The sequence below is a fragment of the Agrobacterium tumefaciens genome, assembly GCF_005221325.1.
Taxonomy (GTDB): domain Bacteria; phylum Pseudomonadota; class Alphaproteobacteria; order Rhizobiales; family Rhizobiaceae; genus Agrobacterium.
The window spans coordinates 1,964,709-2,020,422 of sequence record NZ_CP039888.1; the positions used below are offsets into that span (position 1 = coordinate 1,964,709).

Here is a 55,714-nt window from a genome sequence, read left to right on the forward strand (position 1 = left end):
AGGCGGGCGGCACGGGTCGCACCCAGCACGAGATCGTCCTGATCCACGGCAAGCAGCGAGAGCGCCGCCCCAAACCCGGTGGGCACGACGACGATGCGCGCGCCGGGAAAGGCGCGGCGGAAAAGATTGCCTTCGATACGCTGCGCCGCATCCTTCACCGCCTGGGTGACGAAGGAGAAGGTCATCTCGTTGATATCGTCACGGCAGGTGGAAATATCGAGTGCGCCCGTCACCCGGCCGGTATGGTCGCGGATGGGCGCGGTGGTGCAGCAGAGTTCGGTATTCGACGTGAAGAAATGCTGGTCGCGATAGACCACCACCGAGCGCTCATCCACCAGTGCCGTGCCGATACCGTTGGTGCCCACGCTTTCTTCGCTCCAGACGGCCCCGTTCCAAAGGCCGAGCGCCCGGAAATCGCGGTCATCACCGGAAGCACCACGTCGCTCCAGCGCAACGCCCTGCGCGTCGGTCAGAAGCAGGCAGCAGCCGGATTTGCCGACGCTGTGAAAAATGCGGTCCAATTCATCCGTGCTCTCGGCGATCAAGCCGGCGGCACTTTCGCGGGCGCGGCGAAATTCAACCTCGCTGAGGAAGATCGGCTTGCGGTTTTCCTCAGGCGCAAGACGGTGCTTGACCATGCAGCGCCGCCACGAGGCGATAATCGGAGAACTTGCGGCCGCGGAACGATGGCGTGCCGTTTCATACACGCGTTCCGCATGGGCGATGTCTGTCGGCATACGCTCCTCCCAAAGCTTTTGTGCGATGGTGCGCTGGAAGCGTTCATGTTTCAACAAAAAATTTCGCGACCAGTCTTGCCGGGAGCACCGTCGGCTGCGCCGGACTAGCGAACCGCCTTGATATAACGCCGGCCGGAGGTCTCTTCCTTTTCATCCTCAGCCGAGAGGAACGTATCGTCCACGAGATTGGCTATGGAGGTGAGAGGACCGGGCTTGCCGAAAAAGAAACCCTGGACCTGCAGGCAGCCTTCGCGCCGGAGAAACTCAACGTGAGCCTTCGTCTCGACCCCCTCCGCCAGCACCGGGATATTGAGGCTGTGCGCCAGGATGAGCGTCGAGCGAACGATCGCCTCCGACTGCACATTGGTGGACAGGCCGTCGATGAAGGCACGGTCGATCTTGATCTTGTCGAAGGGAAAGCTCTGCAGGGTTGAAAGCGAGGAATAACCCGTGCCGTAATCATCCATGGCAATCTTGACGCCGAGCGCCTTGAGTTTGCGGATGGTGACGAGCGCGTGGCGATGATCGGCGATGATGCTGCCTTCGGTGATTTCAAGCTCGAGCCTTTCCGGCGCAAGCCCCGTTTCGGCAAGAATTCTCTCGACCTTGTCGGGGAAATCATTATCCGCAAGCTGCTGCGGCGCGACGTTGACGGCAATGGCGAGTGACTTTTTCCACCGCGCAGCCTGCGCGCACGCTTCTCTCAGAACCCATTCGCCCAGTTCGACGATGAAGCCGGTCTGCTCGGCAATCGGAATGAATTCGACGGGAGAGACCATGCCGCGTTCCGGGTGGTTCCAGCGCAAAAGCGCCTCGAAACCGACAATACTGCCGCTCTTGGTGTCGTTCTGCTGCTGGTAATAAAGCTCGAACTCGTTATTGGCGAGGCCGCTGCGCATGGCGATGGCAAGCGCATTGCGCTCGCGCGCGGCCTCGTCCATGGATTTGTCATAGAAGCAGATCGTGTCAGACGTCCCGCTTTTTGCCCGGTACATGGCGACATCGGCCTGCGCCATCAGGGTATCGGCATCGATGGAGCCGGTGTTGCGGACCGATATGCCAACGCTGGCGCCAACCGAAAATGTCTGACCGTTCCATTCGACCGGCCTGCTGATCTGCTCGATCAGTCGTTGCGCGAATTCTGCACCATCGGCCCTGATGTAATAGGAATGGGTCATCGCCACGAATTCATCGCCGCCCATGCGCGCCAGAAATTCACCGGCCTTCAGCACGGAACTCGCCCGGTCAGCGATGGCACGCAGCACGGCGTCACCGGCCGCATGGCCATGCACGTCGTTGATTTCCTTGAAACGGTCGAGATCGATCGACAGAAGTGCGGTATGCGCGCCCAAGGAGATATGGCGCGTGCGCCGGTTGAGGTGTTCGATGAATGCCGCGCGGTTGGGAATACCCGTCAACGGATCGTGCAATGAAAGATGGCGATAGCGGGCAACCGCCTGCTGGGTGGACTGGGCATCGATGACATAGGTGGAAAGTCCGAGCGCCAGAAGCAGCAGCGTCACGGCGATGGCGCCTCCGCCCATGATGGCCGGCGGCAGCAGATTTTCCGGAATGACGATACGCGGATCGAAGGCGAAGGACATGGAGGCCATGCCGGTATAGTGCATCGAAGCGATGGCGAGGATGAGAAACGCTACCGCGCTATATTGGCAGAAACGGTTGAGAGGCCGGGCAACACGATTGACCGCGATGGCGCCAAGCACCGCGCCCAGCACCAGCGAAGCGATGACATAGGCCTGATCCCAGAAAATCATTCCCTGAACATTATAGGCCGCCATGCCGGTATAATGCATGGCCGCAATGCCAAGGCCGAGGATGATCCCGCCAGCTTCCACCAATACACTGCGCCCGCCATAGGCGGAAATGCCGAAACCGGCAGTTGTCGTCGTAATGGCGATAAGAAGCGAAAGCCCGGTCAGATAGGGATCATACCCCACGTCACCCGCCGCGACATAGCCCAGCATCGCCACGAAATGGGTGGTCCATATCGCCGCGCCGCCATTGACGCCCGCCAGAAACAGCCAATTGACCTTCTGCACTCCTGTCGCCAGGCGCGCTTTCGAAAAAAGGCGCATCGAAACGAAACTGCCCAGCATGCATACCAAGACGGCTGCGGCGGTATATCGATAATCGTGATCGATGGTGAGGCACTGGAGAACTTTGAGCATTATGATCTACGCGGTTGAAATTTTGCGCAAACTTACCATTCGCCAAGTTTTCACCGGGTTTATATGAATGGATAAGCATATATTAAAAGTTGCAACACGCGAGTGAATTAGCGCAACCTAATGAAACCAAGGAGGTATGCCGGTGAGAAGGGGTCCTCTCTTGTCTTTGTGTCTCGTTTGTATTATAGCGCCCGCACCCGTGTAGACACCCTTGGAGGCAACGCGGGTGGGACGGTGCTTGGCACCTCCCCAGTTCAGCGCCCGCGGGCATGAACTCTCCATATAACCTCGAAAGGAATTGCCATGAGCAAAGAATCGTATGAGCTCAAGGCCGAGGCGCGCGAACGAGTTGGTAAGGGGTCCTCTCGTGAACTTCGCCGCAACGGTTTGATTCCCGCTGTCATCTATGGTGACAAGCAGGCCCCCATTTCCATCGCTCTGTCGACCAACGAAGTCACCAAGCGTATCCACGCCGGCGGTTTCATGACGACGGTTGCGACCCTCGACGTCAACGGCCAGAAGATCAAGGTTCTCCCCAAGGACTACCAGCTTGATCCGGTCCGCGACTTCACCATGCATGTCGACTTCCTGCGCGTTTCGGGCAACACGCTCGTCAACGTTGAAGTTCCGGTTCACTTCGTCAACGAAGAAAAGTCGGACATCAAGATCGGCGGCGTTCTGAACATCGTTCGCCACACGGTGGAATTCCACTGCCCGGCCAACGACATTCCGGAATTCATCACGGTTGATCTCGCTGGTCTGAAGATCGGCGACAACGTGCACATTTCGAATGTGAAGCTGCCGAAGAACATCACGCCTGTCATCGCTGACCGTGACTTCACGATCGCAACGATCGTTGCTCCGGCTGCAGGCGTTGCAGAAGAAACGACTGAAGAAGCTTCCGAGGAATAATCGGCGGCCGCAAGGCCTGACAGCTTTGAAGAATGAGGCCCGTTCCGTTTTCGGAACGGGCTTTTTAGCTTTTATGAACTTTAAAACCAGAAAGCGCGGCTCCCGCGGCTGAGACATGAGCCGTTTCAGTGTCGATTAACATTTCCATGAAACGATACCCTTGCGCTGTCGTGGAAACATCGGGCGGTCTGGGAAATTGCACGTGGGAACGCGGCCTTTGCCGGAAACCCCTCGCAGAACCCATCCGGATGGGCGGAAACACAGCGCAGCAAGTCTGGGGCAAAGGGTAGCTACAATTTAACATGGCTCATTCCGTCGAAAGCCGCTTTATCGCGATTGTTTCCGGCGCACTTCTTACAGTGGTCGCCCCGCTTTTCACGCTTTTGCTGACGCTTTCCTATAACGAGGCAATCCGCAGCCAGCGCAACCACATCGAAATTCTGCTGTCGACGAATACCCAGGCGCTGGCCCGCCCCCTGTGGGACCTTGATGACGACACCATAAACCAGATTACCGGAACGCTCGTCTCCGATCCCATGATCCGCATGGTCGAGGTCAAGGATACATCCGGCCAGCTCGATGTCGTCCAGACTGCCGGCAGCGACATCATCCAGGATGCCACATCGACGACACGCGAGGTGATCTACAAGACCACCAAGGGGCCCGTCACCGTCGGCAAGCTGACGGTCTATTACGATGATGTCGGCCTTCTCACTTCGCTTAGCCGTACCGAACTGGCCTTTATCACGATTTTCATCCTCGCCGTCCTCACCATCGTTCTTGCTGCCATCATCGGCAACCGCTTCATGGTCATCCGCCCGCTGATGCGACTGGCGGCGGCGATAGAGGCGACACGCCGCCTCGGCTCACGCCACCACGTCGATTGGCGCTCGAAGGATGAAATCGGCCGGCTGGCAAAAAGCTTCAACGAAATGCAGACCCAGCTCGAAAAGGAAGAGCTGGAGATCAAGAATGCCCACGAACGCAAGACGGAGATCTACAACCGCACACCCGCAATGTTGTTCTCGCTCGACAGGTACGACCGGATTGCCGCCGTCAGCGACTATTGGGTGCAGGCGACAGGTTATGACCGCACCAGAATACTCGGCCTGAACTTCGCCGATCTCATCCATCCCGACGACAGGTCCCTGTTTCAGCAACGCAAGACGGCGAATCCCTCGCCCGACGCGTCGCATAACGGCATCACCGTGCGTTTCCATTGCATGGATGGCGGCGTCATGGACGCGCTCATTCTCGAAAAACCCCTCGATTCCGGCGATGCCGCGCAACAAAGCACATGCCTTTGCGTCATGACCGATGTGACCGAACTGAGCCAGTCGGAAAAACGCAACCGCCAGCAAGCCATTTCCGACCATCTGACCGGCCTCTTCAACCGCCAGGGCTTCGAGGCGATCCTCGACCTGCAGATCCGCGATGCGGACCGGAACGGCAGCGAACTGGCGTGCCTGTTCATCGACCTCGACCGTTTCAAGGCCATCAACGACAATCTCGGCCATGCCGCGGGTGACGCCGTTCTCAAGCAATTCACGCTGAAACTGGAACCTCTGCTCACACCGCTCGACAGCGCATCGCGGCTCGGCGGCGACGAATTCGCCATTCTGCTGGCCGGCGACAAGGTGGAAGAGCGCGCCCTGGAATTTTGCGAGCGCGTCTGCGCCATGCTGGACATGCCCTTCGAGATCGAGAACAACAGCATCCGCCTCAGTGCCAGCATCGGCATGGCGGTCTATCCCTTGCACGCTTCCAGCGCGTCCGAGCTTTTGCAGAATGCCGACATGGCGATGTATAGCCGCAAGAGAACCGGCAAAAACGGCTCGCAGGTCTTCGACAGCTCGATCATGGACCGCGCACGCGAACATGCAGAACTTGAGCGGGATATCGCGCAGGCCCTTTCCGAGGACTGGTTCGAAGCCTATTTCCAGCCTATTCAAGACCTCGCAACCGGCCAGACGGCGGGTTTCGAAGCGCTTCTGCGTCTCAACCATCCCGACAAGGGATTGCTCTCCCCGGCCGCAATCGTCAGCCTTGCCGAAGAAAATGGCACCATTCAACGCATCGGCAACCTCATTCTCGATCAGTCGATCGCCAATCTCGCCAGGCTGTCGCGCCTGCCGGGCATGGAAGAGACCTATGTGGCGGTGAATTTTTCACCGCTACAATTCGAACCGGGATTGCCGACACGCATCGCCGGCGTGCTGCACCGGCACGGCATTCTCCCCGGACGCCTGGTCATCGAGATCACCGAAGCCGTCATCATGAAGGACGATCCGCAAATCCGGGCGATCCTCAACGCCATCCACCAGCTGGGCTGCCGCATCGCGCTGGATGATTTCGGCACGGGTTATTCCTCGCTCAGCTATCTCAGCCGTTTTCCGGTCGATATCGTCAAGATCGACCAGTCCTTCACCCGCTCGATCTGCGACGACACCGTGGACATCAGGCAACGAAACCGCATGCTCGTCGAAGGCATCGCCGCCATCTCGCACAAGATGAACTGCACCGTTATTGCCGAGGGCGTGGAGACGGAAGAGCAGAAAAAGCTTCTGACCGATATGGGCGCGGACTTCGGGCAGGGTTATTACTTTGCGCGCCCGCAGCCGGTCCAAAGGCTGATTGCCGCATTCGATGCGGCGTCCGGACAAAGCCGCGTTGCGGCACGACAAGCGTGAAGCCGGAGGAGGCCGCGATGGGATTGATCCGCTTTTGCCTGATCTTTCTTGCTCTCGCCACACCGGCCAGTGCGGCCAAGCTCTTCCTGACGACCGAGGTCTATCCGCCCTATAATCTGCAGGCCAGCGATGGCAGCGTGCACGGCGTCTATTTCGACCAGCTCAAGATCGTGCTTCAGGATACCGATACGGACTACGAAGTCGCCGTCATGCCCTGGGCGCGGGCCATTGCACTGGCCACGACACAGGCCATGCACTGCGTCTTCGCCACGGCGAGAACGCCCGAGCGGGAAAAGCTCTTCAAATGGGTCGCGCCGATCCACATCGACCGCAATATTCTCGTGGCGCGCCGCGAGGCGAATATCGAGGCTTCCAGTCTTGGGGAGGCCCGAAAATACCGGGTGGGAACGCAGCGGGGCGACTATACCGAAGCACTGTTGGGAAAACTCGGTTTCCCGCAAATTGACGTAGGCGCGGATTTCGAGATCACGTTCAACAAGCTGAAGCTCGGCCGCATCGACCTCATGCCAATGTCGGAAAGCACCTTCAAGAGCCTGCCTGCGGACAGCTTCAAGGAAGTGATAACGCTGAGCCGGCAACAGCTCGGCCTTGCCTGCAACAAAAGCGTTCCTGACGAGATCATCGCAAAATTGCAGGCCCGGCTGGACAGGCTGATCGCCGATGGAACGCAGCAGCGGATATTCGACCGCTACGATCTCGTCAGCCCCTGAGCAATCGGCCGATCCACCCCGCAAACCCATAAAAAGATTGACATCAGGCACTTTTCGGGGTGGTGACAACAGCATCGTCAGGCAAAACGCGGACATGCCCCATGAAGATCATCGCAGGACTTGGTAATCCCGGCGCACAATATGCGGGAAACCGTCACAATATCGGCTTCATGGCCGTGGATGCGCTGCAGCGCCTGCCCTCCTTTGCGCCCTGGTCGAAGAAATTCAAGGCGGAAATTTCCGAAGGCGAGATCGCAGGCGAGAAGGTTCTGTTGATGAAACCGCTCACCTATATGAACCTGTCAGGCGAATCCGTCGGCGAGGCCATGCGTTTCTTCAAACTGACGCCGGCCGACATCATCGCCATCCATGACGAGCTCGATTTGCTGGCGGGCCGCACGCGCATCAAGATCGGCGGCGGCCATGGCGGTCATAACGGCCTTAAATCCCTCGACGCCCATTGCGGCAAGGACTATAGCCGCCTGCGCCTCGGCATTGGCCATCCCGGCGACAAGGAGCGCGTGCACGGCCATGTGCTCGGCGATTTCGCCAAAGCAGACCGCGTCTGGCTCGATCCGCTGCTGGACGCCATCGCCGACAACGCCGCCATGCTGGTGAAGGGTGAGGATTCGCAGCTGATGAACAAGTTGGCGCTGGCGACGGGCAGCAAACCGGAAGCGGAAAAACCGGTAAAGGCGGCCAAGCCGGCCGCGCAGTCCCACATCCATCAGGCGCGCAACAGCGCCCAGCCAAAAAAACTGCCGGAAACCGGGCCGATGGCCGAGATGCTGAAGCGAATGTTCGGCAAGAAGGACTAAACCCCGCATGTCTTCCGACACCATCGCCCTCCGCAAGGCCGGCCCCGGCGATCTGCCCGATTTGCTCGAACTCTACCAGTCACTCAATCCGTCCGATCCTGCCTTGACGGCGGAAGAGGCGAGCGCGGCCTTCGCCGCCATGCTCGCCCAGCCCGGCCTGACCGTGTTTCTCGCAACGAACAACGGAGCAATCGTCGCGACCGCAACGCTTCTGATCGTTCCAAACCTGACCCGCGCCGCTCGTTCCTATGCGCTCATTGAAAACGTGGTGACACTGGAAGCCCGTCGGGGTCGAGGATATGGCCGCGCGGTTGTGCGCCACGCCATCGAGGCGGCCTTTGCCGCGAACTGTTACAAGTTGATGCTGCTCACCGGCCGCCAGCGCCCGGAAGTCCATGCCTTCTACGAAAGCTGCGGCTTCGTGCAGAACAAGACTGGCTTCCAGATCCGGCAGGATTGAGGGGGCAACCCATCCAGCTCGGTAACCCCGCAAACGCCATAAAAGCCCTCACTCCTCCGGCTCGGTCGTGAACATCAGCGGGAAGCCCGCTTCCTTGCCGAGATCCGTCGCTTCCTTGGCCTTGGTCTCGGCGATATCGCGCTCGCAGACGACCACCACCGCACTGCCGAAGCGATGCGCCGTCATCATCACCCGATGGCCGGTTTCCTCGCCCATGCGAAAGACGGTCTTCAGCACCACGGTCACGAAGTCACGCGGCGTATAGTCGTCATTCAGCAGAATGACCTTATAGAGCTTCGGCCGCTCCAGCTTCGGTTTTACTCTCGGTTTCGGCTTGAGATCGACAGACCCGTCACTCATATTCGCCACTCATCATGGTCGCTCATCATGGTCGCTCATGGCGCAAAATCGCCGGATGACGAAAGATCGCTCGTTTGACCCGCTGATATTGCGCCGCAACCGCGCCATCGGCAAGCCTGCCCGGAATTCCGCACCTTTCAGAAGGCTTTGCCGGCCCAAATCGACCCGCGGGCTTGACCTTGCCCTGCCCTTTCCGCAAAAGGCTCCTCAACGAATTCTTTCAAACGGACAGGTTTCAAGCCATGGGCTTCAAATGCGGTATCGTTGGATTGCCAAATGTCGGCAAGTCCACCCTCTTCAACGCGCTGACGAAAACGGCCGCCGCACAGGCCGCCAACTATCCCTTCTGCACCATCGAGCCGAACACCGGCGAGGTTGCGGTGCCCGATCCGCGTATGCAGCAGCTTGCAGCCATCGCCGGTTCGAAGGAAATCATCCCGACGCGCATCTCCTTCGTGGACATTGCCGGTCTGGTGCGCGGTGCGTCGAAAGGTGAAGGCCTCGGCAACAAGTTCCTCGCCAATATTCGCGAGGTCGATGCCGTCGTACACGTTCTACGCTGCTTCGAAGACGACGATATCACCCATGTGGAAGGCCGCATCAACCCGGTCGGCGATGCCGAAACAATCGAGACCGAGTTGATGCTCGCCGATCTCGAAAGCCTCGAGCGCCGTGTCGAGCAGACGCGCAAGCGCGCCAGCAGCAAGGACAAGGAATCCCTCGCCCAGCTGCCCGTCATGGAAGCCGTCATCGCGCTGCTCAACGACGGAAAGCCGGCACGCCTGCTGTTGAAGACACTGGCAGCCGAGGAGATCGAAATCCTCAAGAGCCTCAATCTTCTGACGTCGCACCCGGTGCTTTATGTCTGCAACGTCTCGGAAGCCGACGCATCGTCCGGCAACGAGCACACCGCAGCCGTAGCTGTGATGGCGAAGCAACAGGGTGCCGAATGCGTGATCATCTCGGCAGCGATCGAGGCCGAAGTTGCACAGCTTCCGGCTGATGAAGCCGAAGAATTCCTCTCGGCCCTCGGTCTTAACGAAGCTGGTCTCGACCGGCTGATCCGTGCCGGCTATCACCTGCTCGACCTCATCACCTATTTCACCGTCGGCCCGAAGGAAACGCGCGCCTGGACGATCGGACGCGGCACCAAAGCCCCCGCCGCCGCCGGCGTCATCCATACCGATTTCGAACGCGGCTTCATCCGCGCCTTCACCATCGGCTTTGACGACTACATCGCCTATAAGGGCGAAGTCGGCGCCAAGGAAGCGGGTAAGGGACGCGACGAAGGCAAGGAATATGTGGTTCAGGACGGCGACGTCATCCACTTCCGCTTTAACACCTGATCTGGTTTGAACAACGGTGGGAACGAAACCACCCGAACAATGCGGCACATTTCTTCTCCCCGCCGGGGAGAAGATGTCCCGAAGGGACAGATGAGGGGGGTCCACCTCTCCGAATATCTCGACCGTCGCCCCCTCATCCCGCTGCCGCGACCTTCTCCCCTACCGGGGAGAAGCAGCAGGGGTCGCCCTCCCGCTCCAAACTCTCTCCCATTTGAAGATAGCCGCACCTTCGATTTGACCTTTACGTAAAAGGAAAAATCCTCTTAGATGCGCACAACACTGACTGTGCGAAGGGAGGAAACCATGGCGCCGGTCGCGACATATGCCTATGAGGATTTTACCGTCGGGCGGGAATTTCCCCTTGGTCCGCAATCGATTTCCGCAGCCCAGATCATTGAATTCGCCAGCGAGTTCGACCCCCAGCCCATGCATCTGTCGGAAGAGGCTGGCCGCCGGAGCATTCTTGGCGGGCTGGCGGCTTCCGGCTGGCACACCTGCAGCCTCTTGATGCGGATGATGGCGGACAGCTACATCGCAAACTCCACCTCGCAGGGCAGCCCCGGCATCGACTACGTTGACTGGAAAAAGCCGGTTCTGGCCGGAGACACGCTTTCGGGAAAATCCATCGTGCTGGAACAGCGGCCTTCCACCTCACGCCCCGGCATCGGCCTCGTGAAACTACGCCACGAGCTTTATAACCAGCGCGGCATTCTGGTCTCACAGGGAGAAAACACCGTCATGTTCCTGATGCGCACGAATGGAGGCGTTGCAGCATGAGACTGGCAGAACTATCCCCGATCGGCGAACGCGTCACCCTCGATACGCTGCATTTTTCCGCCGAAGACATTATTCGCTTCGCCCGCGATTTCGACCCGCAGCCCTTTCATCTTGATGCCGAGGCGGCCAGGAACAGCGTTTTCGGCGGCCTCTGCGCCTCCGGCTGGCACACCGGCGCAGGCTGGATGAAATCTTTCCTGTCCCACTGGGCAAAAGAAGTGAAGAGGTTGAAGCTACAGGGCCTCGAACCGCCGAAACTCGGCCCCTCCCCGGGCTTCCGCGAATTGAAATGGAAAAAACCGGTTTTCGCCGGGGACGACGTGACCTATTTCGTGACCCTGCTCGACGCCCGCCCGCTGGAATCGAGACCCGGCATCTGGCTGAACACCACGTTCAACGAGGGCGTCAACCAGTCGGGAGAAACGGTGCTGACCTTCCAGAGTGGCGTGCTGGAATTCGACTAAAGCGAGCCGGGGCATATCATCGCGATTGCCCCGGATATGGCCTCAATGGCCGGAAAACTCAACCAGCGTGCGCACATCGACGCCGAGATCTTCCAGCTTCTTGCGGCCGCCGAGATCGGGCAGGTCGATGACGAAGCAGGCGGAAACGATTTCCGCACCCATCTGCCGCAAAAGCTTGACCGCACCTTCGGCGGTGCCGCCGGTGGCGATCAGGTCATCGACAAGAATGACCTTCTCGCCCGGCTGCACGGCATCCACATGCATTTCCATTTCGTCCACACCATATTCCAGGCTGTAGGCCACCCGCACGGTGGTGTGCGGCAGCTTGCCTTTCTTGCGGATCGGCACGAAACCGGCCGATAGCTGATGCGCCACCGCACCACCCAGAATGAAGCCGCGCGCTTCCATGCCGGCGATCTTGTCGATCTTCGTTCCCGCATAGGGCTGCACGAGTTCATCGACAGCGCGGCGAAAAGCGCGCGGGTTGCCGAGCAGCGTCGTGATGTCCCGGAAGATGATGCCCGGCTTCGGATAGTCGGGAATGGAACGGATGGCAGCGGAAAGCTCCGAAGCGATAACGGTCATGGTATTTCCAGTTAAGATGGGAAATGGATCAGAAGGTTCATTCCACCCTATCAATTTGACAGCGGCGGACCAACTAAAAAGGCACCGACGCTCATTCCGCCGCCGACATTCCCTTAATCCGTGCCCAGACCGGGCAGGCATCCTCGAAGGAATGCGCCAAAGGCCGCAGCGCCTCATCGTGCCTGTCGTCGAAACTTCCCAAGACCAGCGCAACGGTGGGTGCATCGTCAATGGCGCCGAGCGTGCTGCCGCAGATCGCGCAGAAAGCCCGGCTGGAATAATCGGAGGACCGGAAAACCGAGGGCGCACCGCCCTCTCCCGTCCAGGCCACCGCTTCGCTGGGGAACTCCACCCAGGCGAGGCTGGAAGCGCCGGAATGCCGCTGGCAGATGTCGCAGGAACAACTATGCGGATTGCCGGGCTCGCCCTTCGCTTCAAAGCGGATGGAGCCGCACAGGCAACCACCGCTACGGATTTTCGTCATTCTCATCACCCCTTGGCCCATGAAAAAGCCCCCGCGGAAGACCGCGGAGGCTGATGATTACAGGCATCTAAATGACGCTCAATGTTCCTTTTTGGCGTAGACCGACTTCTTGGTGAGATAGATCAGCGCCGTGAAGATGAACAGGAACACCATGACCATGAAACCGGTGCGCTTGCGCTGTTCCAGATGCGGCTCTGCGGCCCACATCAGGAAGGCGGAGACGTCCTTGGAATATTGATCCACCGTCTGCGGCGCGCCGTCATCATAGGTCACCTGATCGGCACTGATCGGAGGCGCCATCTTCAGTGCGACGGCGCTGACGAAGTACGGATTGAAATGCGTGCCTTCCGACACTTCAACACCAGCCGGCGGCTCCTGATAGCCAGTCAGCAGCGCATGGATATAATCCGGGCCGCCTTCCTGATAACCGCCGATGATCGGGATCATGTCGATGATGAATTGCGGGAAACCACGCTCCACGCCGCGCGCCTTGGCAAGCAGCGACATATCCGGCGGCGCAGCCCCGCCATTGGCGGCGGCTGCCGCTTCGTGGTTCGGGAACGGCGATGGGAAATGGTCGGAAGGCACTGCCTTGCGATTGTACATTTCGCCTTCGGCGTTCGGGCCGTCCTGCACTTCGTATTCGGCGGCGAAAGCCTTCACCTGCTCGTCCGAATAACCGAGATCCCCCAGCGTGCGGAAGGAAACGAGGCTCATCGAATGGCAGGCGGAGCAGACTTCCTTGTAGACCTTCAGGCCGCGCTGCAGCTGACCCTTGTCGTATTTGCCGAAAGGTCCGGCAAAGGACCAGCTCTGCTCCTCGGGCTTGATGACCGGGAAGTGACCGCCGGCAACCGCATGTTCGGTCTTGGCGGCGAGGTCATGGCTCTCCTCCGCCGCAAAGGCGGCGGCGGAACAGCCGATGGCGGCGATAAGCGCGATGCTCTTGAGAAGCGTCTTCATTGTCGTCATCCTTCCTTCGCGCTCAGACTTCGGCGGCCGCTGGCGCGGCACCCTTCTTGGCGTTCTTTTCAAGAACGGCCTCGGTAATCGAATTCGGAATACGCCGCGGCGTTTCGACCAGACCGAGGATCGGCATGATGACGAGGAAGAACCCGAAATAGTAGAGCGTGCCGATCTGCGACATGACGACATAAAGCCCTTCCGCAGGGCGCGAACCCAGCCAGCCGAGCAGGATGGCGTTGATCACGAACAGCCAGAAGAACATCTTGTACCAGGGACGATAAACGGCGGAACGAACCTTCGACGTATCGAGCCAGGGCAGGAAGAACAGCACGATGATCGCGCCAAACATCACGAGAACGCCGCCGAGCTTGGAATCGATCGGCCCGATATTGAAGGTGATGGCACGCAGCATCGCGTAGAACGGCAGATAATACCACTCAGGCACGATATGGGCCGGCGTCTTCAGCGGATCCGCCATGATGTAGTTGTCGGGGTGGCCGAGGAAGTTCGGCATGTAGAAGATGAACCAGGCATAGGCGATGAGGAACACCGAAACGCCGAGAGCGTCCTTCAGCGTCGCATAGGGCGTGAAGGGCACCGTGTCGGTCTTGCTCTTCACTTCCACACCGGTCGGATTGGTCTGGCCGGTCACATGCAGCGCCCAGATGTGCAGGATGACGACACCCGCGATCATGAACGGCAGCAAATAGTGAAGCGCGAAGAAGCGGTTGAGCGTCGGATTGTCCACCGCAAAGCCGCCGAGCAGGAACTGCTGGATCCATTCACCCACGAGCGGGAAAGCCGTGAAGAAGCCGGTGATAACGGTTGCACCCCAGAACGACATCTGCCCCCAGGGAAGCACGTAGCCCATGAAGCCCGTCGCCATCATCAGGAGATAGATCACGCAGCCGAGAATCCAGAGGATTTCGCGTGGCGCCTTGTAGGAACCGTAATAGAGACCACGAGCAATGTGCAGGTAGACCGCGATGAAGAAGAACGACGCACCGTTGGCATGCATATAGCGCAGCAGCCAGCCGTGGTTGACGTCACGCATGATCTTTTCGACGGAATTGAAGGCAACCGTCGTTTCGGCGGCATAATGCATGGCCAGCACGACGCCGGTGAGGATCTGCACGATCAGCATCACGGAAAGCATCGCACCGAAGGTGTAGGCGTAGTTCAAGTTACGCGGGACAGGATAGGCAACGAAGCTGTCATAGATCAAGCGCGGCAAGGGAAGCCGCGAATCGATCCACCTCTCGATGCCGGTGGACGGCTGATAACTGGAATGGCCACTCATGAATAACTGTCCCCTTATCCGATCTTGATCACGGTATCGGATGTGAATGCAAATGTCGGGATGGCGAGGTTCTGTGGCGCCGGACCCTTACGTATGCGGCCCGCCGTATCGTAGTGCGAGCCATGGCAGGGACAGAACCAGCCGCCGAAATCGCCGGCCTGGCCGAGCGGAACGCAACCGAGATGGGTGCAGGAACCGATCATGACGATCCAGTTCTCCTTGCCCTGACCGGCGGAGCGGTCAATGTCCGTCGCCTGCGCGTCGGCGGCGATGTTGGCATTGCGTGCCACCGGGTCTTTGAGATCGCCAAGAGCGACCGCATTGGCTTCGTCGATTTCCTTTGCCGTACGGTTGCGGATGAAAATCGGCTTGCCGCGCCACTTGACGGTGAGCGACATGCCCGGCTCGACGGCCGCGACATCCACCTCGATGGAGGCGAGTGCCAGCGTCGATGCATCGGGACGCATCTGGTCGATAAAAGGCCATGCAACTGCGGCGGCACCGACGGCGCCCGCCATTCCCGTTACTAGATAAAGAAAATCGCGACGGGTCGGTTCACCCGAAGCGTCGTGATTGGTTACGTGCTCGCTCACCGCTACACCATCCTCTGCGCTGTTTTTGCCGTAAATCGCATGAGTCCTCCCGCTATCATTTGATCCAGGACAAACTCCGTCCCATCGTCCTGGACACAACTGCGGCATTAAGAAACCGCGTCACTCTGTGTGATCGCAAAATATTGACTGACTTGGCAAGAGCAAAGCACACAAAGCTGCCGTAATTATGCCAGAAGGGCCCGTTTTGGTCGTCATTTTTTCGCCGCCCTTGGCAGGCGGGCAACATTGTGTGCATCCATGCACCATGTTAGGAGACTTCAAGGGAGAGCTTGGAAAGCAGGGATTCGGATGACGGCGAAGCTCTCTTGCATGGTGTCCACGGCCGTGGCTGCCGTTCTTTTCATCGCCAGCCTGCGTTATGTGACGGATTTCTGGCTTCTTGCCTTCGTCACCAGCTTCCAGCTTCACATCGCCATCGTCTGCATCCTGCTGTCATGCCTCGCCTTCTGGCTGACGCGCGATGTTGTCGCGGCCGTGCTTCTGGTCTGGGCGCTTGCGCTGGCGATCCATGCCATCGCGATGCTGATGGAGTTTTCCACAGCCGCCACCGCAGCGCCCGGCGCAAAGCCGTTTCGGCTGCTGTCCTTCAACGTCTTGATGGACAATGCGGCCAATGCGGATGCGATCGCCGACAGGATCATCGAATCAGGTGCGGACGCGGTCTATCTTTTCGAGGCGGCGGCGCTGCAGTCGGCCCTGCCGCGTCTGCAAAAAACCTATCCCTACAGGCTCGGCTGTTATGCGGGAACACCGGGCTGCGATCTGGTCATCCTCTCCAGACGGCCATTGCTGGAAGGCCGGTTCCACAGCCTCAGCGATCTGCGCCGGGATCGGTTTGCGATTGCCAGCATCGATCTCGACGGTACGGAGCTGACGCTTGCCGCCGGCCATATCACCAAGCCCTATTTCGACGACTACCACCGCGACGAGCTCGATGAGGTCAGCGAAATTCTCTTTCGCGTCACCGGCCCGCTCATTCTGGCCGGAGATTTCAATTCGGCCAGCATCGCCCCCGACATGCGCGCATTCCTCGCCGCCAACGATCTTAAAAAAGCGACCTTCGAACCCGCCACATGGCCGACGGAAGCCGGCCGCTTCGGCATAGCCATCGATCACATCTTCGCCCGCGAACCGGCAACCCTGATGAAAACCACCCGCCTGCCCGACAGCCTCGGCTCCAATCATTTTGGACTGATGGCGGATTTCATGATCGGGAAATAGCCGAAGGCCCTATTGCGCCGCTTCGTCCGCGGCGAGGAAACCGCCCGACTGCCGCGCCCAGAGTTCCGAATAGAGACCGCCCTGCATGACCAGATCGGAATGGCTGCCCTGTTCGACGATGCGCCCCTGATCCATCACGATCAGCCGGTCGAGAGCGGCAATCGTCGACAGCCGGTGGGCGATGGCAAGCACCGTCTTGCCCTGCATCAGCTCGTCCAAATTGCTCTGGATCGCCGCCTCCACTTCCGAATCGAGCGCCGACGTCGCCTCGTCGAGCACGAGGATCGGCGCATCCTTCAGCATCACGCGGGCAATGGCGATGCGCTGGCGCTGGCCGCCGGAGAGCTTCACGCCGCGTTCGCCCACATGCGCGTCGAAACCCGTGCGGCCGCGCTGGTCCTCCAGCCTTGTGATGAAATCATCCGCCTTGGCCCGGCGCGTCGCCTCAAGCAATTGCGCTTCGGTGGCATCCGTGCGACCGAACATGATGTTGTCTCTGATAGAACGGTGCAGCAGCGAGGTATCCTGCGTGACCATGCCGATATGGGCGCGCAGCGATTCCTGTGTGACACGGGCTATATCCTGCCCATCGATCAGGATGCGGCCTTTCTCGACATCGTAAAACCGCAGGAGCAGGTTGACCAGCGTGGACTTTCCGGCGCCGGAGCGCCCGACGATGCCGACCTTTTCACCGGCCCTGATCTCGAGGTTGAGATTGTCGATGACGCCGTTCGCCCGCCCGTAATGGAAGCTGACATTCTCGAAACGGATGCTCGGCTTCTTCACCTCAAGCGCCGCCGCGTCAGGGGCATCAACGAGACCGATCGGCTGCGAGATCAATTCGGCGGCGTTCTGCACCGTGCCGAAATTGCGCATGATGCCGTTGAACTGCGTCATCAACCGCCCGAGCAGGAAGTTGAGGCGCAGCACCAGCGCCAGCGTGAAAGCCACCGCACCGGAACTGATCTTGCCGGACAGCCACAGATCGATGCACAGCGCCGCCATTGACGTGATCATCACGCCTGATAGCAGCGCCATGGAGGCGCGCACGCCGGTGATGAACCGCGTAAACTTCATCGTCGAGGTCTGGAAGATATCGAAGCCCTGGCGCATGTAGCGATCATTGGCGTCGTCGCGCCCGAACAGCCTTAGCGTCTGGATATTGCTATAGGCATCCACCATGCGGCCTGACAGCATCGAGGCGGCTTCCGCCGTCTCCTTTGAATGGTAGCGGATGCGCGGCACGAAATACCGCGCCAGAAACGAAAAGATCGCCACCCAGACGACGACGAGAACCGCAAGCCGCCAGTCCAGCCCGCCGATCAGGAACAGCATGGAGACGGAGTAAATGCCGACGAACCAGACACTTTCCATCAACGAGGTGACGAGATCGCCCGCCGCCTGCCCGCCGGACCAGACCTTGGTGACGATGCGGCCGGAAAAATCATTCTGGAAGAAGGTCAGCGATTGCCGCGCCACATGCATATAGGATTGCCAGCGCACCAGATTGTAGAAACCCGGTGTAATGATCTGCTGGTCCACCAGCGCGGTCACCATGGTGACGATAAAACGCGCGAGGCCGATCAGCACCAGCATACCGACGAGTTCACCGCCATGGGTCGCAAGCAGCCCCGCCCAGCCCTCTTCCGGTTTCACCGTCGAGAGAATATCGACGAGCCGCCCGACGAACCAGAATAGCGCCGCCTCGATGGCCGCCGTCAGCCCGCCGAGCACCAGCATGGCAAAAAACGGCGCTTTGGCTTGCGAGATATAAAACCAGATGAAGGCGAATGTGCTTTCAGGCGGCCGCAAATCGTCCTTGCGGGCGAAGGGCTTTATCCAGTTCTCGAAATATTCGAAGATGCGGGTAATGACCATGATCCGGATATAGGCGGATTTCCGCTTCGGGAACAGCCGCAGCGGCTTCAGGGAAAGATTATATTTCGGTAACATCAGGGAAATGAAAGAGGGCGGGGAATGTCCCCCGCCCTCTCGCTTTCCTTACTCCGCAGCCACTTCCGCCTCGTGGTCGGCGATGAAGCCGCCGGACTGGCGCCGCCACAGGTCGGCATAGATGCCGCCCATTGCCGCCAGTTCCGCATGGCTGCCCGCCTCCACGATCCGGCCCTTGTCGAGAATGATGAGCCGGTCCATTTCGGTCAGTGTCGAAAGGCGGTGGGCGATCGCGATCACCGTCTTGCCTTCCATCAGCGAGAACAGGTTCTCCTGGATCGCCGCTTCGACTTCCGAATCGAGCGCCGAGGTCGCCTCATCAAGCACCAGGATCGGCGCGTTCTTGAGGAAGACGCGGGCAATCGCGATACGCTGGCGCTGGCCGCCGGAAAGCTTGACACCACGCTCACCCACCTGGGCATCGAGGCCCTGGCGGCCATGCATGTCGACAAGCGTTTCCACGAAGTCCCAGGCGTTCGCCCGCTTCGCCGCCGCGATCACCTGTTCGTCCGTGGCCTCGGGGTGGCCATAGGCGATGTTGTCGCGGATCGAACGGTGCAGAAGCGAGGTATCCTGTGTCACAACACCGATCAGCTCGCGCAGGCTTTCCTGCGACACCTTGGAAATGTCCTGCCCGTCGATGGTGATCCTGCCGCCTTCCAGATCATAGAAGCGCAGCAGCAGGTTCATCAGCGTCGTCTTGCCCGCCCCGGAACGGCCAACAAGGCCAACCTTCTCGCCCGGCTTGATGTCGAGCGTCAGCCCGTCGATCACGCCCTTGTTCTTGCCGTAGTGGAAGCGGACGTTGTCATAACGGATTGCGCCCTGCGGTGCAGCAAGCTCAGGCGCCTTCGGAACGTCGACGATATCGTGCGGCTTCGTCATCATCGACATGCCGTCATAGACCGTGCCGATATTTTCGAACAGCGACGTGACTTCCCACATGATCCACTGCGACATGCCGTTGACGCGCATGGCAAGGCTGATGGCGATGGCGACCGAACCGGCCGTCACCGAACCCTGCATCCAGAAATACAGACCGAGCGCCGCCGTGGAAAACAGCACCACGGCATTGTTGAGGTCGATCAGGATGTTGAAGCCGGAGATCTTGCGCATCTGGCGGTGAACGGTTCCGAGAAACACGTTCATGCCCTCACGCGCATATCTTTCCTCGCGACCCGCATGCGAAAACAGCTTGATCGTCGAGATGTTGGTATAGCTGTCGACGATCCGGCCCGTCATCATCGAGCGTGCATCGGCCTGCTCCTGCGCCAGCCGGCCGAGTTTCGGCACGAAATAGGCAAGGATGCCCATATAGATACCGAGCCAGACCAGCAGCGGAATGACCAGTCGCCAGTCGGCCGCCGCGACCATGAACAGCATCGAGACGACGAAGCTGATGGCATAGACGAAGACGTCGATCACCTTCAGCGCCACTTCGCGGATCGCCAGCGCCGTCTGCATCACCTTGGTCGAAACCCGGCCCGCAAACTCGTTGGCGAAGAAGTTCATGGAATGGCGCAGCAGGAAACGATGCATTTTCCAGCGCGCAATCATGCCGAAATTGCCGGCGAGCGTCTGATGCATCGTCATTGTGTGGACCGCACCCATCAGCGGCAGCACGATGAGCACCAGCCCGGCCATGACGATCAGATGCCAGCCCTCATCGGCAAAAAACGTCTCGCGATTGGCCGTGGAAAGCCAATCGACAATATTGCCGAGGAATTTGTAGAGCATGGCTTCCGCAATGGCGATGCCCATGGACATCAGGCCAAGCAGCAGCAGCCACGGCCATGCTGGCTTCACATAATGCCACAGAAACGGCAGGAGCTTCTTTGGCGCCACTGACGGCGCCGAAGCGGGAAAGGGATCGAGGCGTTTTTCAAACCAGCCAAACATAGGCCAAGCTCCGGCAATCAAACGCTCCATCGTGAGCGGACACAAATATGGCTCATGACGGAACGGAAAAGTCTTTGAACATGGCCACAACAGCCACATGGTGAATCGAAAAAGGGAAACGCGGCAGCGCCGCGGGATACCACCTAAGCCAGCAGGCGAACCACTGGGGCCGGGAGGCGAATACGAATGTCATTTGGCATGAGAACCTCCCTTGGCTGGTGTTGAAGACGCCGCTCTTCTATCGCAAAAGAAGACAAAACACCAGCCATCTGCCTCAAAAAAGTGCAACCGTATGTCGGGATGGATTTCCCGTTCGCTTTTCCTGGCAGGGCGGATTGGTTATACCCGCAAAAACACGGATCACGAGACCATGCAGACAATCAGGATCGCACTCTACCAGCCCGATATTCCCGGCAATACCGGAACCATCCTGCGGCTGGCCGCCTGCCTTGGCCTCGGCGTCGATATCATCGAGCCGGCCGGTTTCGATATTTCCGACCGCAATCTTAAACGGGCGGGCATGGATTATATCGCGGCAGCGGCACTGACGCGCCATGTCAACTGGGAGCATTTCGAGGAATGGCGAGCAACCACCGGCCGCCGCCTCGTCCTTGCCTCCACCAGGGCGGCGCTACCATACACGAAAATCACCTATCGCGCGGATGACATCCTGCTTTTCGGCCGGGAAAGTGCTGGTGTACCCGACCATGTGCATGAGAAGGCAGATGAACGAATCATCATCCCGATGGTCGAGGGCCAGCGGTCCATCAATGTCGCAATGTCGGCAGCGATGGTTGCCGGCGAGGCTTTACGGCAAACTGCATGGGCATGAACGCCATTTTTAACGCCATATTTTAGTGCAAATACAATATTTGACCGTTTCGGCATCAAAACTGTCGCAACCCGGCCTGTACCGGAAGCGTTCACGCTCGTATACTGATTAGCCGGACAATAAAAATCGCTCTCGCCGGGACCGTGCGCCGGCGGGCGTGAGGAGACGTCGCATGCAATCCACAATTGTCATCGTCAACCTTCTCGGCGCCGTCGCGCTGCTGCTCTTCGGCCTTGCCCAGGTGAAGGATGGCGTCACCCGCGCCTTCGGCATGAAGCTGCGAAGCGTGCTTGCCACCGGCACCCAGAACGGACCGCGTTCCTTCTTTTCCGGCTTCTTCGCCACCGTCGCCCTGCAAAGCTCGACAGCAACGGCGCTGACAGTCGCCTCCTTCGCTGAACGTGATCTCATCAGGCCGCGCATGGCACAGGTGGTGCTGCTTGGCGCCAATGTCGGCACCGCCGTTACCGCCTGGATCGTCGCGGCCGGCGTCGAATGGCTGTCGCCGCTCCTGATACTAGCGGGCATCATACTCAAAAAAGGCAGCTCCAATGCCAGACAGGGCGGCGGAACCGCCGTCATCGGCATTGGCCTGATGCTTCTGTCGCTGCATCTCTTGAGCGGCGCGACCGAACCGATGCGCGCCTCCCCGGCGCTCGGCGTTTTCATCGGCCTGCTGGACGGCGCATGGCCCGTCGCGCTGATCTTCTCCGCCGTGCTGGCTTTTGTCTCGTCATCGAGCCTCGCCGTCGTGGTGCTCATCCTGTCGCTGGCCGCCACCGGTACGCTGTCCACCGGGCTCATCATCGTCCTTATTCTGGGCGCCAATCTCGGCGGGGCAATCCCGCCCGTCATCGCCACACTCTCCGGCCCCGCCTCCGCGCGGCGCATCACCATCGGCAATCTCGTGGTGCGCACCATCGGCTGCCTGATTGCGATGCCGCTCGCCTCCTATGGCGCAACCTATTTGCAGCAATTGCCGCTTTCGCCCGCCAAACTGCCTGTTGATGCGCACCTCATCTTCAACGTCATACTGGCGACACTCGCCTGGCCTTTCTCCGGGCTGATATCCGACCTGATGGCGAAGCTGGTGCCGGGCGATCCGAAGACGGAAGACGGCCCGAATTTCCTCGACCAGCAGGCTCTCGATGTGCCCGTCGTGGCGCTTGCCAACGCGACCCGCGAGGTCCTGAGCGTCGGCGACAGCATCGAACGGATGCTGATCCGCGCCGAAAACGCCTTCAAGCACAATGATCTGGCGCCGCTTCAGGAAGTGTCCCTGCTGGAAAAGAAGGTCGACCGCAATCAGCAGGAGGTGAAGGTCTATCTATCCCAGCTGGGCCGCAAGGGGCTGACCGACGAAGAGGCGCGCCGTTCGATCGCCATCATCGATTATGCGATCAATCTCGAACATATCGGCGATATCATCGAAAAGGGCATCTGCGAGCAGATCCGCAAGAAGGTGCTGAACAGCTTCAAATTTTCCGATGACGGTTATGAGGAGCTGAAAACCCTGTTCGATATGACCATCGAGAACCTGCGCGCCGCCCAGAGCATTCTGGTGACCGGCGATTTCGAGCTCGCCCGCCGGCTGATGGAAAGCAAGGTGGATATACGCCGCCTCGAAAAACAATCCTCCAACCGCCATCTGGAGCGTCTGCGTGACGGGCTGGCGGAAAGCATGCAGACCAGTTCGCTGCATCTCGACATGTTGCGGGATTTGAAGCGCATCAACGCCCATATCGTGACGGTAGCGCATCCCATTCTGGATGAAAGCGGCGTGCTGATCGAAAGCCGCCTGCGCTACGCGGAGCCGCACGCCTAGAGCATTTCCAGGAAAAGTGGCCCCGGTTTTCCGTCCGGAAATGCGACAAACAAAAAAATTAGAGCGTTTTCGCGATTCGAAGAAAAGCGAAGACGCTCTAAATTTCAATCGGCCGAGGGCAGCCGCCGCATGGTGAATTCGATGCGGTCGCCTTCCAGCTGCCGCCAGCTTTCCACTTCCGTCCAATAGGCGGCTTTCGGAAAACTGTCGAACCATTCGCGCGCCTTGGCGCGGGCCTCCTCACGCCCAAGACAGAAGGTCTGGCGCACGAACATGCCGTCGCGCTTTTGTTCGCCGCCGGCGCTTTCGCGTTCCTTGCGGTGATTGGCGATCCTGCGCTTCAGCCCGTCTAGGGGCGGCGGTCCGGCAAATTTCGTCATGATATTCACCTCTGGCACCTACATCGATAAAGATAGTGTCGACGCGCCGCCTTGGCGAGTCGAATTTGTGCGCGGCGCAAACACCTGCTAGACGCGGCAGGGAACAGACTTCACCGCAGGAGAGAGAAGATATGGAACGGCCAATCTTGCCGAAGGGCTTGCCCGAGGACATCGAAGACAAGAAGGCCGTAGCCCAGGCATGGTTCCAGCATCTGCGTGACACCATCGTCGCCTCCTTCGAAACCCTGGAAGACGAACTCACCGGCCCGCTTTCCGATCAGGAGCCCGGCCGCTTCGTGCAGAAGGACTGGCTGCGTGATAATGGCGAGGGCGGCGGCGGCAAGATGTCGATGATGGAAGGCCGCGTCTTCGAGAAGGTTGGCGTGCACACCTCCACCGTCTATGGCGAATTTTCGCCCGAGTTCCGCAAGCAGATACCCGGCGCGGAAGAAGACCCGCGCTTCTGGGCCTCCGGCCTTTCGCTCATCGCCCATCCGGTCAATCCGAATGTGCCCGCCGTACATATGAATACGCGGATGGTCGTCACCACCAGCCACTGGTTTGGCGGCGGCGCGGATCTGACGCCGGTGCTGGGCCGCAGGCGGACGCAGCAGGACCCGGATACCCAGCTGTTCCAACGCGCCTTCGAAATCACCTGCAATCGCCACCCCGTCGCTGACTATCCGCGATACAAGACGTGGTGCGACGAGTATTTCTTCCTGAAGCACCGCGATGAGCCGCGCGGCACCGGCGGCATCTTTTTCGACTGGCTGCACCCGCAAGAAGAAAAAGGCGGCTGGGACGCCAATTTCGCCTTCGTGCAGGATGTCGGCCGCGCCTTCAATCTGGTCTATTCGAAAATCGTCCGCGCCAATTTCAACCAGAACTGGACGGAAGAAGACCGCGACGAGCAGCTCATTCGCCGCGGCCGCTACGTGGAATTCAACCTGCTCTACGATCGCGGCACCATCTTCGGCCTGAAGACCGGCGGCAATGTCGAATCGATTCTGTCCTCGCTGCCGCCGGTGGTGCGCTGGCCTTAAAAAACCTCACGCAAATTTGACGCTCATCAGCCAATTTGTCGCAAATAGCGCAAATTAGGACTTATGAAAAAATCAAGGCAGTGGTAGTCTCCTCCCGCAGACGTACTGGAGGAGCTATCGTCATGATTACTTCGAACAGCATGCCTATATCTGCTTCCCCCGAGGGAGCACAGCAATCCATCGATACCCCCGAATTGATTGACCGCCTGGCCGCGGAAATGCGTGCTACGGGCGATCGCGAACTGCCGCATTCCTTTTATGTCGAACAGGTAAAACGCACGCTGGCCGGCAAGACGGTGAAGCGCGCCGACAATGACGAAATGCCTCGTACAAAAATCCCGGCAGCGGGCACATCCTCTGTTTTCCAATGCTGGGCAATGCCCGAATAGGGGCCTTAACAGGCTGGGCGGACGCCGCTCTGGAACATAAGCGGCGAACGTTCGTTTCTTGTCGGAGGGACAGCATTCACAGCAATGCTGTCCCCCGCTTGAACAGGGAGGCAAGACCATGAGACTGTTTGAATGTGGAACGCTTGTGCCCGGCTGCGCCTGGCACACCCGCGCAGACGACGATGCGGAAGTCGTGCGCCGAACCGTCGAACATATGCGCTCGGCCCATGGCGAAACCATCATCCGCGAAAATATGATCGAAAACATCAAGGCCCGCATCCGCGACGAGGCGAATGCGGCTTAAGCCGGAACGCCGTCACTATTGCGGCTTCAATTCTCCAGCATATTCTTGAGCCGGGCGGTCAGCGCTGCCCGGTCGAGCGAGAAATTGACGTCAATCCACTTTTCCTCGAGGCTTTTCAGGACTTCGCCAACCTTCGGACCGGCCTCGACCCCCGCGGCCATCACATCGGCGCCGCTTAACGGGAATCCGGGCTTCCGGAATTTCTCCGCCCTGGCCAGCAGTATCGAAAAACGCGCAACCTTCTGCATGGCTACATCACCGGCTGAAAGATCGGCACGGGCAGCGGCAAGCGCGAGTTTCAGCCGTGCCTTCACACCTTCGACGCCCTGACGGTAAAGCAACCGGTCAAGCGCCGTTTCCTTCATTTCCGGGTCAGCGGCGGGTGCGGAGGCCCAATGGGTCAGATAACCCGCTTCGGCCTTCGATAGCCTCAGCCTTGCGGCAAGGGCCGCCAGCCTGTCCCGGTCCGGCGGCACCATAGCGGCCAGCCGCAGCAGCGGGTCCACCGCCCAGCCGAGCGCCTGTTCGGCCGCCACCAGCCCGTGAATGGCGTCGATACCCCATTTTTCGGTTTCGGGAAGGATTTCCGAGAGAACACCCGATTGCCGCATCCACAGAAGGGCACGCGAGGGATCACGCGCGGAAAGCAGCTTCTTTACCTCGCTCCACACCCGTTCGGCGGAAAGCGTTGCCAGCTTGTCCTTGGCGCGGGCGCTTGCCCTCAGACCATCGGCATCCGGGCGGCCGGATCCGTAATGGGCGAAGAAGCGGAAAAAGCGGAGAATCCGAAGGTAATCTTCCGAAATCCGCGTCGCGGCATCGCCGATGAAGCGCACGGTTCCGGTTTCGATATCGGGCAGTCCATTGATGAGGTCGATGATCTCGCCCGTTTCATCGGCGTAGAGGGCGTTGATGGTGAGGTCCCGCCGCTCGGCATCGGTCTGCCAGTCCGTGCCGAAAGCCACCTGCGCATGGCGGCCATTGGTCTCGACGTCGCGGCGCAGCGTCGTCACCTCGTAACCCTCGCCGTCGATGACAAGCGTTACTGTGCCGTGCTCGATGCCTGTTGGCACCGATTTGATGCCCGCCACCTTCGCCCGCGCAACCACCACATCAGGGGTGAGCGTCGTCGCCATATCGACATCGACAACCGGCTGTTCCATCAGCGCATTGCGCACGGCGCCGCCGACGATCCGCACCTCGCCGCCATCGGCATTCAAAAGCGCGAAGATGCGCTTCAGCGCCGGTTTTTCGAACCAGTCCCGCCCGGCAAGGCTGCTCATGAATAAAACCTCTCGTAAATCGTCCTGACGATGCCCGCCGTAATGCCCCAAATGTAGCGCTCGCCATAGGGCATTTCGTAGAAAAACCGCTCCTTCCCCTGAAAGATGCGGCTGCCGCGCCCGTGATTGGCCGGGTCCATCAGGAAAGACAACGGCACCTCGAAAACCTCATCCACCTCAGTCGGATTGAGCGTCAGGTCAAATCCGGGGCGGACGACCGACAGCACCGGCTTGATGCGGAAACCGGTCCCGGAAATATAGTCCGGCAGACGTCCGACCGTTTCCACGAAAGACCTGGAAAGACCGATTTCCTCTTCCGTCTCGCGCAGCGCCGCTTCCTCCGGCGTGCGGTCTTCGGCATCGATGCCGCCGCCCGGAAAGGAAATCTGGCCGGAATGTTTGCGCAGGGTGGATGTGCGCTGGGTGAAGATCACCCGCGCATCGTTGCCGTCGTCGATAACGGGCACCAGCACCGCGGCATCCTTCAGCTTGATGCCATTGCCAGAAAGCACCACGCCGGGATTGAGCACATGGTCTCCATTCTCCCGCTCGGCCACGCCCTCGCCTTCCTGCAGCACCCGGCGGCGGAAATCACTAGCGGTAAAAGCCTTGAGGCCCATTGTCGTCATCGTCATTGCGAAAGCCGTTCCAGTTCCTTGGCGGGCATCACCGGGAAAATCATCCCGCCCGAACGCACGGCGAACATATCGACGCCATCCACATCGATCACCTCGCCAAGTGCAACGAGATCATACATCACGGCCCGCGAGACGAGCGCCTCCAGCCTGCCGCGCACCAGAATATAGGGCTTCAATTCACGGTTCTCACCGAAAATTTCAAAGCGCAGCGGATGCTCCGGTCCCGCCTCCACCACATCGCCGACATTGGTGCGGAAGGTGAGCAAAGGCTCGCCGCCCTCCTCTCCCGCAGTCGCCTTCATCTCCACCGCCACGAAAGGCGCATCCACCACGCGGATGCCGACTTTTTCCACAGGAGTTACGAGATAGGTTTTGCCGTCCTCATCCTTGCGCAGAACCGTGGAAAACAGCCGCACCAAAGGTGCCCTGCCGATGGGGGTGCCGAGATAGAACCAGGTGCCATCGGCACGGATTTCCATGTCGAGATCGCCGCAAAAAGGCGGATTCCAGCGCTCCACCGGGGCCGGCCCGCGCTTGGCATCGCCGGTCTGTTCGGAGGCACGCGAAATCATCGCCGCAAGCCCTGCCGCATCATCAGCCGAATTTATCGTCTCCGCTGCCATATTCGAGTCTCGCTTTGCCGATAAGGAAATACTAAGTCACGACATAGTCATTCGAATGGTGCTTGTCAGCGGCCAAGAGAGCAATAAGCTATATGCAGCGCAAAATCCGCACGAGGTCCGGCTTGGCCCACTGCCAGCAAAACCGGGATGCGAATGTGACAGCGGCGAAGGTATGAGGAGAGCGACATGGGCGTGATGAATACCGGCGAAACCCTCGATGAAAAGGCCATCGTCGCCTCGGCCGAAAAGGCGCTTTCCGACATTGCGGCGATCCGCACGGAAGTCTCCAAGGTCATTTTCGGGCAGGAAAAAGTGGTGCAGAACACGCTGCTTGCCATCCTTTCCGGTGGCCATGCGCTGCTCGTCGGCGTTCCCGGTCTTGCCAAGACCAAGCTCGTTACCACGCTCGGCACCGTGCTCGGCCTCGATGCAAACCGCATCCAGTTCACGCCGGACTTGATGCCGTCGGATATTCTCGGTTCCGAAGTCATGGATCAGGATGAAAACGGCCGCCGTTCCTTCCGCTTCATCAAGGGCCCGATTTTCGGCCAGCTGCTGATGGCCGACGAAATCAACCGCGCCAGCCCGCGCACGCAGTCCGCGCTGCTGCAGGCCATGCAGGAATATCACATCACCATGGCCGGCCAGACCTATGAGCTGCCGAAGCCGTTCCATGTTCTTGCCACCCAGAACCCGCTGGAACAGGAAGGCACCTATCCGCTGCCGGAAGCCCAGCTCGACCGCTTCCTGCTGCAGGTGGATGTCGGTTACCCCGAGCTGGCCGCCGAACGCCAGATTCTGCTCGATACGACAGGCACCGCCTCCGGCGAAGCGCGCCCGGTGATCGGCGCCGAACGCCTGATGGAAATTCAGGCCCTCATCCGCCAGATGCCGGTCAGCGACAAGGTCGTCGATGCAATCCTGTCACTTGTCCGCTCCGCCCGCCCCGGCCACGGCAACAAATTGACCGATAAACACGTTGTCTGGGGTCCGGGCCCGCGCGCCGGCCAGTCGCTGATGCTGACGGCCCGCGCCCGCGCGCTCTACGAAGGCAGGCTCGCCCCATCGCTGGACGATGTCCATGCGCTGGCCGAACCGGTGCTGGAACACCGCATGGCGCTGACCTTCGCGGCCCGTGCCGAAGGCATGTCGGTGCGCGATGTCATTGCAGCCCTCGTGGAGCAGGCGAAGAATTAAAAACCGCGAGCCCAACCTTTCGCGAAAGGAGTGCCTGTGGCATCCATCGGCCAGATCGTAGACAAGACGCCGGGTAGCGAAGTTCTGGCGCGCGCGCGCCAGCGCGCCGCACTGGTGCCGGACTGCATGGTCGAGGCAAAACGCATCGCCAACACCGTCACCGCCGGCTGGCACGGCCGCCGCAAGCGCGGCATCGGCGAGAATTTCTGGCAGTTCCGCCCCTATGCCGAAGGCGAAAGCCTGTCGCGCATCGACTGGCGGCGCTCGGCCCGCGACGACCATACCTATGTGCGCGACCGAGAGTGGGAGGCGGCCCACACCATCTGGCTCTGGGCCGACATGTCGCCGTCGATGATGTTCAAATCCACCCTCGGCTCGGTCTCCAAGGAAAGCCGCGCGCTGGTGCTTATGCTGGCGCTGGCGGAAATCCTTGCGCGCTCCGGCGAGCGCATCGGCTGCCCGGGCATCATGGAGCCGGTCTCGGCCAGAAACGCCGCCGAACGGCTGGCCGCCGCCATCATGCATGCGCCGCTGACGACAGGCATGCCGGAAACGGGCATGATCCGCGGCGCGAGCGATATCGTCCTGATCGGCGATTTTCTCGATGATGCGAAAAACGTGATGGAGCGGATTTCGCCCTTGGCGCGGCGCGGCCTGCGCGGCCATGTGGTGGAAATCGCCGATCCGGCCGAAGAGACCTTCCCCTATTCCGGCCGCACAGAATTCAGCGATCCCGAAACCGGTGAAAAACTCGTTTCCGGCCGCGCCGAAACCATTCGCGAGGATTACACCCGCGCCTATCTCGCAAGGCGCGAGGCCCTGTCCTCGTCGTTGCGCCGTCTCGGCTGGAACTTCGTGTTCCACCGCACCGATCATCTCGCCTCCGAGGCGCTTGTCGCCATGCACATGTATTTGTCCGGCGCGCCGGCACAGGGCGGTGGCCATCGATGAGCGCATTGCCTTTCGTCTTCACCAGCCCCTACATCCTCTTCGGCCTGCTGGCGCTGCCCGCCATCTGGTGGCTGCTGCGGCTCACCCCGCCGCGCCCCAAGGCGGAGGTTTTTCCGCCGCTGAAGATTCTGGCCACGGTGCTGAAGCGCGAGGAAACGCCGTCCAAAAGCCCATGGTGGCTGACATTGCTGCGCATCGCGCTCGCCGCCGCCGTGATTTTCGCGCTGGCCGATCCGGTGGTGAACCCGCGCAACAACAGCATTGCCGGCTCCGGCCCGCTGGTGCTGGTGGTCGATAATAGCTGGGCCTCCGCACCCGACTGGGAGAGACGCGTTGCAACCGCTCAGGCCCTGATCGGCGATGCGGAAAGGGCCGACCGCCCCGTCTCCATCAGCTTCACCGCCGATGCCGAACATGATGCCGTGTCGGGAACGACAGCCGTGGCGCTGGAAAAGCTCGCCGCCGCCAAGCCGAAACCGCTGATGCCGGACCGCGTGCGCACGGCCGAAGCCATCACCGAAGCGCTGAACGGCACAACTCCCGGCACGCTCGCTTATATTGCCGATGGCGTTCAAACCGCGCAGGATGAAAACGCGATGCGAACGCTTGCCAGCCTCTCGCCCGCCGAATTCCGCATCGTGAAGGGCGACGGCAAGGCCATCGCCGCCATTACCGGTGCCACCAACAATGCCGATGCCATGAGTGTTAGCCTTTCACGGCTCGATACGGCCGAAGCGGCAAGCATCACCGTCAATGCACAGGACAGTCAGGGCCGTATCCTCGCCAATGGCGCCGCCAGCTTCGCGCCCGGCGCGGCCGAAACGACGGCAACGGTGGAAGCACCCTTCGAACTGCGCAACGATTTCGCCCGCCTCTCCATCGAGGGTGTCTCGACGGCGGGTGCGGTGCATCTTCTGGACGACGGTTTCCGCCGCCGCCGCGTGGCGCTGCTAGCCGGTGAAACCGGCAATGATTTCCAGCCGCTCCTCCAGCCGCTTTATTACATCAGCCGCGCCCTCCAGCCTTTTGTCGATCTCATTCCGCAGCGGCAGGCCGATCTGGCGCAGGCGATCCCGGAAATCCTGCAATCAAACCCGTCCGTCATCGTCATGGCCGATATCGGTCGTCTGCCGCAGGAAACCTATCAGCCGCTGCAACGCTGGCTCGCCGGCGGTGGCACGTTGATCCGCTTCGCCGGGCCGCGCCTTGCCGCAGCCCCCGCCGACGATCCGCTGGTGCCGGTGACATTGCGCCAGGGCGAACGCGCACTCGGCGGTGCACTCTCCTGGGCCGAACCGCAGCCGCTTGCCGATTTCCCCGCTTTCGGCGCTTTCGCCGGTATGCCGAAGGCTGATGGCATTCTCGTCAAACGACAGGTTCTGGCCGAGCCGACGCCGGATCTGGCCGAACGTACCTGGGCAAGCCTTGCTGACGGCACGCCGCTCGTCACCACCCGCAATGTCGAGGCTGGCCGCATCGTGCTATTCCATGTCAGCGCCGAGGCCAGCTGGTCCGACCTGCCGATATCGGGCCATTTTGTCGATATGCTGCGCCGTATCGTGCAACTTTCCAAGGCAGGCGGCGCGTCCGCCGCCGCCAATGCGCCGGCTGCAGCCCAACCACCGTTCCGCCTGTTGACAGCAGAAGGCGCGATGTCTGCGGAAATCGGCACTGCCCGCCCGCTCGAAATGCGTGCCGGCCAGCCGCCCCACACCGGTTTCGACAATCCCCCCGGCCTTTACGGCACAGAGGATGGTTTCGTGGCTCTCAATCTCCTGCCCGCAGGTGCTACGCTGCGTCCGCTCGACACATCCGTTGCAGGTGTCGGCACGACAAACGAAGCCCTGATCGGCGAAACGGCAAAATCGCTGCGCCCCGCCCTCTTCATCGCCGCCTTCCTGATGCTGATTGCCGATAGCCTGATCGTGCTCTTCATGAACGGCGCCTTCGCGCGCCTGCCGAAAGCCCGCAGCGCGACAGTCGCTGCAATGCTTCTCGCGCTTGGCGTCTTCGCCGCGATGTCCCCAACGGACGCCCGCGCAGACGATCCCAAACCCGGCGACGAGCAGATATTCGAGCGGCTGGACACCACCCATCTCGCCTATGTCCGCACTGGCGAGGACGATGTCGACCGCATTTCCGAACAGGGTTTGCAGGGGTTGAGCGAATTCCTCACCTGGCGCACAACGCTGGAACCCGGCCAGCCTGTTGGGCTCGATATCTCCAAGGATGAATTGTCGTTTTATCCGATCATCTACTGGCCGGTATCGGCGACTGCCCCCATGCCGTCGAGCGCTGCCATTTCCCGCATCGATGCCTATATGCGCGCCGGCGGCACCGTGCTGTTTGACACGCGTGACCAGTTCTCCTCACTCGATAGCGGCGCAACCAGCGCCAATGGCGAGCGCCTTCAGGCGATCCTCGCCAATATCGATATTCCGCCGCTGGAGCCCGTGCCGGAAGACCACGTTCTGACGCGGTCCTTCTACCTGCTCACCAATTTCCCCGGCCGTTACAATGGTTCGCCGCTCTGGGTGGAATCCCGCCAGGGCGCGGCCAAGACCACCTCCGGCCTCTCCTCATCTGGCGATGGGGTGACGCCGATCATGATAACGGGCAATGATTTCGCCGGTGCCTGGGCCGTCGATCCGCAGGGCGCGCCGGTTCTGCCCACAGTGCCGCCGGATGAGATGCAGCGCGAACACGCCTTCCGCTCCGGCGTCAACATCATGATGTATATGCTGACCGGCAACTACAAGGCCGATCAGGTCCACGTTCCCGCACTTCTCGAACGGTTGGGGCAGTGACATGACATTGACCTTCGCCCCCTTCCTGCCGTGGATCGTGATCGCCGTTCTGGCCGTCGCAGCGCTTGCCCTTTCCTTCATCGGCCTCTGGCGCGGCGTGCGTGGCGCATGGCTGCGTGGAGTAGCACTTGTCGCCCTTCTTGCGGCCATCGCCAATCCGCTTCTGACGCAGGAGGAGCGCGAGCCGCTTTCCACCATCGTGCCCGTCATCGTTGACCGCTCGCAGAGTCAGGACGTGCAGGACCGGCCGCAAATGACCGATACGGCGCTGGAGACGCTGAAAGACCGGCTCTCCCGCTTCCCGCGTATCGAACCGCGTATCGTCGAAGTGCGCGATGATGGGGAGAGCGATTCCCCCTCGACCCAGCTTTTCTCGGCGCTCTCCTCCGCCGTTTCCGATGTCTCGCCGTCCCGCGTCGGCGGCGCGATCTTCCTCAGTGATGGCCAGATTCACGATATCCCCAATGCGCTGCCCAATGCCGAACAGGCGCTTGGCTTCCGCGCCCCCGTGCACGGGCTCATCACCGGCAAGGCCGATGAATTCGACCGCCGTATCGAGATCGTCCGCGCCCCGCGTTTCGGCATCGTCAATGAAGAACAGCAGCTGACACTGCGTGTGTTTGATGACGGCCGCCCCGCAGGCGGTGGCTCGGCAGAAGTGACGGTGAAGATGAATGGCGAAGAAATCGCCACGCTACAGGCCACACCCGGCCAGCCGACGCCGTTCAATTTCAAGGTTCCGCGTGGCGGCAACAATGTCATGGAATTTTCGGTCGCCGAACTTCCCGGCGAAGTAACGGCTGCCAACAACCGCGCCGTCCATCTGATCGAAGGCATCCGTCAGAATCTCCGCGTGCTGCTCGTCTCCGGCGAGCCGCATGCCGGCGAACGCGCCTGGCGCAACCTCCTGAAATCCGACGCCTCGGTCGATCTGGTGCATTTCACAATTCTGCGCCCGCCGGAAAAACAGGATGGCACGCCGATCAACGAATTGTCGCTGATCGCCTTCCCCACCCGCGAATTGTTTGTCGAGAAGATCAACGATTTCGATCTCATCATCTTCGACCGCTACCAGCATCGCGGCGTGCTGCCGATCCTTTATTACGATTACATCGCCCAATATGTCGAAAAGGGCGGCGCACTCTTGATCGCAGCCGGACCGGAACATGCCGGTCAGGATTCGATCGCCATGACCCCGCTCGCCTCAGTTCTGCCGGCGCAGCCAACAGGTCAGGTGCATCAGGCCGCCTTTTATCCGCGCCTTTCGGAAGCCGGCAAGAAACATCCTGTCACCCGTGGGCTGGAAGGCTCAGGCAACGAACCGCCGCAATGGGGCCGCTGGTTCCGCACCATCAGCGTCGATCCGCCGCAAGGCCAGACCGTGATGCTGGGCGACGGGCAGGACCCGCTTCTGGTACTCAATCGCCAGGGTGAAGGCCGTGTCGCCATGCTGCTGTCCGATCAGGGCTGGCTCTGGGCGCGTGGCTACGAGGGCGGTGGCCCGCATGTGGCGCTGTACCGCCGCATCGCCCACTGGCTGATGAAGGAACCGGAGCTTGAAGAAGAGGCGTTGACGGCGCGAGCCAATGGCCGCACCCTGCAGATCACCCGCCAGACCATCGGCGACGACCCCGGTCAGGCGAGCGTGCGTTTCCCTTCCGGCAAGACCGAGAACATGGCCTTCACCACCACCGAGCCCGGCCTTTACAGGATCGAGCGCCGCATGGATGAAACCGGCCTGTTCGAGATCAAGAACGGCGATTTCACCACCCTCGTCCATGTCGGCGCGGTGGATGCGCCGGAATTCAAGGCTATGATTTCAACGACCGAAACGCTGAAACCGCTGGCCGACGCCACCAAAGGCAGCGTGCACCGGGTGGCCGATAATTCCGGCCGTATCGCCCTTCCCGATATATTGCCCGTCCGCGGTGACATCAGGGTTGCGGACGAGGACCGCATGCTGATACGCCTGACCGACGAGACGGTGCTGAAAGGCGTCAACACCCTGCCTCTGTTTGCCGGTTTTGCCGGGCTTGGCGCCCTGCTGCTTGCCTTTTCCGCGCTCTGGTGGCGTGAGGGCCGGTAAAGATGCTTCGACCCGGCGGCCGCGCCGGGCTTCTCCGCCTCCGGTTGAAACCCAAATCGGTCGCCGCCCGGCGTCTGGAGAAAAACACCATGAATTTCGTTTTGAGCGACGTCGCGGATCCAGAGGCCGAAAAGGCCATTCGCGATCCGCTGGTGGCCTACAATATCGCCCGTTTCGGCGAAAGCGATAAACGCGAACTCAACATCACCATTCGTGATGAAGACAACGTCGTTATCGGTGGTCTGGTTGGCCATACCGCGCGCGGCTGGCTTTACGTGCAGCTTCTTTTCGTGCCGGAAGCCATGCGCGGCCAGGGCATGGCCCCGAAGCTTCTCGCAATGGCGGAGGGGGAAGCACGAAAACGCGGCTGCATGGGCGCCTACATCGACACCATGAACCCGGACGCCTTGAGGACCTACGAACGCTTCGGTTTCACGAAGATCGGTTCGCTCGCGCCGCTTTCCACCGGCCAGTCGATCACATGGCTGGAAAAACGCTTCTGATCGCGTACCAGTCAGGTCAGCGCAACCTGCCGCGTTTCCGCATTGATCATGGTCGCCGCAATGGCGGCCAGCACCAGCAGCCCGGCAAATATGCCGATCGCGACCCCAAAACCCTGCGCGATCGCATAACCCAGCAGAGATGGCGCCAGCAGGCCGCCGAGCCTTGCCATGGCGCCCGCAGCCCCCATGCCGGTCGCCCGTGACTCCGTCGGGTAAAGTTCCGGCGTGAAAGCATAAAGCGCACCCCAGGTGCCAAGCAGCGCAAAGCTCATGATGAGAAGCGAAGCGGCAATCATTACTCCACCGGTGGCAAGGGTAAAGAGCAGGCAGCCGAGCGCTGAGAGCAGGCAGAAACCGATCAGCGTCGGCTTGCGGCCCCATTGTTCGACGCCATAGGCGGCAAGCGCATAACCGGGGATTTGCGCCAGCGCCACCAGCACCAGAAACCCATAACCGCGCACGAAGCCGAAACCGTCTCCCGCCAGTTTCGCCGGCATCCAGGTGAAGACACCATAATAGGAGACGGAGACGAGAAACCAGATGGCGAGGATCATGATGCTGCGCTGGCGGAGCGCCGGTGAAAATATCCCCTGCCCCTTGGTCACGTCAGGCTGGAAAAGCCCGGTTCCGGCATCGAGCGGCGCGTGGCCATTGGTCACCAGCATGCGGTTGACGACGGCCTTGGCTTCTTCGGATCGCCCAGTGCGCAGCAGGTAGAGCGGCGATTCCGGCACCAGAAAGCGAAGCCCGAGGCCAAGAACGGCTGGGAAAGCCGTCACCGCGAAAATATAACGCCAGGCATCGGCCACGCCAGCAAGGCTGGCACCCCACGCCGCCAGCGCCACGATCAGCGTGCCGACGGCCCAGAAACCTTCCAGAAAGACCAGCCAGCGCCCGCGATTTTTGGCAGGCAGGAACTCCGCCATCATCGCATAATCCACCGGCAGCGTGCCGCCCACTGCCGCCCCGGTGAGAAAACGCAGGATGAGCAAAATGGTGAAATCAGGCGAGAATATCGAAAGCACGCCGAACAGGGCATCGCAGGCCACGGTAACGATCAGCACCCGGCGACGCCCATATCGGTCCGCCAGACGCCCGAAACCGGCAGCACCCAGCAACATGCCGAAAAAGAACGCGGTGCCGGTCTGCAACGCCTGCGGCACCGTCAGGCCGAAGGTTGCGGCAATCGAGGCGGCGGTGAAGCCGACGGCAAGAACCTGCATGGCGTCCGCTGCCCAGACAAGGCCGAATATGCCCATCAGCCGCCGCTGATAGGCGCCCGCGCCTGCGCGCTCCAGCGCATCGTTCATGGTGATTGCCGTCATGCCCGTCCCCTTCGAAATCGACTTCCGATTGCTATCTTATAGGGGGAGAAACGGAATTGAATTTTCGCGAGGGCGCGGCATCGTTTCAAGATAGAACACCATCGCCGCCCTCACTATACGTTTCCACCATACAAGAATGGAGATCTGCACGGCAGCCTCGATATTCGCCGTAATTTGCGGCGCTTCAACCTCCGTCATACCGGCCTTGAGCCGGTATCCAGCCAGCCCAAGTCCTTGGGCTGAAAGGAGTCTTTTCTCCACGCCGACGCGTGTCGGCTGGATTCCGGCTCAAGGCCGGAATGACGGGTCCGTTGGTAAAATATCAATCCCGCCGTAAAGGACATGCCTCAGCCGTAAACCCTGAGAGGCTCCTCGAAACCCTCATCTTCCGCAGTAGCAGGCATGACGGCCTCGCAGTTGCGCCAGCCGATCTTGCCCTTCAGCCGCTGATGAACGTCGTCGCCAAGCGGCACCACAAGCACCCGGTTCGGGTCAACCGGCCCCGGAAAATCGAGCGCCGCATAAGCAACCTTTTCGAAACCAAGCGGCATGTAATAGGGCGGATCACCGATCAGAATGACAGCCTCGGAGCCCTTGCGCCGGGCTGCCGCAATGGCGATCCGGACGAGTTCGCGGCCGATGCCCATATTCTTGTGCGAAGGCCGAACCGCAAGCGGTCCAAGCATATGGCCCTTCACCCCACCGGCCAGAACCGGCGTCATGCGCACCGAAGCAATGGTTTCGCCATCGTCAGCGCAGACGAAGGACAGCGACCGGTCATGCGGCCCCTGCTCGCGGATGCGCGCCGCTGCACGGGTGTGCCGGCCGGGACCAAATGCTTCTTCGTTGATGACTTCGATGATGGCGTCGTGCGACGCGTCCTCGGTGAGGTAGACAAGATCGTGCTTGGACATGAAGAGACCGAAACTTCCAGAATGCGGATGCGACAATAGATGACGGCTGCGCCGGTAAGGGCGTTCAGGAGCGTCAGCGTCGTCGGAGCATCCGTGGTTCGATCATAGTCAGCAATTTCCTCAGATTTGTGAAAATCGCAATTATCAGGAAAATTCCCACCCGTCCAGAACAAATCTCGAGGCCATCCCATTCAGCCTGTGCAGGACCGGAAACGCATTGTTCAATGCCTTGCGGGTTCGCGGCGTCGCGCAAAGCAGGTAGGATCGCGGTCAAGGAAACAGACAAGGAGATCGTCATGGGCATGCTGGTGGAAGGCGTATGGAAAGACGTCTGGTACGACACCAAGGAAACCAAGGGGCATTTCAAACGCAGCGCCTCGCAATTCCGCAACTGGGTCACAGTGGATGGCGCAGCCGGCCCCTCCGGAGAAGGCGGTTTCGAGGCGGAGAAGGATCGTTACCACCTCTATGTTTCCTTCGCCTGCCCGTGGGCACACCGTACGCTGATCTTCCGCAAGCTGAAAAAGCTGGAAGACCTGATCTCGGTCTCCGTCGTTGATCCGCTGATGCTGGAAAACGGCTGGGAGTTCAAGCCTGAGGGCGAGCGCACGCCGGGCGCGACGCAGGATCACCTGTTCGGCTCCTCCACGCTCTGGCAGGTCTACACGAAAGCGGACCCCAACTATTCCGGGCGTGTCACCGTACCGGTCCTCTGGGATAAAAAGCGCGGCACCATTGTCTCCAATGAATCGGCGGAAATCATCCGCATGTTCAACGTGGCCTTCAACGACCTCACCGGATCGGACGCGGATTATTACCCCGAGGCGCTGCGCGCCGAGATCGATGCGCTGAACGACGTCATCTACGACACCGTCAATAACGGCGTCTACAAGGCCGGTTTCGCCACCACGCAGGATGCCTATCAGCAGAATGCGGTGAAGGTGTTCGAAACGCTGGACATGCTGGAAGACCGCCTGAAGGACCGGCGCTTCCTGTTCGGTTCAGAACAGACGGAAGCGGACTGGCGCCTGTTCACCACGCTGGTGCGGTTCGACCCTGTCTATGTCGGCCATTTCAAATGCAACATCCGCCGCATCCACGACTATCCGCATCTGACGGGCTACCTGCGCGATCTCTACCAGACACCGGGCGTGCCTGACACGGTCGATATGCGCCATATCAAGGAGCATTATTACCGCAGCCACCGCACCATCAATCCGACCGGCGTCGTGCCCATCGGCCCGGAACTGGACCTGACAATGGCCCATGGCCGCGAGGCGCTCGCCTGACGGAAGCCACCCGCCGCTACCAGTGGTCGGCAATTTCCGCTTCGCCGGCAAGCTCGGCAAGGCGGCGGCGGGTGGCGGGTGTCACCCCTTCCGGCAGGTCTGAAAGCTCGAAAAAGCCGCTTTCGGTAATCTCGTAATCCGGCTTTTTCGGTTGAGTCTGGGTGACATCAAGCCGGTAAAGCGTGACATGATCGCGATTGCTGCCCTCCAGATTGAGATAGACGTGGAAAAGCTCCGGCTTTGAGGCCGCTTCGAGATTGCCTTCCTCGCGAATTTCCTTTTGCAGCGCCATCAGCAGCGTCTCACCACGCTCCACGCCGCCGCCCGGCAGATACCAGCCGGGCAGATAGGTGTGCCGCACCAGAAAAATCCTGCCCTTTTCATCGAAGCAGGCCGCACGCACGCCAAGCGTGGCCCCGCGCGTGAGCAGAAAAACGAAATGCAGAAAGCGGATGAAGACACGCATGTGGAACGGACGGGCCTTCTGCCCGGTTGTCTCGTCATTCACCCTGGTTTCTCCCCGCTGGCAGGCTTTTATTGGACGTGCCGCATATCATAGGTTATCTCTGCCGCCATGTTCAAACTTGCGCATATTTCAGACGTCCATTTAGGGCCATTGCCAAAGCTCACTTTCCGGGAACTTGCATCCAAGCGTATCACCGGTTTCGTCAACTGGCACCGCAACCGCCGCAAGCATCTCTTCACCGATACGCTGGAAAAACTGCTCGACGATCTCGAGACAAAATCACCGGACCATCTGGCTATTACCGGCGATCTCGTCAATCTTGCGACGGGCATCGAAATCCGCGCCGCCGCCGACTGGCTGGAGGAAGTGGGTGAGCCTGAAAAGACCTCCGTCGTTCCCGGCAATCACGACGCCTATGTGTCCGGCGCGCACGACAAGGCCATGCAGGCCTGGTATCCTTACGTGCGCGGTGACGGCGACCCCGCGGAATGGGACGACGACCGCAAGATTTTCCCTTATATGCGGGTGCGCGGCCCGGTGGCGCTGATCGGCTGTTCCACCTCGATTGCCACGCCGCCCTTCTCCGCGACAGGATATTTTGGCAACCGGCAGGCCCGCGCCACGGCGGAGCTGCTGAAAAAAGCCGGTGAACAGGGCTTGTTCCGCGTTGTGATGATCCATCATCCGCCGATCCGGGGTGCGGCTGCCGCTCATAAACGCATGTTCGGCATGCGCCGTTTTGCAGCCGCGCTCGGCGTCGGCGGCGCGGAGCTTGTGCTGCATGGTCATACGCATTTGAACACGGTCTATTGGCTGAACACCCATCACGGGGAAGACCACATCCCGGTCGTCGGCATTGCCTCCGCCAGCCAGGGACCGGGCGGCGAAAAACCGCGCGCGGCCTATAATCTTTTCAACATTTCCGGCGGTCCCGGCACCTGGAACGTCGCCTGCGAACGGCATAGCCTCAATGAGACGGGGACGGGTGTGGCGCTTGAGGATATCAGGGTGTTTTATGAAAACGGGCGGCCGCTGGGGTTTCCGCGGTTGGGGGAATAGAGGCCGGGCAGTGATGTCAGTGGGTGTGGTTCACCCCCCTCTGCCCTGCCGGGCATCTCCCCCTCAAGGGGGGAGATCGGCAAGAGGCGCTACCACCATTTCATTCTGGAGCATCAAGATGGCCGAGGGCTCGCCTCGGATCTATCTCCCCCCTTGAGGGGGAGATGCCCGGCAGGGCAGAGGGGGGTAAAGCCCCACCCTAAAAGCAAGCTTACTTCGCCCGCTCTTCCAGCACCCGATTGGCCGCCGAAACAATCGCCTCCAGCGACGCCGCCACGATATTCGTGTTGATCCCCGCCCCGAACAGCTTACCCCCCGGATGCTCCATTTCGACATAGGCGATAGCCGAGGCATTCGAGCCATGCTGCAGCGAATGCTCCGAATAATCATTCACCGACAGATCAATGCCGAGATAGACCGAGAGCGCATTGATGAACCCGTCGATAGGACCGGTTCCCTTGCCCTCGATGCGTTTCACCTCGCCATTGTCGGTGATTTCGGCAGCGACGATACGCACGCCCTTGAAATCGCCGGCCGGATAGGTGTGGTGATCGACGAACTTGATGCGCGCATTCGGCTGCGTCACATAGCGCTCGATAAAGCGCTCATAGATGCGCTTGGCCGGCAATTCCACACCCTCTTCATCGGTGATGCGCTGGATCTCCTCGCGGAACTCCACCTGCAGGTTGCGCGGCAGGTTGATGCCGTAATCCTGCTGCAGAATATAGGCGATGCCACCTTTGCCGGACTGCGAGTTGATGCGGATGATCGCCTCGTAGGAACGGCCGACATCCTTCGGGTCGATCGGCAGATAGGGCACTTCCCAGACGGGATGATTGGCAACCTTGATCGCCTTCATGCCCTTGTTGATCGCATCCTGATGCGAGCCGGAAAACGCCGTGTAGACCAGTTCGCCGACATAAGGGTGGCGCTCGGGGATCGTCATCTCGTTGGAATATTCATAGACCGCCTTGATGCGCTCGATATCGCGGCAATCCAGTTCCGGATCGACGCCCTGCGTATACATGTTCAGCGCCAGCGTCACGACATCGACATTGCCGGTGCGCTCGCCGTTACCAAACAGCGTGCCTTCGACGCGGTCCGCACCGGCCATCAGGCCCAGCTCGGTCGCGGCGATGCCCGTGCCGCGGTCATTATGAGGATGCAGCGAGATGATGACGTTTTCGCGATTATCGATATTGCGGCACATCCATTCGATCTGGTCGGCATAGATGTTCGGCGTCGCCATTTCCACCGTGGAAGGCAGGTTCAGGATCAGCTTGTTATCCGCCGTCGGCTTCACAACCTCGACCACCGCGTTGCAGATTTCCAGCGCCACTTCCAGCTCGGTGCCGGTAAAACTCTCAGGCGAATATTCGAAGCGGAAACCGCCGCCGGCCTTGGCTGCCATGTCAGTAATCATCTTGGCCGCATCGACGGCGATTTGCTTGATGCCGTGTACATCCTTGCCGAACACCACGCGGCGCTGCAGTTCAGAGGTTGAATTGTAGAAGTGGATGATCGGCTTGTTGGCGCCTTCCAGTGCTTCAAACGTGCGGGTGATCAGTTCCGGGCGGCACTGCACCAGCACCTGCAGGGACACGTCGTCAGGCACATTGCCCTGTTCCACGCACCAGCGGGCGAAATCAAAGTCGGTCTGCGAGGCCGACGGGAAACCGATTTCGATTTCCTTGAAGCCCATTTCGAGCAGCAGCTTGAACATGCGGGCCTTGCGGTCGTGGCCCATGGGGTTGACCAGCGACTGGTTGCCATCGCGCAGATCCACCGAACACCAGATCGGCGCCTTCTCGATGGTCTTGCCCGGCCAGGTGCGGTCAGGGATATTGATGGTCGGGTAAGGGCGATACTTCACGCTCGCGTCGTTCATGCCCTTGGAAATATTGGTGATCTTGCCGTCCATGTCGCGTCCTCCTTGCGCAGTCCGCGGGCGTCTGGAGCCATCGGCGGGTGCGCGGCCCTCAAGGGCCTAAATCCAGTATAAAATGAGATTTCGAGATGAGGAGCGTTTGCGCCAGCGGGCTTTCGGCCGCCGGGCGCTCCTCACTGGACCCGGCAACCGCGTGTAAGGTCGAGGCTAAGAAGCGAGAGTGCACCGCACGGCGAGGCCTTCGCAGAAATCTGCGCGCTCATGCCGGAAATGGTTTCAATGCGGTTGCTCATGGCGACGTGTATAAACAGCGGCTGGCGGTCTGACAAGTGATCTTGTGCGGTACGGCCTTATTTTCCGACCCTGCCGGTCTCCAGCCTTTCGGCGATCCATTTAGCCATAAGGGACTGACGCGTCATGCCAAGGCGTGCTGCCTCCGCATCCACTCTGCGCAAAACCTTTTCAGGAAGATCGATATCGACATGGACCATTTCCAAGCCGGGACGGCCAGCCTTCGACCAGTCGATATAATCGTCCAAATCTTCGCCATCGTCGAATTTCTTGTCGAAATCTTCAGCGTTGATCGTCTTCATAACGCTGCTTCTCCTTGTCTCTGGAACGCCTGACGGAAATGATTCGCAACCGGTCATTCCTGTAGGTGTAAACCGCGCTCCAGCACTTTCCTCGCAATTGCGCGATCATAATATACCGCTCTTCCGAAGTGGTTTCGAGAGGAACGACGAGTCTTTTCTTGTCCAGCCAAAGCGCTCTTGCTTCGACGAAATCTATTCCATGTTTGTCTTTGTTACTTTCACTTTTGGCAGGATCGAATTCGAAATCCATAAATAATATTTCTTTAAAACAATAAGCATCCTATCTAACCACGCTTCACCACCCGCTGCAACGCCATCATCAAACCGCCGCCAATCAGCCCCCAGAACGCCCCGGAAACGCCGGCGAAAGAGAGGCCGGACGCCGTGATGAGGAAGGTGATGGCCGCCGCTTCACGGGTTTCCGGCTCCTTGAAGGCCGCGACGGCCGACCCGGAAAAGGCGCCGACCAGCGCCAGCCCCGCTACTGCCTGAATGAGGACAGGCGGCGCCAGCGCCACGAAGGCCGTGACGGCACCGGCCAGCAGGCCGAAGATGATATAACCGACACCGGCGATGATGGCCGCCCAGTAGCGCCGTTTCGGATCGGGATGGGCATCCTCGCCCGCGCACATCGCGGCCGTGATTGCCGCAAGATTGACCGCGTGGCCGCCGAAGGGCGCTGAAAGCAGCGAGAAAAAACCGCTCGCGGCGAAAAGCGGTCCTGGCTGCGGATCGTAATGATTGACCTTCAGCACCGCGATGCCCGGGATGTTCTGCGAGGCCATGGTGACGATGAAGAGCGGCAGCGCGATGGAGACGACGGCGTGCAGGCTGAAGGTGGGCGTCACCCATTCCATCGGCGGCGTCAGCGATTGCGCCACGCTGTCGAGAGCGCCCACAGGAATATCGACACCAAAGATCATCACCAGCACGAAGGCCGCAAGCGCCGCGGGCACGGCGAAAAGCCGCCGGAACGCCCCCACCACGATCCAGGCGAGGATGATCGGCAGGCCGAGCGCCGGGTTGAAACCGATTGCCTTGATCGGTGCATAACACAGGCCGATGATAACCCCGGAGAGCATGGCATTGGCAAGCGGCGCGGGAATGGAGGCCACCGCCCGTCCGAGCGGTTTGAACAGCCCGGCAACGATGATCAGGATCGCGCAGACGACAAAGCCGCCGACAGCCGCCGGGAACCCACCCTCGATCACCCCCGTGGTCGCTAGCAGGGCGCCTCCGGGCGTCGACCAGGCCATGCTGATGGGCATCCTTGTGGCGAAGGACAGAATGATGGCACACAGGCCCATCGCCACCGAAAGCACCATCAGCCCCGATGCCGCCTGGAAATCCGTCGCACCGACAGCCTTCAGGCCCTGCAATATGACGGCGAAAGAGCTGGCAAAACCGACAAAGGCGGTCAGGCAGCCCATGAACAGGCTCTGGACGGAAAAATCTTTCAGCATGGCGGTTCCCGGATCTTCTGTTTCTTCTGAAGATCAAAAAACCCAACCGCTGGCAAGATGCGCGGCGGGCGAACAGGTACGCCTCACCACCGCAGCAGGCGTGAACCGGCAAAAGCGCCGATCACACCGGTCACGAGAATGCCGAGCGAGTACCAGATCAGCACGAAAGCCATGCCGTTTTCTGTGCAAAACCACGAATAGACCCAGGCCCCCGCCGCACCGGCCGCAAGGCCGGCGGCAAAACCCGCAAGCGTGGGATCGGCGGGAGCAGAGCGTTTGAGAACTGCGAAATTCGCCAGAAACAAAGGCAGCGCGAAAGCGACGATCAGGAGCGGGCAATGCAGCGCCGATGACCCGAGAATGAGAGTGCGATAGGTGCCCGGCAGGGCAAATCCAAGCTGGACGAGCGCTATGACAGACATGGCGACAAAAATCACGGCAAGCCAGGCGAACAGGCCGCCTCTGTCGCCATCCGGCCGCGCAAGACGCATGACGGCCAGAAATGCCGTCAGGGCCAGCAGGGCATTATAGGCGGATTTGACCCAGAAACCGGGTTCGGTCATCGCGTCACTCATATCCCTGCGCAGCCCCAGAAAGAGGAGCATCATGACGAGCGAGAAGCCGAGCGCCGGCAAGGCGGCGCGCACCAGCCTGCGCTCCAGCGCAAAGGCGGTTACGGGTTTCAGATCACCCGCCAGTTTTTCGATGATGTCTTCCGTCTTCCTCATGTGTCCCCCCGCAACTTTGCCGCCAGGACTTTCAGCGTTCTGTGAATACCGACCCTCGCCGCAAGCTCGGTCTGGCCGGATTTTTCCGCCGCTTCGGCGATCGACTGGCCTTCGAGCTTTACCCTTCGGATAAGATCGCGTTGCCGCTCCGGCAACTCATCGAGCAGCCGCTCCACATCCATGCGGGCCATGACCGCATCGACGGACGGCTCCGCCTCCAGTGTTTCGTCGAGTTCGACTTCCGAGAGCATGCGCCTGCCCCTGCCCCTGTAGTGATCGATGAGCTTGTAGCGCGCTATCGAGAAGAACCATGCCGTAAACGGTCGCGCACGATCGTAGGTCTCCCGCTTGGCGTGAAGGGACAACAGAGTTTCCTGCACAAGATCTTCCACATCGGCTCGAGCCGCATCGGCCATACGCCGGCCGTAATAGGCGACCAGCAGCCGCCTCAAGGCATGGAGCAAATGCCTGTAGGAGGCTTCGTCCCCATCAAGGGAACGCAGCATCAGCATTTTCAGTGTTTCTTCCGAAGGGCTGCCAGTCATCGTCACTATCGGGTTATTCGCAATCCGCAGGGTATTGTTACATAGTGGCTTTAAAAAAATCTCGCCCGAACTTGTCGTCACAACCGCGTGAAGATGTAACGGTCGGCTGGTCGCGGCCGAATGGACAATCGTGAACTCCCGGCACGATGCCGGCGGACACACAACGACGTCCAGAGGAGACCTTCATGACCCGCATCTTTACCGCCATTGCCACCGCCTCCCTCTTATCCGCTCTGTCCTTCGCCGGCATCGCCCATGCCGACAGCATGAAAACCGATACGATGAAGAAGGATACCATGCATGGTGACATGATGAAGGCGGAGACGATGAAGAAAGACGGCATGTCCATGGCCGGCAAAAAGGACTGCATGCACAAGGCCGGCATGCAAAAGGACAAGATGAAAAAGGCCGAGATGATAAAGACCTGCGACATGATGAAATAAACGCAGGCGTGGTCGCAAAACACACCCGCCACCCTCAACGCAAAAAGCCCGCGCCGGTTTTCACCGACGCGGGCTTTCTCAACTGAAAATCGGGAACTCAGAGTTCCGACTGGCTTTCGACGATCTTGCCGACGAGGCCATAATCCTTGGCGTCTTCTGCGCTCAGCCAGTAATCGCGGTCGATATCCTTGGCGATCTTTTCTTCGTTCTGGCCGGTGGCCTTGGAGAAGATCTTGATCAGGCGCTGGTTCATCTTGATGATTTCGCGCGCCTGGATTTCGATGTCGGATGCCATGCCGCGCGTACCGCCGGAGGGTTGGTGCAGCAGGAAGCGGGTGTTGGGCAGGCAGAGGCGACGTTCCTTCGGCACGGAAACGTAGATCAGCGCGCCGGCGGAGGCGACCCAGCCCGTACCGATGATCGTGACCTTCGGCTTGATGAACTTGATCATGTCATGGATGGAATCACCCGATTCGACATGGCCACCCGGCGAATTGACGTAAACGCGAATGTCGTCGTCGCTGGCGGCGGCAAGAGCCACGAGCTGCGTGCAGACCTTCTGCGCCAGTTCCTGCGTGATGCCACCATAGATGAAGATCGAACGCGACTTGAAAAGATTCGCTTCCGTTTCCTTGCCGATCGGCAGTTCCTTGCTCTTGTCGTCTTCGTCTTCGTTCATCAACGGCTCTCTCCAGCAAAATTCGTGCATGCCTTTCGGACATAGTGCGACTTGTTACGTAAGGCAATGAGCAAAAAAGACAAGGTTCGCGCCTGAACAATAAACAGCACCCCCGGCAGATGACGCATGGACAGCGCGTTCGTCTTCGCGATATCGTGAGCGTCTCATTGCAGTGCCGCACTGCGGGAACCCCAAGATACCCGGTGAGCGGCGATAATCTTAAGAGGGAACCATGCTGAAAAGACTAAGCCTTGCCGCTGCGGCACTCGGCCTTACCACCCTGCCCGCCTTCGCCCATCTGAACCCGGAAGAACACGGCTCCTTCATGGCCGGCGTCTCCCACCCCTTCTTCGGCGCGGACCATATTCTGGCGATGGTGGCCGTCGGCATCTGGGCCTCGCAGATCGCCGTGGCGCAAAACGACCGCAAGGCGTTGTGGATTGTGCCTTCCGCTTTCGTCGGCACCATGGCCGCGGGTTTCCTGATGGCCGTTCTGGGAATCGGCCTTCCCTTCGTCGAACCGGCCATTCTGGCCTCCGTCATCGGCCTTGGCCTGCTGGTTGCCATGGCGGCTAGGCTTCCCACGGCAGCGGCGGCCGCCGTCGTTGGTGCTTTCGCCCTTTTCCACGGCCACGCCCATGGCGGTGAACTCGGCAGCGCCGGCGCCCTGCAATTCGGCATCGGCTTCATGATCGCCACCGCAATCCTGCACGTTGCCGGTATCGCGCTCGGCCTCGGCATCGCCCGTTTCGGCTCGGTCGCCAGCCGCACCATCGGCGCGCTGACGGCAATTGCCGGCCTCTCGCTTGCCTTTGGCGGCTGAGGATCATTACCGAAATTTAAACTTCGGACCGCTTTGAAAAGCCCGAATTGTGACCTACCTCCTTATCGTGGATTTACGTTTCACGGTAAGGAGGCATCATATGTCACCGGAAGAAAGCCAGCTTCTCAAGGGGCTGTTCGACAGGACCAAAACCGCATCCGCCACTCCGCGTGACCGCGAGGCGGAAACATTGATCGCAGACGCCGTGCGCGATCAGCCCGCAGCTCCCTATTACCTCGCCCAGGCGGTGATCGTTCAGGAAAAGGGCCTGGAAGCGGCAGCAGCCCATATCAAACAGCTCGAGGACCGCATCCATGCGCTGGAAAGCGGTAGCAGCGCTCCGCAGGCGGCGGCGCAGGGCGGTTTCCTCAGCTCCATCTTCGGCACCGGCCAGCCGCAGCCGCCCGCGCCAACACCAGCCCCTGCGGCCGCACCAAGCTCCTGGCGCAACGATACCGCCGGCCAGACAGCCGGCCCTTGGGGGCCACCTGCCGGTCAGCAGTCAGCCGGCCCCTGGGGCCAGCAGGCCGCCGTCGTCGGACGTTCAGGTGGCGGCTTTCTGCAGGGCGCGCTCGGCACCGCCGCAGGTGTCGCCGGCGGCATGCTGCTTGCCAATTCGCTAAGTGGCATTTTCGGCAGCCACATGTCGTCGCTCGGCCTTGGCTCGCCCTTCGGCGGCGGCAATGCCGCGGGTAATGCCCCTGTCGAGGAAACCGTCATCAACAACTATTACGGTGACAGCGCCAGCCCGCAGAACAATGACGATGATGATATCCAGCAGGCTGACTACGATGACAGCGCCGACGACATGCATTCCGATTCAGGCGACGACGGTTCGTTCGCCTGAACCTTCAAGCACATAAAACCGGATCAGCCGCGACCGCGATAGGGGGCAACGCCCTGATCCGGCAGCCATACACCCTCGGGCGCGGCTCCCGTCTGCCAGAAGACGTCGATCGGAATGCCGCCGCGCGGATACCAGTAGGCGCCGATGCGCAGCCATTTCGGCTGCAGCAGCTCCACCAGCCGCTTGGCGATATAGACCGAGCAATCCTCATGGAATGCGCCGTGATTGCGGAAGGATTGCAGAAACAGCTTCAGCGACTTCGATTCCACCAGGAAATCGCCCGGAATATAATCGATGACGATATGGGCGAAATCCGGCTGGCCGGTCATCGGGCACAGCGAGGTGAATTCGGGCGCGGTGAAGCGCACGACATAATCGGTGCCGGCATTGCCGTTCGGCACTTTTTCAAGAACGGCCTTTTCCGGGCTCTCTGGTGTATCGACCTTCGTGCCCAGCTGCGACAGGCCGGAAACATCCGTCACGGACATGGAAAACTCCTGATAATTCAAATCCGGATTATTGAGACCCGGACTGTTCAAACGATGACTTTGACGCCATGCGCCTTTTCGCCTTCCGGCTCGACGTGAACGGCAAGGCTGGCGCCCGGTATGACGTCCCTTATGGCATCTTCAAGGCGGTCGCAAATATCATGCGCCTCCCGCACCGTCATTGCGGCCGGAACAACCACATGGAAATCGATGAAGGCGGCCGAACCCGCGCGTCGGGTCCTCAGATCATGCACGCCGATGACGCCGCCGCAATTTTCGGCGATCGCCTTTTTGATCGCCTCGTCCTCTTCCGGCTCCACAGCCCGGTCCATCAATCCGCCAAGCGAATGGATGATGACCTTGGAGCCCTGGAACAGGATGTTGATGGCGACCAGTATGGCAAGCAGCGGATCGAGAATGGCATAACCCGTCATCAGCGCCAGAACGAGGCCGACAAGAACGCCGACCGAGGTCACGACGTCAGACATGATGTGGTGACCGTCAGCCGCAAGCGCGGGCGAAGAATGCTTTTTACCAACGCGGATCAGGATCGTCGCCCACACCGCGTTGATAGCGCCGGCCACAGCGTTGATGGCCAGACCGAGGACCGGGGCTTCCGGCAGCCTGGGATTGAAAAGAGCACCCCAGGCCTCCTGCACGATCAAAAGTGCTGCTACGACGATCAACACGCCTTCCACGACAGCGGAAATATACTCCGCCTTATGGTGGCCGAACTGGTGGTCGTCATCGGCCGGCTTCTGGGCGTAGCGAATGACGAAATAAGCGATGAAGGCCGCGACGACATTGACGGTCGATTCCAGACCGTCGGACAGAAGTGCGACCGAGCCCGTGACCCACCAGGCCACGAGTTTCAGGCCAAGCACACCGAAAGAAAGCGGAATGCCCCAGAATGCGAGCTTCCTGACCAGCGCATTGCCTTCATTGTTCATTTTCTGCCCCCGTGCGGATGCGAACGAATTGCATGATCCATTGCCAAAACGCACGAACCGCGCGCACGGGGTCTCCGTGCGCGCGGTTCGCTATTGGCGTTTCATATCGTTCAAACTGCAGGCGAGGTCAAGAGCCGGAGAGTGACGGCCCGGACCTCAATCCCCGTCTTTTTGCTCACAGAAACGAATGCGGTTGCCGAACGGATCGATGACTTCCATGACATCGCCCCAGGGCAGTTCTTCCACACCCGGATTGAGGAAGCGATATTTTTTAGCCACCAGTTCTTTTTGAAAGGCGTGAACGCCCCGCATGGTGACGAACATGTTGGAACCCGGCGTTGCATCACCGTGATGGCCGCTGAGGTGAAGCCCCATTCCGGCCCGCGAAACCTGCATGTAAAGCGGAAAGTTTTCACCAAAACGATGTTCCCAGTCGACCTCGAAACCGAGAAAATCGACATAAAACTCCCGCGCCTTGGCCTCGTCGAAAATTCTGACGATCGGGAATATCCGCGCGAAGCCGATTTCCCCGACGGTTTGCGTTCCGGCATCTCCCATGCTGCCTACCCCTTTACAGACCGCAAAGTGAAACCGGCCGCAACAGGTGCGGCCGGTCTGATCAGCTTATTCGGCTGCGACGATCTTGCCGTCCTGCCACTTGAACAGCGTGAAGGCCTGTGAGGTCAGATCGCCGTTCTCACCATAGGTGACCTTGCCGATTGCGGTCGGGAAAGCCTCGCCGCTCTTCAGAACCTTGGCGACCGCTTCGGAATCCTTGGCGCTTCCGGCCTTTTCGATACCGCCCTTCAAGACTTCGACAGCGGCATAGGCGTTGAGCGTGAAGGCTTCCGCCGGAATGTTGGCGGCCTTCAGGGCTTCGGCAGCGGCCTTGGAATCATCGTTCTTCAGGGCGTCGGAAGCGTTGGTGAAGATCGTGCCTTCGCCGGCCTTCGCGCCGATGTTCCAGAATTCGCTGTTCGACAGGCCGTCACCGCCGATAACGGCAGCCTTGGCGCCGACATCCTTCAGCTGGCGCACCAGAAGACCGGCTTCCGGGTGGTAACCGCCGAAATAGACGATGTCGACATTCTCCGACTTGAGGCGGGTCGTCAGCGCACCGAGGTCTTTTTCGCCCGGTGTCAGCGCATCATAGAGAACTTCGGTCACGCCACCGGCATTCAACGTCGCCTTGAAGGAATCCGCAAGACCCTTACCGTAAGCGCCCTTGTCGTGAATGATGGCGATTTTCTTGTCCTTGAGGTTGGCGAGAACATATTTCGCCGCAACCTCGGCCTGCTGGTCGTCACGACCGCAGGTGCGGAAGACGTTGGAAAGACCACGATTGGTCAGGCCCGGCGCGGTCGCCGTCGGCGTGACCATCAGGACACCGTTCTCGGCAAAGACATCCGATGCCGGAATGGCAACGCCCGAGGTTACCGGACCGACAACGAAGTGAATGCCTTCGGCAACAAGCTGGTTGGCCGCGGAAACGCCCTGCTTGGGCTCGCCGCCATCGTCAGCGAGCTTCAGCACGACCTGTTCGCCGAGGATGCCGCCCTTTTTGTTGATTTCATTGACTGCCGTCTGGGCGCCATTCTTGACCTGGTCGCCATAGGCGGCAACGGGGCCGGTGAGCGGCGCAATAAGGCCGATGACGATTTCGGCATGGGCAAGGGGTGCGAATGCGAAGGACGCTGCAAGCGTCACGCTGGTCAATGTCTTCAGTTTCATCCTGGTGTCTCCTTGGAAATGGGGCCTCGCCCCGATGAGCGCCATGGGCGTCGACCGAATGAAACTATCGGACGCCTCCCGGCGAAAACTCGTTCCATGTTTGAATTCCGAGCCTTCCTTTCAACTCATACGGAAGGTTTGATGATTTATGCAAGTCACCTTTGCTGGATAAGCTCTATTAGCGTTAAATCATTCGCCGGGCCGGCCGGGATCGCCCTTCTGAACGGGCAAACCGGCCCTGCCTAAATGCTTGGCGTTTGGCCGCCGCTGGAGGATAATACGCCATGATCGCAGCAGATGAAGAGTTTCTGACGGGCCTGCCCGTCTTCCGGCATTTTGAAGACGTGGCCGACCCGGCGCTTTACCGCGCCCTGCCGCCGGGTTGGGGGCTGGCCATTGCCGATATCGTGGATTCGACCGCAGCAATCGGCACCGGCCGCTACAAGGCCGTAAACATGGCGGGCGCCGCGGTGATATCGGGCGTCTCGAACAGCCTCGGCCGTCATGACCTGCCTTTCGTCTTCGGCGGCGATGGCGCCGCCGTTGCGGTGCCGCCCCATGGTCTGCCCGTCGTGCGCACCGCCCTTTCGAATGTGCAGCGCTGGGTGAAGGACGATCTCGACCTTGCGATGCGCGTGGCGCTGGTTCCCGTCGAGGATATTCGCGAGAATGGTTTCGATGTCAGCGTCGCCCGCTTTCAGGCAAGCGAGGATGTTTCCTACGCCATGTTTTCAGGCGGCGGCAACAGCTGGGCGGAAGCGCGGATGAAGGAGGGGCAATATGCCCTGCCCGCAGCCGAAGCGGGTGAGCGCCCGGACCTGACAGGACTTTCCTGTCGCTGGAACCCCATTCCGGCCTCCCACGGCAAGGTGGTATCTATCATCGCCGTGCCGGGGCCGTCGCGGGACATGCCGGCATTCCGCCAGCTGGTCATCGACCTCGTCGATCTCGCCGAGCAGGATGCGAGACACGGCCACCCCGTGCCGGAAGATGGGCCGAAACTCGGCTTCGTGCGCGAGGGTCTCGGCCTCGAGGCCCGGGCCGGCGCTGCCTATCACGATGTCTGGGGCAAGACGCGCCGTTCACTGCGCATTCTCGGCGAAAACCTGCTCGTCAATCTTCTCAGCGTGACAAGACTATCGCTCGGGCAGTTCAGCGCCATGCGTTACCGTCGTTCGGTGGCCAGCAACACCGATTTCAGGAAATTCGACGACGGCCTGAAAATGACTGTCGATATCGATATCACGCGGCTCGAAAAAATACGCGCGCGGCTGGAATCGGGCCGCCTGTCGGGGAGCTGTTATTACGGCCTGCACGAGCAGGATGCCGCATTGATGACCTGCATCGTGCCCTCTCCACTTTCCAGGGACCATATGCATTTCGTCGATGGCGCCGATGGCGGATATGCCGCGGCGGCAAGCCGCCTCAAGGCGCAGATACAGGCCGCTGCACCGATCTGACAACGCACCCCTCGTCACGCCGGGGCCCAGGACGCACCACACGCCGATCTTCCGCTAGCTGAAAAAGCTGGAGGACCTGATCCCGGTCTCCGTCGTCGATCCGCTCACGCGGGAAGACCGCTTGAACAGAAAAACCGGCGTCATGCGCCGGTTTCAATGAGGTGATGCTGCCGGACCTTAAAAGGACCGTGGGATCAGGCTGCGGTCTTGCTGCTCTTCTGCGCCTGGCAGTAGATTTCCTCGAGGGAAGAAAGGATTTTCTTCACGGATTCGGAATTGCTGGAATAATAGATGGTCTGCGCATCCCGTCGTGTCTTGACCAGCCGCTGGGCACGCAATTTCGAAAGATGCTGCGAGAGAGCGGACTGGCTGAGACCAACCTGTGAGGCGAGAACACCGACCGGCACTTCCGTATCCACCAGCGTGCACAAGATCATCAGGCGCTTGGGGTTTGCCATTGCTGAGAGCAAGTCTGCAGCCGCGATGCTATGTTCCGACAGAGATTGGTTATCCATACGCTCAAGTCTCCTGATGACAGTCGGAAAGACGGTCATGGTGGCTATAATAGGTGTTCCAAAAGGTGTTTTTATAATTCGGTTGATACGTTGTATATACCTAAATCTTGCTTACATCGTGTCCCTTTCAACGACTATTCTTCACTGGTTTTGCACTAAAGGCATCGTGACCAAATTATTGGCGTTTTGCCTATTTTTTGTGAATTCAATGTTAAATTCATGTATTAGTATCAGTATTTATAAGCAATAAACGATCAAAAGTTGAGCACTGAAATCTTAACGCTTGATGCCGGGTTTCCGGGTCGCAATCTATTACCACCTTAAATTTAGCAACGCTCCAAAGAATCTAGATTAACTTTGCGCAATTTTCTCTAAGTTTGCAATATGATTTTTATTAGTAATTATTTTAATGCATAACTTGTGATGTCAAAAATATTCTTTGCTACCGTGGGAAGGTATAACTTGCGGTATATGGATGTTTCCGGAAAAGCGAAAGGGCTCTCCGCGACGGAAAGCCCTCTCTTTTTTTAACGAAGCGAATCACTATTTTTTGCGGTGACGCGTCAGCCCCGCCACGACTTCATCCGCGGAGATCGTACCGACGATCGCACCGTTATCGACAACGCCGATCGCACCTGAGTGTTTGGACAGTGCATCGAGAATATCGATCAGTGGCGATGATGGACGGGCGGTGGCGGCGACAGCCATCTGGCCGTTGCGTTCGTCCACGCCCCGCTTCATCACGTCAGCCGCCGTCAGCATCGAGATCGGATTCATGTTCTGCACGAAATCCGCGACATAGGGCGTGGCCGGCTCCTTGACGATCTGCTGCGGGGTTCCGCACTGGATGATGTGCCCGCCTTCCATCATGGCGATGCGGTTGCCGATGCGGAAGGCCTCATCGAGATCATGGCTGACGAAGAGAATGGTTTTCTTCAGCCGGCTCTGGAATTCCAGGAGCTCGTCCTGCAGGCGGCTTCTGATGAGGGGATCGAGCGCCGAGAACGGCTCGTCCATCAAAAGAATGGGCGCGCCGGTGGCAAACGCCCGGGCCAGCCCCACACGCTGCTGCATACCGCCGGAAAGCTCTCCCACCTTGCGGTCGGCCCAGGCGGAAAGGTTCACCAGTTCAAGCTGCTCGGCCACCATGCGCTTGCGCTCGGCTTCCGGCACGCCGGACAGTTCGAGCCCGAAGCCGACATTGTCGGCGACATTGCGCCAGGGCAGCAGGCCAAATTGCTGGAAGACCATGGAAACCGTATGCATGCGCAGGTCGCGCAGCGCTTTCGCCGGACAACGATAGGGATCGACATAACCGGACTTGGTCTTCACGCTGACACTGCCGCGCACGACGGGCGCAAGCCCGTTGACGGCCCTGACCAGGGTCGACTTGCCCGAACCGGAAAGCCCCATCAGCACGAGAATCTCGCCTTCGCTGACCGAGAGCGAGGCATTGGCGACACCGAGGACAAGCCCGGTCTCGGCATTAATCTCGTCGCGCGTGCTGCCCTTGTCGATCAGCGGCAGCGCCGCGTCTGGCCGGTCGCCGAAGACGATATCGACATTTCCGAAGATAATGGCGTCACTCATAGATCATCCTCCGTACCGGGAAGGCGGAAAAGCCGGTCGAGAACGATCGCCAGTATGACGATGCAAAGCCCCGCTTCGAAACCCATGGCGATATTGACCGTGTTCAAGGCACGCACCACTGGCACGCCGAGACCATTGGCGCCCACCAGGGCGGAAATGACCACCATCGACAGCGATAGCATGATCGTCTGGGTGAGACCGGCCATGATCTGCGGTGCGGCGAACGGAAGCTCAACCTTGCGCAGCACCTGCGATGGCGTTGCGCCAAAGGCGACAGCCGCCTCCACCAGCGCCGGCGGCGTCGAGACGATGCCGAGGCGCGTGAGCCGCACCGGGGCGGGAATGGCGAAGATGACGGTGGCAATCAGCCCCGGAACCATGCCGAGGCCGAACAGCACCAGCGCCGGAATGAGATAAACGAAGGTTGGGATGGTCTGCATCAGGTCCAGCACCGGGCGCATGCCGGCATAGATCCACTTGCGCCGCGCCGCCAATATGCCGAGCGGTATGCCGATGATCATGCACACGGCGCTGGCGGCGATGACCAGGGC

The 55,714-nt window shown here is 60.1% G+C and carries 56 protein-coding genes (2 of these 56 only partly in view); 25 read left to right on the forward strand and 31 right to left on the reverse strand.

Annotated elements, in window-relative coordinates; translation table 11 throughout:
- Positions 1-737, reverse strand: the 5' portion of a protein-coding gene (locus CFBP5499_RS10255) for a helix-turn-helix domain-containing protein (RefSeq protein ID WP_080824595.1). Its footprint begins 223 nt before the window's first position; only the first 737 of its 960 coding nucleotides appear in the window; the start codon lies at positions 735-737; its stop codon lies off the left edge, out of view.
- 104 nt (positions 738-841) lie between these two features.
- Positions 842-2,926: a putative bifunctional diguanylate cyclase/phosphodiesterase gene (locus CFBP5499_RS10260; RefSeq protein ID WP_080824594.1), complete on the reverse strand. Its 2,085-nt coding sequence runs from the start codon at positions 2,924-2,926 to the stop codon at positions 842-844.
- A gap of 303 nt (positions 2,927-3,229) precedes the next feature.
- Here CFBP5499_RS10260 and CFBP5499_RS10265 point away from each other — a divergent pair, with 303 nt between their 5' ends.
- From CFBP5499_RS10265 to CFBP5499_RS10285, 5 genes are all read left to right on the forward strand, one after another.
- On the forward strand, positions 3,230-3,838 hold the full coding sequence (locus tag CFBP5499_RS10265) for a 50S ribosomal protein L25/general stress protein Ctc (protein WP_080824593.1): 609 nt from the start codon (positions 3,230-3,232) through the stop codon (positions 3,836-3,838).
- 302 nt (positions 3,839-4,140) lie between these two features.
- The gene (locus CFBP5499_RS10270; RefSeq protein WP_080824592.1) at positions 4,141-6,528 is read left to right on the forward strand and encodes an EAL domain-containing protein; all 2,388 of its coding nucleotides are present in this window, start codon (positions 4,141-4,143) and stop codon (positions 6,526-6,528) included.
- 17 nt (positions 6,529-6,545) lie between these two features.
- Positions 6,546-7,259, forward strand: a complete 714-nt coding sequence (locus CFBP5499_RS10275; protein WP_080824591.1) for a substrate-binding periplasmic protein — start codon at positions 6,546-6,548, stop codon at positions 7,257-7,259.
- 101 nt (positions 7,260-7,360) lie between these two features.
- Entirely contained in the window at positions 7,361-8,077 is a 717-nt protein-coding gene (gene pth / locus CFBP5499_RS10280; protein ID WP_080824590.1) for an aminoacyl-tRNA hydrolase, read from the forward strand.
- 7 nt (positions 8,078-8,084) lie between these two features.
- Positions 8,085-8,537, forward strand: a complete 453-nt coding sequence (locus CFBP5499_RS10285) for a GNAT family N-acetyltransferase (protein WP_080824589.1) — start codon at positions 8,085-8,087, stop codon at positions 8,535-8,537.
- 48 nt (positions 8,538-8,585) lie between these two features.
- On the opposite strand, the gene clpS is transcribed toward CFBP5499_RS10285, so the two are convergent.
- Complete coding sequence (gene clpS, locus CFBP5499_RS10290; protein ID WP_080824588.1) at positions 8,586-8,897, reverse strand: ATP-dependent Clp protease adapter ClpS; 312 nt, start codon at positions 8,895-8,897, stop codon at positions 8,586-8,588.
- A 242-nt stretch (positions 8,898-9,139) separates the two neighbouring features.
- On the opposite strand from clpS, the gene ychF reads away from it, so the two are divergent.
- From ychF to CFBP5499_RS10305, 3 genes are all read left to right on the forward strand, one after another.
- Entirely contained in the window at positions 9,140-10,243 is a 1,104-nt protein-coding gene (gene ychF / locus CFBP5499_RS10295) for a redox-regulated ATPase YchF (protein WP_080824587.1), read from the forward strand.
- Positions 10,244-10,546: 303 nt separating this feature from the next.
- Positions 10,547-11,020 carry a MaoC family dehydratase gene (locus tag CFBP5499_RS10300; protein ID WP_080824586.1) on the forward strand — a complete coding sequence of 158 codons (474 nt, stop codon included), beginning with the start codon at positions 10,547-10,549 and terminating at the stop codon, positions 11,018-11,020.
- The gene (locus CFBP5499_RS10305; RefSeq protein ID WP_006311175.1) at positions 11,017-11,484 is read left to right on the forward strand and encodes a MaoC family dehydratase; all 468 of its coding nucleotides are present in this window, start codon (positions 11,017-11,019) and stop codon (positions 11,482-11,484) included. Before CFBP5499_RS10300 ends, CFBP5499_RS10305 begins: the two co-directional genes overlap by 4 nt.
- A 42-nt stretch (positions 11,485-11,526) precedes the next feature.
- On the opposite strand, the gene CFBP5499_RS10310 is transcribed toward CFBP5499_RS10305, so the two are convergent.
- From CFBP5499_RS10310 to petA, 5 genes are all read right to left on the reverse strand, one after another.
- On the reverse strand, positions 11,527-12,069 hold the full coding sequence (locus tag CFBP5499_RS10310; RefSeq protein WP_010972163.1) for an adenine phosphoribosyltransferase: 543 nt from the start codon (positions 12,067-12,069) through the stop codon (positions 11,527-11,529).
- Between the two features lie 91 nt (positions 12,070-12,160).
- Positions 12,161-12,553 (reverse strand): GFA family protein, encoded by a 393-nt coding sequence (locus tag CFBP5499_RS10315; protein ID WP_080824585.1) that lies wholly within the window; start codon positions 12,551-12,553, stop codon positions 12,161-12,163.
- A 78-nt stretch (positions 12,554-12,631) separates the two neighbouring features.
- Positions 12,632-13,516: a cytochrome c1 gene (locus tag CFBP5499_RS10320; protein ID WP_080827252.1), complete on the reverse strand. Its 885-nt coding sequence runs from the start codon at positions 13,514-13,516 to the stop codon at positions 12,632-12,634.
- Between the two features lie 22 nt (positions 13,517-13,538).
- Positions 13,539-14,819: a cytochrome b gene (locus CFBP5499_RS10325; RefSeq protein WP_080824584.1), complete on the reverse strand. Its 1,281-nt coding sequence runs from the start codon at positions 14,817-14,819 to the stop codon at positions 13,539-13,541.
- Positions 14,820-14,833: 14 nt separating this feature from the next.
- Positions 14,834-15,412, reverse strand: coding sequence for a ubiquinol-cytochrome c reductase iron-sulfur subunit (petA, locus tag CFBP5499_RS10330; protein ID WP_080824583.1), 579 nt, complete (start codon positions 15,410-15,412; stop codon positions 14,834-14,836).
- A 309-nt stretch (positions 15,413-15,721) separates the two neighbouring features.
- Between petA and CFBP5499_RS10335 the strand changes: the two genes are divergently transcribed.
- Entirely contained in the window at positions 15,722-16,654 is a 933-nt protein-coding gene (locus tag CFBP5499_RS10335) for an endonuclease/exonuclease/phosphatase family protein (protein ID WP_080824582.1), read from the forward strand.
- 9 nt (positions 16,655-16,663) lie between these two features.
- Here CFBP5499_RS10335 and CFBP5499_RS10340 read toward each other — a convergent pair whose 3' ends face one another.
- Both CFBP5499_RS10340 and CFBP5499_RS10345 read right to left on the reverse strand, forming a co-directional pair.
- Complete coding sequence (locus CFBP5499_RS10340) at positions 16,664-18,532, reverse strand: ABC transporter ATP-binding protein (RefSeq protein WP_080827251.1); 1,869 nt, start codon at positions 18,530-18,532, stop codon at positions 16,664-16,666.
- Between the two features lie 123 nt (positions 18,533-18,655).
- Positions 18,656-20,506, reverse strand: coding sequence for an ABC transporter ATP-binding protein (locus CFBP5499_RS10345; RefSeq protein WP_080824581.1), 1,851 nt, complete (start codon positions 20,504-20,506; stop codon positions 18,656-18,658).
- A 370-nt stretch (positions 20,507-20,876) separates the two neighbouring features.
- Between CFBP5499_RS10345 and CFBP5499_RS10350 the strand changes: the two genes are divergently transcribed.
- Together CFBP5499_RS10350 and CFBP5499_RS10355 are read left to right on the forward strand one after the other, a co-directional pair.
- Positions 20,877-21,338, forward strand: coding sequence for a tRNA (cytidine(34)-2'-O)-methyltransferase (locus tag CFBP5499_RS10350; protein WP_080827250.1), 462 nt, complete (start codon positions 20,877-20,879; stop codon positions 21,336-21,338).
- Between the two features lie 172 nt (positions 21,339-21,510).
- Entirely contained in the window at positions 21,511-23,163 is a 1,653-nt protein-coding gene (locus CFBP5499_RS10355; RefSeq protein ID WP_080824580.1) for a Na/Pi cotransporter family protein, read from the forward strand.
- Between the two features lie 104 nt (positions 23,164-23,267).
- Here the strand turns inward: CFBP5499_RS10355 and CFBP5499_RS10360 are convergent, their stop codons facing one another.
- Entirely contained in the window at positions 23,268-23,543 is a 276-nt protein-coding gene (locus CFBP5499_RS10360; RefSeq protein WP_004430221.1) for a hypothetical protein, read from the reverse strand.
- 131 nt (positions 23,544-23,674) lie between these two features.
- On the opposite strand from CFBP5499_RS10360, the gene hemF reads away from it, so the two are divergent.
- The 3 genes from hemF to CFBP5499_RS10375 all read left to right on the forward strand — a co-directional run bounded on the left by hemF (position 23,675) and on the right by CFBP5499_RS10375 (position 25,279).
- Positions 23,675-24,586: an oxygen-dependent coproporphyrinogen oxidase gene (hemF, locus tag CFBP5499_RS10365; RefSeq protein WP_080824579.1), complete on the forward strand. Its 912-nt coding sequence runs from the start codon at positions 23,675-23,677 to the stop codon at positions 24,584-24,586.
- Positions 24,587-24,708: 122 nt separating this feature from the next.
- On the forward strand, positions 24,709-24,975 hold the full coding sequence (locus tag CFBP5499_RS10370) for a hypothetical protein (RefSeq protein WP_080824578.1): 267 nt from the start codon (positions 24,709-24,711) through the stop codon (positions 24,973-24,975).
- Positions 24,976-25,093: 118 nt separating this feature from the next.
- Positions 25,094-25,279 (forward strand): DUF1059 domain-containing protein, encoded by a 186-nt coding sequence (locus tag CFBP5499_RS10375; protein WP_080824577.1) that lies wholly within the window; start codon positions 25,094-25,096, stop codon positions 25,277-25,279.
- A 26-nt stretch (positions 25,280-25,305) separates the two neighbouring features.
- On the opposite strand, the gene CFBP5499_RS10380 is transcribed toward CFBP5499_RS10375, so the two are convergent.
- Genes CFBP5499_RS10380 through CFBP5499_RS10390 form a run of 3 tightly spaced genes read right to left on the reverse strand, consistent with a single transcriptional unit; the run spans position 25,306 to position 27,823 of the window.
- The gene (locus CFBP5499_RS10380) at positions 25,306-26,562 is read right to left on the reverse strand and encodes a CCA tRNA nucleotidyltransferase (protein WP_080824576.1); all 1,257 of its coding nucleotides are present in this window, start codon (positions 26,560-26,562) and stop codon (positions 25,306-25,308) included.
- Positions 26,559-27,197: an NUDIX hydrolase gene (locus tag CFBP5499_RS10385; RefSeq protein WP_080824575.1), complete on the reverse strand. Its 639-nt coding sequence runs from the start codon at positions 27,195-27,197 to the stop codon at positions 26,559-26,561. Before CFBP5499_RS10385 ends, CFBP5499_RS10380 begins: the two co-directional genes overlap by 4 nt.
- Entirely contained in the window at positions 27,194-27,823 is a 630-nt protein-coding gene (locus CFBP5499_RS10390; protein WP_080824574.1) for a DUF1285 domain-containing protein, read from the reverse strand. Before CFBP5499_RS10390 ends, CFBP5499_RS10385 begins: the two co-directional genes overlap by 4 nt.
- Before the next feature lie 186 nt (positions 27,824-28,009).
- Here CFBP5499_RS10390 and CFBP5499_RS10395 point away from each other — a divergent pair, with 186 nt between their 5' ends.
- The 5 genes from CFBP5499_RS10395 (at position 28,010) to CFBP5499_RS10415 (ending at position 35,367) form a co-directional block, all read left to right on the forward strand.
- Positions 28,010-29,020 (forward strand): AAA family ATPase, encoded by a 1,011-nt coding sequence (locus CFBP5499_RS10395; RefSeq protein WP_080824573.1) that lies wholly within the window; start codon positions 28,010-28,012, stop codon positions 29,018-29,020.
- Between the two features lie 36 nt (positions 29,021-29,056).
- Complete coding sequence (locus CFBP5499_RS10400; RefSeq protein ID WP_080824572.1) at positions 29,057-29,971, forward strand: DUF58 domain-containing protein; 915 nt, start codon at positions 29,057-29,059, stop codon at positions 29,969-29,971.
- Entirely contained in the window at positions 29,968-32,778 is a 2,811-nt protein-coding gene (locus CFBP5499_RS10405) for a DUF4159 domain-containing protein (protein WP_080824571.1), read from the forward strand. Before CFBP5499_RS10400 ends, CFBP5499_RS10405 begins: the two co-directional genes overlap by 4 nt.
- A 1-nt stretch (position 32,779) precedes the next feature.
- Positions 32,780-34,864 carry a hypothetical protein gene (locus tag CFBP5499_RS10410; RefSeq protein ID WP_080824570.1) on the forward strand — a complete coding sequence of 695 codons (2,085 nt, stop codon included), beginning with the start codon at positions 32,780-32,782 and terminating at the stop codon, positions 34,862-34,864.
- 89 nt (positions 34,865-34,953) lie between these two features.
- Positions 34,954-35,367, forward strand: a complete 414-nt coding sequence (locus CFBP5499_RS10415) for a GNAT family N-acetyltransferase (protein ID WP_080827249.1) — start codon at positions 34,954-34,956, stop codon at positions 35,365-35,367.
- 11 nt (positions 35,368-35,378) lie between these two features.
- Here CFBP5499_RS10415 and CFBP5499_RS10420 read toward each other — a convergent pair whose 3' ends face one another.
- Positions 35,379-36,692 (reverse strand): MFS transporter, encoded by a 1,314-nt coding sequence (locus CFBP5499_RS10420; RefSeq protein ID WP_080824569.1) that lies wholly within the window; start codon positions 36,690-36,692, stop codon positions 35,379-35,381.
- 347 nt (positions 36,693-37,039) lie between these two features.
- Positions 37,040-37,606, reverse strand: coding sequence for a GNAT family N-acetyltransferase (locus tag CFBP5499_RS10425; protein WP_080824568.1), 567 nt, complete (start codon positions 37,604-37,606; stop codon positions 37,040-37,042).
- 296 nt (positions 37,607-37,902) lie between these two features.
- On the opposite strand from CFBP5499_RS10425, the gene CFBP5499_RS10430 reads away from it, so the two are divergent.
- On the forward strand, positions 37,903-38,895 hold the full coding sequence (locus CFBP5499_RS10430) for a glutathione S-transferase family protein (protein WP_080827248.1): 993 nt from the start codon (positions 37,903-37,905) through the stop codon (positions 38,893-38,895).
- Between the two features lie 16 nt (positions 38,896-38,911).
- Here the strand turns inward: CFBP5499_RS10430 and CFBP5499_RS10435 are convergent, their stop codons facing one another.
- The gene (locus CFBP5499_RS10435) at positions 38,912-39,403 is read right to left on the reverse strand and encodes an NUDIX domain-containing protein (RefSeq protein WP_080824567.1); all 492 of its coding nucleotides are present in this window, start codon (positions 39,401-39,403) and stop codon (positions 38,912-38,914) included.
- A 66-nt stretch (positions 39,404-39,469) separates the two neighbouring features.
- Here CFBP5499_RS10435 and CFBP5499_RS10440 point away from each other — a divergent pair, with 66 nt between their 5' ends.
- Entirely contained in the window at positions 39,470-40,420 is a 951-nt protein-coding gene (locus CFBP5499_RS10440; RefSeq protein WP_080824566.1) for a metallophosphoesterase family protein, read from the forward strand.
- Positions 40,421-40,631: 211 nt separating this feature from the next.
- On the opposite strand, the gene leuA is transcribed toward CFBP5499_RS10440, so the two are convergent.
- From leuA to CFBP5499_RS10470, 6 genes are all read right to left on the reverse strand, one after another.
- On the reverse strand, positions 40,632-42,341 hold the full coding sequence (leuA, locus tag CFBP5499_RS10445) for a 2-isopropylmalate synthase (RefSeq protein ID WP_080824565.1): 1,710 nt from the start codon (positions 42,339-42,341) through the stop codon (positions 40,632-40,634).
- A 317-nt stretch (positions 42,342-42,658) separates the two neighbouring features.
- Entirely contained in the window at positions 42,659-42,901 is a 243-nt protein-coding gene (gene brnA, locus CFBP5499_RS10450) for a type II toxin-antitoxin system BrnA family antitoxin (RefSeq protein ID WP_080824564.1), read from the reverse strand.
- On the reverse strand, positions 42,882-43,151 hold the full coding sequence (locus CFBP5499_RS10455) for a BrnT family toxin (protein WP_080824563.1): 270 nt from the start codon (positions 43,149-43,151) through the stop codon (positions 42,882-42,884). The genes brnA and CFBP5499_RS10455 overlap by 20 nt, the downstream gene beginning before the upstream one ends.
- A gap of 34 nt (positions 43,152-43,185) precedes the next feature.
- Positions 43,186-44,364, reverse strand: a complete 1,179-nt coding sequence (locus tag CFBP5499_RS10460; RefSeq protein WP_080824562.1) for a benzoate/H(+) symporter BenE family transporter — start codon at positions 44,362-44,364, stop codon at positions 43,186-43,188.
- 83 nt (positions 44,365-44,447) lie between these two features.
- The gene (locus CFBP5499_RS10465) at positions 44,448-45,092 is read right to left on the reverse strand and encodes an NrsF family protein (protein ID WP_080824561.1); all 645 of its coding nucleotides are present in this window, start codon (positions 45,090-45,092) and stop codon (positions 44,448-44,450) included.
- Complete coding sequence (locus tag CFBP5499_RS10470) at positions 45,089-45,604, reverse strand: sigma-70 family RNA polymerase sigma factor (protein ID WP_233284193.1); 516 nt, start codon at positions 45,602-45,604, stop codon at positions 45,089-45,091. The genes CFBP5499_RS10465 and CFBP5499_RS10470 overlap by 4 nt, the downstream gene beginning before the upstream one ends.
- Positions 45,605-45,822: 218 nt before the next feature.
- On the opposite strand from CFBP5499_RS10470, the gene CFBP5499_RS10475 reads away from it, so the two are divergent.
- A complete protein-coding gene (locus tag CFBP5499_RS10475) occupies positions 45,823-46,080 on the forward strand; it encodes a pentapeptide MXKDX repeat protein (protein ID WP_080824560.1) in 258 nt (85 codons plus the stop codon).
- Positions 46,081-46,177: 97 nt separating this feature from the next.
- Here CFBP5499_RS10475 and CFBP5499_RS10480 read toward each other — a convergent pair whose 3' ends face one another.
- A complete protein-coding gene (locus CFBP5499_RS10480) occupies positions 46,178-46,759 on the reverse strand; it encodes an ATP-dependent Clp protease proteolytic subunit (protein ID WP_080824559.1) in 582 nt (193 codons plus the stop codon).
- A 232-nt stretch (positions 46,760-46,991) separates the two neighbouring features.
- Between CFBP5499_RS10480 and CFBP5499_RS10485 the strand changes: the two genes are divergently transcribed.
- Positions 46,992-47,582, forward strand: coding sequence for a HupE/UreJ family protein (locus CFBP5499_RS10485; RefSeq protein WP_080824558.1), 591 nt, complete (start codon positions 46,992-46,994; stop codon positions 47,580-47,582).
- Between the two features lie 100 nt (positions 47,583-47,682).
- A complete protein-coding gene (locus CFBP5499_RS10490; protein WP_080824557.1) occupies positions 47,683-48,429 on the forward strand; it encodes a DUF2076 domain-containing protein in 747 nt (248 codons plus the stop codon).
- Positions 48,430-48,452: 23 nt separating this feature from the next.
- On the opposite strand, the gene queF is transcribed toward CFBP5499_RS10490, so the two are convergent.
- From queF to CFBP5499_RS10510, 4 genes are all read right to left on the reverse strand, one after another.
- Complete coding sequence (gene queF, locus CFBP5499_RS10495; RefSeq protein ID WP_010972191.1) at positions 48,453-48,917, reverse strand: preQ(1) synthase; 465 nt, start codon at positions 48,915-48,917, stop codon at positions 48,453-48,455.
- Positions 48,918-48,964: 47 nt separating this feature from the next.
- Entirely contained in the window at positions 48,965-49,867 is a 903-nt protein-coding gene (locus CFBP5499_RS10500; protein WP_080824556.1) for a cation diffusion facilitator family transporter, read from the reverse strand.
- Between the two features lie 156 nt (positions 49,868-50,023).
- A complete protein-coding gene (locus tag CFBP5499_RS10505) occupies positions 50,024-50,425 on the reverse strand; it encodes a glyoxalase superfamily protein (protein ID WP_080824555.1) in 402 nt (133 codons plus the stop codon).
- Between the two features lie 66 nt (positions 50,426-50,491).
- Entirely contained in the window at positions 50,492-51,598 is a 1,107-nt protein-coding gene (locus CFBP5499_RS10510; protein ID WP_080824554.1) for a branched-chain amino acid ABC transporter substrate-binding protein, read from the reverse strand.
- Positions 51,599-51,882: 284 nt separating this feature from the next.
- On the opposite strand from CFBP5499_RS10510, the gene CFBP5499_RS10515 reads away from it, so the two are divergent.
- Complete coding sequence (locus CFBP5499_RS10515; RefSeq protein ID WP_080824553.1) at positions 51,883-53,058, forward strand: DUF3095 domain-containing protein; 1,176 nt, start codon at positions 51,883-51,885, stop codon at positions 53,056-53,058.
- Between the two features lie 194 nt (positions 53,059-53,252).
- Here CFBP5499_RS10515 and CFBP5499_RS10520 read toward each other — a convergent pair whose 3' ends face one another.
- The 3 genes from CFBP5499_RS10520 to choW form a co-directional block, all read right to left on the reverse strand.
- A complete protein-coding gene (locus CFBP5499_RS10520) occupies positions 53,253-53,573 on the reverse strand; it encodes an ArsR/SmtB family transcription factor (protein WP_080824552.1) in 321 nt (106 codons plus the stop codon).
- Between the two features lie 543 nt (positions 53,574-54,116).
- On the reverse strand, positions 54,117-55,163 hold the full coding sequence (gene choV / locus CFBP5499_RS10530) for a choline ABC transporter ATP-binding protein (protein WP_080824551.1): 1,047 nt from the start codon (positions 55,161-55,163) through the stop codon (positions 54,117-54,119).
- A protein-coding gene (gene choW / locus CFBP5499_RS10535; RefSeq protein WP_080824550.1) for a choline ABC transporter permease subunit crosses the window boundary here: on the reverse strand, positions 55,160-55,714 show its 3' portion. 297 nt of this gene lie beyond the right edge of the window; 555 of the gene's 852 nt are visible here — the last part of the coding sequence; the start codon falls outside the window, past its right edge; its stop codon occupies positions 55,160-55,162. The genes choV and choW overlap by 4 nt, the downstream gene beginning before the upstream one ends.

What these genes read in the sequence shown, in the direction of transcription:
- CFBP5499_RS10260 (WP_080824594.1), bottom strand. Translation starts at nt 2,926, where the DNA reads ATGCTCAAAGTTCTCCAGTGCCTCACCATCGATCACGATTATCGATAT.
- CFBP5499_RS10265 (WP_080824593.1), top strand. Translation starts at nt 3,230, where the DNA reads ATGAGCAAAGAATCGTATGAGCTCAAGGCCGAGGCGCGCGAACGAGTT.
- CFBP5499_RS10270 (WP_080824592.1), top strand. Translation starts at nt 4,141, where the DNA reads ATGGCTCATTCCGTCGAAAGCCGCTTTATCGCGATTGTTTCCGGCGCA.
- CFBP5499_RS10275 (WP_080824591.1), top strand. Translation starts at nt 6,546, where the DNA reads ATGGGATTGATCCGCTTTTGCCTGATCTTTCTTGCTCTCGCCACACCG.
- pth (WP_080824590.1), top strand. Translation starts at nt 7,361, where the DNA reads ATGAAGATCATCGCAGGACTTGGTAATCCCGGCGCACAATATGCGGGA.
- CFBP5499_RS10285 (WP_080824589.1), top strand. Translation starts at nt 8,085, where the DNA reads ATGTCTTCCGACACCATCGCCCTCCGCAAGGCCGGCCCCGGCGATCTG.
- clpS (WP_080824588.1), bottom strand. Translation starts at nt 8,897, where the DNA reads ATGAGTGACGGGTCTGTCGATCTCAAGCCGAAACCGAGAGTAAAACCG.
- ychF (WP_080824587.1), top strand. Translation starts at nt 9,140, where the DNA reads ATGGGCTTCAAATGCGGTATCGTTGGATTGCCAAATGTCGGCAAGTCC.
- CFBP5499_RS10300 (WP_080824586.1), top strand. Translation starts at nt 10,547, where the DNA reads ATGGCGCCGGTCGCGACATATGCCTATGAGGATTTTACCGTCGGGCGG.
- CFBP5499_RS10305 (WP_006311175.1), top strand. Translation starts at nt 11,017, where the DNA reads ATGAGACTGGCAGAACTATCCCCGATCGGCGAACGCGTCACCCTCGAT.
- CFBP5499_RS10310 (WP_010972163.1), bottom strand. Translation starts at nt 12,069, where the DNA reads ATGACCGTTATCGCTTCGGAGCTTTCCGCTGCCATCCGTTCCATTCCC.
- CFBP5499_RS10315 (WP_080824585.1), bottom strand. Translation starts at nt 12,553, where the DNA reads ATGACGAAAATCCGTAGCGGTGGTTGCCTGTGCGGCTCCATCCGCTTT.
- CFBP5499_RS10320 (WP_080827252.1), bottom strand. Translation starts at nt 13,516, where the DNA reads ATGAAGACGCTTCTCAAGAGCATCGCGCTTATCGCCGCCATCGGCTGT.
- CFBP5499_RS10325 (WP_080824584.1), bottom strand. Translation starts at nt 14,819, where the DNA reads ATGAGTGGCCATTCCAGTTATCAGCCGTCCACCGGCATCGAGAGGTGG.
- CFBP5499_RS10335 (WP_080824582.1), top strand. Translation starts at nt 15,722, where the DNA reads ATGACGGCGAAGCTCTCTTGCATGGTGTCCACGGCCGTGGCTGCCGTT.
- CFBP5499_RS10340 (WP_080827251.1), bottom strand. Translation starts at nt 18,532, where the DNA reads ATGGTCATTACCCGCATCTTCGAATATTTCGAGAACTGGATAAAGCCC.
- CFBP5499_RS10345 (WP_080824581.1), bottom strand. Translation starts at nt 20,506, where the DNA reads ATGTTTGGCTGGTTTGAAAAACGCCTCGATCCCTTTCCCGCTTCGGCG.
- CFBP5499_RS10350 (WP_080827250.1), top strand. Translation starts at nt 20,877, where the DNA reads ATGCAGACAATCAGGATCGCACTCTACCAGCCCGATATTCCCGGCAAT.
- CFBP5499_RS10355 (WP_080824580.1), top strand. Translation starts at nt 21,511, where the DNA reads ATGCAATCCACAATTGTCATCGTCAACCTTCTCGGCGCCGTCGCGCTG.
- CFBP5499_RS10360 (WP_004430221.1), bottom strand. Translation starts at nt 23,543, where the DNA reads ATGACGAAATTTGCCGGACCGCCGCCCCTAGACGGGCTGAAGCGCAGG.
- hemF (WP_080824579.1), top strand. Translation starts at nt 23,675, where the DNA reads ATGGAACGGCCAATCTTGCCGAAGGGCTTGCCCGAGGACATCGAAGAC.
- CFBP5499_RS10370 (WP_080824578.1), top strand. Translation starts at nt 24,709, where the DNA reads ATGATTACTTCGAACAGCATGCCTATATCTGCTTCCCCCGAGGGAGCA.
- CFBP5499_RS10375 (WP_080824577.1), top strand. Translation starts at nt 25,094, where the DNA reads ATGAGACTGTTTGAATGTGGAACGCTTGTGCCCGGCTGCGCCTGGCAC.
- CFBP5499_RS10380 (WP_080824576.1), bottom strand. Translation starts at nt 26,562, where the DNA reads ATGAGCAGCCTTGCCGGGCGGGACTGGTTCGAAAAACCGGCGCTGAAG.
- CFBP5499_RS10385 (WP_080824575.1), bottom strand. Translation starts at nt 27,197, where the DNA reads ATGACGATGACGACAATGGGCCTCAAGGCTTTTACCGCTAGTGATTTC.
- CFBP5499_RS10390 (WP_080824574.1), bottom strand. Translation starts at nt 27,823, where the DNA reads ATGGCAGCGGAGACGATAAATTCGGCTGATGATGCGGCAGGGCTTGCG.
- CFBP5499_RS10395 (WP_080824573.1), top strand. Translation starts at nt 28,010, where the DNA reads ATGGGCGTGATGAATACCGGCGAAACCCTCGATGAAAAGGCCATCGTC.
- CFBP5499_RS10405 (WP_080824571.1), top strand. Translation starts at nt 29,968, where the DNA reads ATGAGCGCATTGCCTTTCGTCTTCACCAGCCCCTACATCCTCTTCGGC.
- CFBP5499_RS10410 (WP_080824570.1), top strand. Translation starts at nt 32,780, where the DNA reads ATGACATTGACCTTCGCCCCCTTCCTGCCGTGGATCGTGATCGCCGTT.
- CFBP5499_RS10415 (WP_080827249.1), top strand. Translation starts at nt 34,954, where the DNA reads ATGAATTTCGTTTTGAGCGACGTCGCGGATCCAGAGGCCGAAAAGGCC.
- CFBP5499_RS10420 (WP_080824569.1), bottom strand. Translation starts at nt 36,692, where the DNA reads ATGACGGCAATCACCATGAACGATGCGCTGGAGCGCGCAGGCGCGGGC.
- CFBP5499_RS10425 (WP_080824568.1), bottom strand. Translation starts at nt 37,606, where the DNA reads ATGTCCAAGCACGATCTTGTCTACCTCACCGAGGACGCGTCGCACGAC.
- CFBP5499_RS10430 (WP_080827248.1), top strand. Translation starts at nt 37,903, where the DNA reads ATGGGCATGCTGGTGGAAGGCGTATGGAAAGACGTCTGGTACGACACC.
- CFBP5499_RS10440 (WP_080824566.1), top strand. Translation starts at nt 39,470, where the DNA reads ATGTTCAAACTTGCGCATATTTCAGACGTCCATTTAGGGCCATTGCCA.
- leuA (WP_080824565.1), bottom strand. Translation starts at nt 42,341, where the DNA reads ATGGACGGCAAGATCACCAATATTTCCAAGGGCATGAACGACGCGAGC.
- brnA (WP_080824564.1), bottom strand. Translation starts at nt 42,901, where the DNA reads ATGAAGACGATCAACGCTGAAGATTTCGACAAGAAATTCGACGATGGC.
- CFBP5499_RS10455 (WP_080824563.1), bottom strand. Translation starts at nt 43,151, where the DNA reads ATGGATTTCGAATTCGATCCTGCCAAAAGTGAAAGTAACAAAGACAAA.
- CFBP5499_RS10460 (WP_080824562.1), bottom strand. Translation starts at nt 44,364, where the DNA reads ATGCTGAAAGATTTTTCCGTCCAGAGCCTGTTCATGGGCTGCCTGACC.
- CFBP5499_RS10465 (WP_080824561.1), bottom strand. Translation starts at nt 45,092, where the DNA reads ATGAGGAAGACGGAAGACATCATCGAAAAACTGGCGGGTGATCTGAAA.
- CFBP5499_RS10470 (WP_233284193.1), bottom strand. Translation starts at nt 45,604, where the DNA reads ATGCTGATGCTGCGTTCCCTTGATGGGGACGAAGCCTCCTACAGGCAT.
- CFBP5499_RS10475 (WP_080824560.1), top strand. Translation starts at nt 45,823, where the DNA reads ATGACCCGCATCTTTACCGCCATTGCCACCGCCTCCCTCTTATCCGCT.
- CFBP5499_RS10480 (WP_080824559.1), bottom strand. Translation starts at nt 46,759, where the DNA reads ATGAACGAAGACGAAGACGACAAGAGCAAGGAACTGCCGATCGGCAAG.
- CFBP5499_RS10485 (WP_080824558.1), top strand. Translation starts at nt 46,992, where the DNA reads ATGCTGAAAAGACTAAGCCTTGCCGCTGCGGCACTCGGCCTTACCACC.
- CFBP5499_RS10490 (WP_080824557.1), top strand. Translation starts at nt 47,683, where the DNA reads ATGTCACCGGAAGAAAGCCAGCTTCTCAAGGGGCTGTTCGACAGGACC.
- queF (WP_010972191.1), bottom strand. Translation starts at nt 48,917, where the DNA reads ATGTCCGTGACGGATGTTTCCGGCCTGTCGCAGCTGGGCACGAAGGTC.
- CFBP5499_RS10500 (WP_080824556.1), bottom strand. Translation starts at nt 49,867, where the DNA reads ATGAACAATGAAGGCAATGCGCTGGTCAGGAAGCTCGCATTCTGGGGC.
- CFBP5499_RS10505 (WP_080824555.1), bottom strand. Translation starts at nt 50,425, where the DNA reads ATGGGAGATGCCGGAACGCAAACCGTCGGGGAAATCGGCTTCGCGCGG.
- CFBP5499_RS10510 (WP_080824554.1), bottom strand. Translation starts at nt 51,598, where the DNA reads ATGAAACTGAAGACATTGACCAGCGTGACGCTTGCAGCGTCCTTCGCA.
- CFBP5499_RS10515 (WP_080824553.1), top strand. Translation starts at nt 51,883, where the DNA reads ATGATCGCAGCAGATGAAGAGTTTCTGACGGGCCTGCCCGTCTTCCGG.
- CFBP5499_RS10520 (WP_080824552.1), bottom strand. Translation starts at nt 53,573, where the DNA reads ATGGATAACCAATCTCTGTCGGAACATAGCATCGCGGCTGCAGACTTG.
- choV (WP_080824551.1), bottom strand. Translation starts at nt 55,163, where the DNA reads ATGAGTGACGCCATTATCTTCGGAAATGTCGATATCGTCTTCGGCGAC.